At 70.7% G+C, this 53,684-nt stretch carries 62 protein-coding genes and 1 riboswitch (2 of these 63 running past the window's edge); of the genes, 27 read left to right on the forward strand and 35 right to left on the reverse strand.

The window, feature by feature from the left end; translation table 11 throughout:
* A protein-coding gene (locus M3Q35_RS00570; protein WP_273939551.1) for an RNA polymerase sigma-70 factor crosses the window boundary here: on the forward strand, positions 1–150 show its final stretch. The gene continues 717 nt to the left of window position 1, outside the view; the window shows 150 of its 867 coding nt (coding positions 718–867); its start codon lies off the left edge, out of view; its stop codon occupies positions 148–150.
* A gap of 54 nt (positions 151–204) precedes the next feature.
* Complete coding sequence (locus M3Q35_RS00575) at positions 205–1,569, forward strand: MFS transporter (RefSeq protein WP_273939552.1); 1,365 nt, start codon at positions 205–207, stop codon at positions 1,567–1,569.
* A 2-nt stretch (positions 1,570–1,571) separates the two neighbouring features.
* Here M3Q35_RS00575 and M3Q35_RS00580 read toward each other — a convergent pair whose 3' ends face one another.
* Positions 1,572–1,967: a thioredoxin family protein gene (locus M3Q35_RS00580; RefSeq protein WP_273939553.1), complete on the reverse strand. Its 396-nt coding sequence runs from the start codon at positions 1,965–1,967 to the stop codon at positions 1,572–1,574.
* Between the two features lie 209 nt (positions 1,968–2,176).
* On the opposite strand from M3Q35_RS00580, the gene M3Q35_RS00585 reads away from it, so the two are divergent.
* Positions 2,177–2,698 carry a DUF4232 domain-containing protein gene (locus M3Q35_RS00585; protein ID WP_273939556.1) on the forward strand — a complete coding sequence of 174 codons (522 nt, stop codon included), beginning with the start codon at positions 2,177–2,179 and terminating at the stop codon, positions 2,696–2,698.
* On the opposite strand, the gene M3Q35_RS00590 is transcribed toward M3Q35_RS00585, so the two are convergent.
* The gene (locus M3Q35_RS00590) at positions 2,685–3,074 is read right to left on the reverse strand and encodes a VOC family protein (RefSeq protein WP_273939558.1); all 390 of its coding nucleotides are present in this window, start codon (positions 3,072–3,074) and stop codon (positions 2,685–2,687) included. The genes M3Q35_RS00585 and M3Q35_RS00590 overlap by 14 nt on opposite strands.
* Before the next feature lie 96 nt (positions 3,075–3,170).
* Between M3Q35_RS00590 and M3Q35_RS00595 the strand changes: the two genes are divergently transcribed.
* A complete protein-coding gene (locus tag M3Q35_RS00595; protein WP_273939559.1) occupies positions 3,171–3,323 on the forward strand; it encodes a hypothetical protein in 153 nt (50 codons plus the stop codon).
* A gap of 122 nt (positions 3,324–3,445) precedes the next feature.
* Entirely contained in the window at positions 3,446–4,138 is a 693-nt protein-coding gene (locus tag M3Q35_RS00600) for a hemerythrin domain-containing protein (RefSeq protein ID WP_273939560.1), read from the forward strand.
* Between the two features lie 150 nt (positions 4,139–4,288).
* Here the strand turns inward: M3Q35_RS00600 and M3Q35_RS00605 are convergent, their stop codons facing one another.
* Positions 4,289–4,558, reverse strand: coding sequence for a nucleotide disphospho-sugar-binding domain-containing protein (locus M3Q35_RS00605; protein ID WP_273944750.1), 270 nt, complete (start codon positions 4,556–4,558; stop codon positions 4,289–4,291).
* Complete coding sequence (locus M3Q35_RS00610) at positions 4,453–5,433, reverse strand: glycosyltransferase (protein ID WP_273939562.1); 981 nt, start codon at positions 5,431–5,433, stop codon at positions 4,453–4,455. The genes M3Q35_RS00605 and M3Q35_RS00610 overlap by 106 nt, the downstream gene beginning before the upstream one ends.
* Positions 5,434–5,482: 49 nt before the next feature.
* Here M3Q35_RS00610 and M3Q35_RS00615 point away from each other — a divergent pair, with 49 nt between their 5' ends.
* Positions 5,483–6,097, forward strand: coding sequence for a TetR/AcrR family transcriptional regulator (locus tag M3Q35_RS00615; protein WP_273939563.1), 615 nt, complete (start codon positions 5,483–5,485; stop codon positions 6,095–6,097).
* A gap of 46 nt (positions 6,098–6,143) precedes the next feature.
* Here M3Q35_RS00615 and M3Q35_RS00620 read toward each other — a convergent pair whose 3' ends face one another.
* Both M3Q35_RS00620 and M3Q35_RS00625 read right to left on the reverse strand, forming a co-directional pair.
* Positions 6,144–6,497, reverse strand: coding sequence for a hypothetical protein (locus M3Q35_RS00620; protein WP_273939564.1), 354 nt, complete (start codon positions 6,495–6,497; stop codon positions 6,144–6,146).
* 3 nt (positions 6,498–6,500) lie between these two features.
* Positions 6,501–6,833: a nucleotidyltransferase domain-containing protein gene (locus M3Q35_RS00625; protein WP_273939565.1), complete on the reverse strand. Its 333-nt coding sequence runs from the start codon at positions 6,831–6,833 to the stop codon at positions 6,501–6,503.
* Between the two features lie 65 nt (positions 6,834–6,898).
* On the opposite strand from M3Q35_RS00625, the gene M3Q35_RS00630 reads away from it, so the two are divergent.
* Together M3Q35_RS00630 and M3Q35_RS00635 are read left to right on the forward strand one after the other, a co-directional pair.
* Positions 6,899–7,429, forward strand: coding sequence for an RNA polymerase sigma factor (locus M3Q35_RS00630; protein WP_273939566.1), 531 nt, complete (start codon positions 6,899–6,901; stop codon positions 7,427–7,429).
* Positions 7,426–8,178: a hypothetical protein gene (locus M3Q35_RS00635; RefSeq protein ID WP_273939567.1), complete on the forward strand. Its 753-nt coding sequence runs from the start codon at positions 7,426–7,428 to the stop codon at positions 8,176–8,178. Before M3Q35_RS00630 ends, M3Q35_RS00635 begins: the two co-directional genes overlap by 4 nt.
* On the opposite strand, the gene M3Q35_RS00640 is transcribed toward M3Q35_RS00635, so the two are convergent.
* Both M3Q35_RS00640 and M3Q35_RS00645 read right to left on the reverse strand, forming a co-directional pair.
* Positions 8,123–9,238 carry a sensor histidine kinase gene (locus tag M3Q35_RS00640; protein ID WP_273939568.1) on the reverse strand — a complete coding sequence of 372 codons (1,116 nt, stop codon included), beginning with the start codon at positions 9,236–9,238 and terminating at the stop codon, positions 8,123–8,125. The two genes, M3Q35_RS00635 and M3Q35_RS00640, sit on opposite strands and share 56 nt — an antisense overlap.
* Positions 9,235–9,900, reverse strand: coding sequence for a response regulator transcription factor (locus tag M3Q35_RS00645; protein ID WP_273939570.1), 666 nt, complete (start codon positions 9,898–9,900; stop codon positions 9,235–9,237). Before M3Q35_RS00645 ends, M3Q35_RS00640 begins: the two co-directional genes overlap by 4 nt.
* A 159-nt stretch (positions 9,901–10,059) precedes the next feature.
* Here M3Q35_RS00645 and M3Q35_RS00650 point away from each other — a divergent pair, with 159 nt between their 5' ends.
* From M3Q35_RS00650 to M3Q35_RS00665, 4 genes are all read left to right on the forward strand, one after another.
* Entirely contained in the window at positions 10,060–10,185 is a 126-nt protein-coding gene (locus tag M3Q35_RS00650) for a hypothetical protein (protein WP_273939572.1), read from the forward strand.
* Between the two features lie 64 nt (positions 10,186–10,249).
* Positions 10,250–11,980, forward strand: a complete 1,731-nt coding sequence (locus M3Q35_RS00655) for an ABC transporter ATP-binding protein (protein ID WP_273939573.1) — start codon at positions 10,250–10,252, stop codon at positions 11,978–11,980.
* Between the two features lie 38 nt (positions 11,981–12,018).
* On the forward strand, positions 12,019–12,558 hold the full coding sequence (locus tag M3Q35_RS00660; protein WP_273939574.1) for a DUF308 domain-containing protein: 540 nt from the start codon (positions 12,019–12,021) through the stop codon (positions 12,556–12,558).
* A gap of 14 nt (positions 12,559–12,572) precedes the next feature.
* Positions 12,573–13,169 carry a TetR/AcrR family transcriptional regulator gene (locus M3Q35_RS00665; RefSeq protein WP_273939576.1) on the forward strand — a complete coding sequence of 199 codons (597 nt, stop codon included), beginning with the start codon at positions 12,573–12,575 and terminating at the stop codon, positions 13,167–13,169.
* On the opposite strand, the gene M3Q35_RS00670 is transcribed toward M3Q35_RS00665, so the two are convergent.
* Positions 13,139–14,182, reverse strand: a complete 1,044-nt coding sequence (locus M3Q35_RS00670; RefSeq protein WP_273939577.1) for an aldo/keto reductase — start codon at positions 14,180–14,182, stop codon at positions 13,139–13,141. The genes M3Q35_RS00665 and M3Q35_RS00670 overlap by 31 nt on opposite strands.
* Positions 14,183–14,292: 110 nt before the next feature.
* Here M3Q35_RS00670 and M3Q35_RS00675 point away from each other — a divergent pair, with 110 nt between their 5' ends.
* Positions 14,293–16,905: an AAA family ATPase gene (locus M3Q35_RS00675; protein ID WP_273939578.1), complete on the forward strand. Its 2,613-nt coding sequence runs from the start codon at positions 14,293–14,295 to the stop codon at positions 16,903–16,905.
* On the opposite strand, the gene M3Q35_RS00680 is transcribed toward M3Q35_RS00675, so the two are convergent.
* The 4 genes from M3Q35_RS00680 to M3Q35_RS00695 all read right to left on the reverse strand — a co-directional run bounded on the left by M3Q35_RS00680 (position 16,892) and on the right by M3Q35_RS00695 (position 22,113).
* Complete coding sequence (locus M3Q35_RS00680) at positions 16,892–17,314, reverse strand: SRPBCC family protein (RefSeq protein ID WP_273939579.1); 423 nt, start codon at positions 17,312–17,314, stop codon at positions 16,892–16,894. The genes M3Q35_RS00675 and M3Q35_RS00680 overlap by 14 nt on opposite strands.
* Before the next feature lie 135 nt (positions 17,315–17,449).
* On the reverse strand, positions 17,450–20,800 hold the full coding sequence (locus tag M3Q35_RS00685; RefSeq protein ID WP_273939581.1) for a P-loop domain-containing protein: 3,351 nt from the start codon (positions 20,798–20,800) through the stop codon (positions 17,450–17,452).
* Complete coding sequence (locus tag M3Q35_RS00690; protein WP_273939582.1) at positions 20,793–21,191, reverse strand: hypothetical protein; 399 nt, start codon at positions 21,189–21,191, stop codon at positions 20,793–20,795. The genes M3Q35_RS00685 and M3Q35_RS00690 overlap by 8 nt, the downstream gene beginning before the upstream one ends.
* A 40-nt stretch (positions 21,192–21,231) precedes the next feature.
* Positions 21,232–22,113 carry a TIGR01777 family oxidoreductase gene (locus M3Q35_RS00695; protein ID WP_273939584.1) on the reverse strand — a complete coding sequence of 294 codons (882 nt, stop codon included), beginning with the start codon at positions 22,111–22,113 and terminating at the stop codon, positions 21,232–21,234.
* A 73-nt stretch (positions 22,114–22,186) separates the two neighbouring features.
* Positions 22,187–22,393, forward strand: a riboswitch (cobalamin riboswitch).
* Positions 22,394–22,500: 107 nt separating this feature from the next.
* On the opposite strand from M3Q35_RS00695, the gene metE reads away from it, so the two are divergent.
* Both metE and M3Q35_RS00705 read left to right on the forward strand, forming a co-directional pair.
* On the forward strand, positions 22,501–24,768 hold the full coding sequence (metE, locus tag M3Q35_RS00700; RefSeq protein ID WP_273939587.1) for a 5-methyltetrahydropteroyltriglutamate--homocysteine S-methyltransferase: 2,268 nt from the start codon (positions 22,501–22,503) through the stop codon (positions 24,766–24,768).
* A 114-nt stretch (positions 24,769–24,882) separates the two neighbouring features.
* Positions 24,883–25,758 (forward strand): methylenetetrahydrofolate reductase, encoded by an 876-nt coding sequence (locus tag M3Q35_RS00705; protein ID WP_273939588.1) that lies wholly within the window; start codon positions 24,883–24,885, stop codon positions 25,756–25,758.
* 38 nt (positions 25,759–25,796) lie between these two features.
* On the opposite strand, the gene M3Q35_RS00710 is transcribed toward M3Q35_RS00705, so the two are convergent.
* The 3 genes from M3Q35_RS00710 to M3Q35_RS00720 all read right to left on the reverse strand — a co-directional run bounded on the left by M3Q35_RS00710 (position 25,797) and on the right by M3Q35_RS00720 (position 27,539).
* The gene (locus tag M3Q35_RS00710; protein WP_273939589.1) at positions 25,797–26,657 is read right to left on the reverse strand and encodes a sigma-70 family RNA polymerase sigma factor; all 861 of its coding nucleotides are present in this window, start codon (positions 26,655–26,657) and stop codon (positions 25,797–25,799) included.
* Between the two features lie 109 nt (positions 26,658–26,766).
* Positions 26,767–27,117 carry a cupin domain-containing protein gene (locus M3Q35_RS00715; protein ID WP_273939591.1) on the reverse strand — a complete coding sequence of 117 codons (351 nt, stop codon included), beginning with the start codon at positions 27,115–27,117 and terminating at the stop codon, positions 26,767–26,769.
* Positions 27,114–27,539 carry a cupin domain-containing protein gene (locus M3Q35_RS00720; RefSeq protein WP_273939593.1) on the reverse strand — a complete coding sequence of 142 codons (426 nt, stop codon included), beginning with the start codon at positions 27,537–27,539 and terminating at the stop codon, positions 27,114–27,116. The genes M3Q35_RS00715 and M3Q35_RS00720 overlap by 4 nt, the downstream gene beginning before the upstream one ends.
* A 120-nt stretch (positions 27,540–27,659) precedes the next feature.
* Here M3Q35_RS00720 and M3Q35_RS00725 point away from each other — a divergent pair, with 120 nt between their 5' ends.
* The gene (locus M3Q35_RS00725) at positions 27,660–28,988 is read left to right on the forward strand and encodes an NAD(P)/FAD-dependent oxidoreductase (protein ID WP_273939595.1); all 1,329 of its coding nucleotides are present in this window, start codon (positions 27,660–27,662) and stop codon (positions 28,986–28,988) included.
* A gap of 29 nt (positions 28,989–29,017) precedes the next feature.
* Positions 29,018–29,770 carry an SDR family oxidoreductase gene (locus M3Q35_RS00730; RefSeq protein WP_273939597.1) on the forward strand — a complete coding sequence of 251 codons (753 nt, stop codon included), beginning with the start codon at positions 29,018–29,020 and terminating at the stop codon, positions 29,768–29,770.
* Positions 29,771–29,856: 86 nt separating this feature from the next.
* Here M3Q35_RS00730 and M3Q35_RS00735 read toward each other — a convergent pair whose 3' ends face one another.
* From M3Q35_RS00735 to M3Q35_RS00765, 7 genes are all read right to left on the reverse strand, one after another.
* Positions 29,857–30,981: a DUF3500 domain-containing protein gene (locus M3Q35_RS00735; protein ID WP_273939599.1), complete on the reverse strand. Its 1,125-nt coding sequence runs from the start codon at positions 30,979–30,981 to the stop codon at positions 29,857–29,859.
* A 42-nt stretch (positions 30,982–31,023) separates the two neighbouring features.
* A complete protein-coding gene (locus M3Q35_RS00740) occupies positions 31,024–32,268 on the reverse strand; it encodes a GGDEF domain-containing protein (protein WP_273939600.1) in 1,245 nt (414 codons plus the stop codon).
* 175 nt (positions 32,269–32,443) lie between these two features.
* On the reverse strand, positions 32,444–33,631 hold the full coding sequence (locus M3Q35_RS00745) for an MFS transporter (RefSeq protein WP_273939601.1): 1,188 nt from the start codon (positions 33,629–33,631) through the stop codon (positions 32,444–32,446).
* 48 nt (positions 33,632–33,679) lie between these two features.
* On the reverse strand, positions 33,680–33,907 hold the full coding sequence (locus tag M3Q35_RS00750) for a helix-turn-helix domain-containing protein (protein ID WP_273939602.1): 228 nt from the start codon (positions 33,905–33,907) through the stop codon (positions 33,680–33,682).
* Positions 33,907–34,392 carry a DUF2975 domain-containing protein gene (locus M3Q35_RS00755; protein ID WP_273939603.1) on the reverse strand — a complete coding sequence of 162 codons (486 nt, stop codon included), beginning with the start codon at positions 34,390–34,392 and terminating at the stop codon, positions 33,907–33,909. Before M3Q35_RS00755 ends, M3Q35_RS00750 begins: the two co-directional genes overlap by 1 nt.
* A gap of 51 nt (positions 34,393–34,443) precedes the next feature.
* Positions 34,444–34,914 carry a GNAT family N-acetyltransferase gene (locus tag M3Q35_RS00760; RefSeq protein ID WP_273939604.1) on the reverse strand — a complete coding sequence of 157 codons (471 nt, stop codon included), beginning with the start codon at positions 34,912–34,914 and terminating at the stop codon, positions 34,444–34,446.
* Between the two features lie 11 nt (positions 34,915–34,925).
* Positions 34,926–35,381 carry a MarR family winged helix-turn-helix transcriptional regulator gene (locus M3Q35_RS00765; RefSeq protein ID WP_273939606.1) on the reverse strand — a complete coding sequence of 152 codons (456 nt, stop codon included), beginning with the start codon at positions 35,379–35,381 and terminating at the stop codon, positions 34,926–34,928.
* Positions 35,382–35,465: 84 nt separating this feature from the next.
* Between M3Q35_RS00765 and M3Q35_RS00770 the strand changes: the two genes are divergently transcribed.
* Complete coding sequence (locus M3Q35_RS00770; protein WP_273939607.1) at positions 35,466–35,879, forward strand: helix-turn-helix domain-containing protein; 414 nt, start codon at positions 35,466–35,468, stop codon at positions 35,877–35,879.
* Here the strand turns inward: M3Q35_RS00770 and M3Q35_RS00775 are convergent.
* The 3 genes from M3Q35_RS00775 to M3Q35_RS00785 all read right to left on the reverse strand — a co-directional run bounded on the left by M3Q35_RS00775 (position 35,866) and on the right by M3Q35_RS00785 (position 39,709).
* Positions 35,866–37,197: an MFS transporter gene (locus tag M3Q35_RS00775; protein WP_273939608.1), complete on the reverse strand. Its 1,332-nt coding sequence runs from the start codon at positions 37,195–37,197 to the stop codon at positions 35,866–35,868. The genes M3Q35_RS00770 and M3Q35_RS00775 overlap by 14 nt on opposite strands.
* Positions 37,198–37,214: 17 nt before the next feature.
* Positions 37,215–38,684, reverse strand: coding sequence for an NAD-dependent succinate-semialdehyde dehydrogenase (locus M3Q35_RS00780; RefSeq protein WP_273939609.1), 1,470 nt, complete (start codon positions 38,682–38,684; stop codon positions 37,215–37,217).
* A gap of 224 nt (positions 38,685–38,908) precedes the next feature.
* Positions 38,909–39,709 (reverse strand): IclR family transcriptional regulator, encoded by an 801-nt coding sequence (locus M3Q35_RS00785; RefSeq protein WP_273939611.1) that lies wholly within the window; start codon positions 39,707–39,709, stop codon positions 38,909–38,911.
* A gap of 86 nt (positions 39,710–39,795) precedes the next feature.
* Between M3Q35_RS00785 and fae the strand changes: the two genes are divergently transcribed.
* The 5 genes from fae to M3Q35_RS00810 are packed head-to-tail and all read left to right on the forward strand — an operon-like array spanning position 39,796 to position 44,917.
* On the forward strand, positions 39,796–40,299 hold the full coding sequence (gene fae, locus M3Q35_RS00790) for a formaldehyde-activating enzyme (RefSeq protein ID WP_273939612.1): 504 nt from the start codon (positions 39,796–39,798) through the stop codon (positions 40,297–40,299).
* Positions 40,296–41,408, forward strand: a complete 1,113-nt coding sequence (locus M3Q35_RS00795) for a mandelate racemase/muconate lactonizing enzyme family protein (RefSeq protein ID WP_273939613.1) — start codon at positions 40,296–40,298, stop codon at positions 41,406–41,408. Before fae ends, M3Q35_RS00795 begins: the two co-directional genes overlap by 4 nt.
* Positions 41,405–42,883, forward strand: coding sequence for an aldehyde dehydrogenase (locus M3Q35_RS00800; RefSeq protein WP_273939614.1), 1,479 nt, complete (start codon positions 41,405–41,407; stop codon positions 42,881–42,883). The genes M3Q35_RS00795 and M3Q35_RS00800 overlap by 4 nt, the downstream gene beginning before the upstream one ends.
* 10 nt (positions 42,884–42,893) lie before the next feature.
* Entirely contained in the window at positions 42,894–43,799 is a 906-nt protein-coding gene (locus M3Q35_RS00805; RefSeq protein WP_273939615.1) for an NAD(P)-dependent oxidoreductase, read from the forward strand.
* Positions 43,778–44,917 (forward strand): iron-containing alcohol dehydrogenase family protein, encoded by a 1,140-nt coding sequence (locus M3Q35_RS00810; RefSeq protein WP_273939616.1) that lies wholly within the window; start codon positions 43,778–43,780, stop codon positions 44,915–44,917. The genes M3Q35_RS00805 and M3Q35_RS00810 overlap by 22 nt, the downstream gene beginning before the upstream one ends.
* Here M3Q35_RS00810 and M3Q35_RS00815 read toward each other — a convergent pair.
* The 3 genes from M3Q35_RS00815 to M3Q35_RS00825 form a co-directional block, all read right to left on the reverse strand.
* Complete coding sequence (locus tag M3Q35_RS00815; RefSeq protein WP_273939617.1) at positions 44,911–45,303, reverse strand: hypothetical protein; 393 nt, start codon at positions 45,301–45,303, stop codon at positions 44,911–44,913. The genes M3Q35_RS00810 and M3Q35_RS00815 overlap by 7 nt on opposite strands.
* Before the next feature lie 40 nt (positions 45,304–45,343).
* A complete protein-coding gene (locus tag M3Q35_RS00820; protein ID WP_273939618.1) occupies positions 45,344–46,387 on the reverse strand; it encodes a Gfo/Idh/MocA family protein in 1,044 nt (347 codons plus the stop codon).
* Between the two features lie 88 nt (positions 46,388–46,475).
* A complete protein-coding gene (locus tag M3Q35_RS00825; RefSeq protein ID WP_273939619.1) occupies positions 46,476–47,420 on the reverse strand; it encodes a helix-turn-helix transcriptional regulator in 945 nt (314 codons plus the stop codon).
* Between the two features lie 59 nt (positions 47,421–47,479).
* On the opposite strand from M3Q35_RS00825, the gene M3Q35_RS00830 reads away from it, so the two are divergent.
* Positions 47,480–48,148: an alpha/beta fold hydrolase gene (locus M3Q35_RS00830; protein ID WP_273939620.1), complete on the forward strand. Its 669-nt coding sequence runs from the start codon at positions 47,480–47,482 to the stop codon at positions 48,146–48,148.
* A gap of 147 nt (positions 48,149–48,295) precedes the next feature.
* Positions 48,296–48,655: a YciI family protein gene (locus tag M3Q35_RS00835; protein WP_273939621.1), complete on the forward strand. Its 360-nt coding sequence runs from the start codon at positions 48,296–48,298 to the stop codon at positions 48,653–48,655.
* On the opposite strand, the gene M3Q35_RS00840 is transcribed toward M3Q35_RS00835, so the two are convergent.
* Positions 48,600–49,514: a hypothetical protein gene (locus M3Q35_RS00840; protein WP_273939623.1), complete on the reverse strand. Its 915-nt coding sequence runs from the start codon at positions 49,512–49,514 to the stop codon at positions 48,600–48,602. The genes M3Q35_RS00835 and M3Q35_RS00840 overlap by 56 nt on opposite strands.
* Before the next feature lie 10 nt (positions 49,515–49,524).
* A complete protein-coding gene (locus M3Q35_RS00845) occupies positions 49,525–50,142 on the reverse strand; it encodes a TetR/AcrR family transcriptional regulator C-terminal domain-containing protein (protein WP_273939624.1) in 618 nt (205 codons plus the stop codon).
* Between the two features lie 93 nt (positions 50,143–50,235).
* Between M3Q35_RS00845 and M3Q35_RS00850 the strand changes: the two genes are divergently transcribed.
* Positions 50,236–51,162, forward strand: a complete 927-nt coding sequence (locus tag M3Q35_RS00850; protein WP_273939625.1) for a quinone oxidoreductase family protein — start codon at positions 50,236–50,238, stop codon at positions 51,160–51,162.
* Here the strand turns inward: M3Q35_RS00850 and M3Q35_RS00855 are convergent.
* Together M3Q35_RS00855 and M3Q35_RS00860 are read right to left on the reverse strand one after the other, a co-directional pair.
* Positions 51,159–51,584 (reverse strand): MarR family winged helix-turn-helix transcriptional regulator, encoded by a 426-nt coding sequence (locus M3Q35_RS00855; protein WP_273939626.1) that lies wholly within the window; start codon positions 51,582–51,584, stop codon positions 51,159–51,161. The genes M3Q35_RS00850 and M3Q35_RS00855 overlap by 4 nt on opposite strands.
* Positions 51,585–51,594: 10 nt before the next feature.
* Entirely contained in the window at positions 51,595–52,434 is an 840-nt protein-coding gene (locus M3Q35_RS00860) for a LysR family transcriptional regulator (RefSeq protein ID WP_273939627.1), read from the reverse strand.
* Positions 52,435–52,504: 70 nt separating this feature from the next.
* Here M3Q35_RS00860 and M3Q35_RS00865 point away from each other — a divergent pair, with 70 nt between their 5' ends.
* A complete protein-coding gene (locus tag M3Q35_RS00865) occupies positions 52,505–53,365 on the forward strand; it encodes an NAD(P)H-binding protein (RefSeq protein ID WP_273939628.1) in 861 nt (286 codons plus the stop codon).
* On the opposite strand, the gene M3Q35_RS00870 is transcribed toward M3Q35_RS00865, so the two are convergent.
* Positions 53,362–53,658, reverse strand: a complete 297-nt coding sequence (locus M3Q35_RS00870; RefSeq protein ID WP_273944214.1) for a DUF1905 domain-containing protein — start codon at positions 53,656–53,658, stop codon at positions 53,362–53,364. The two genes, M3Q35_RS00865 and M3Q35_RS00870, sit on opposite strands and share 4 nt — an antisense overlap.
* Positions 53,658–53,684, reverse strand: partial view of a DinB family protein gene (locus M3Q35_RS00875; protein WP_273939629.1) — the 3' end only. Its footprint extends 522 nt past the window's final position; 27 of the gene's 549 nt are visible here — the last part of the coding sequence; its start codon lies off the right edge, out of view; it ends in the stop codon at positions 53,658–53,660. Before M3Q35_RS00875 ends, M3Q35_RS00870 begins: the two co-directional genes overlap by 1 nt.

Consider the following 53,684-nt stretch of genomic DNA (forward strand, 5'->3'; position numbering starts at 1 on the left):
TTTGTGGACGTCAACGGGCAGCCGGGATTGTTGGCCGTCCGCGACGGCGCGCCGCTCGCGTTGGTCACGATGGACGCCGGCGCGGACGGCGTCCATCGGCTTCTCATGATCCTCAATCCCGCGAAGCTTTCCGGCTTGGCCGGCGGCTGAGTCCTGCACCGTGGCACTGGACCTCCAGTGCGGTGGAGATGCGAGAGTCGTCAGGTGAAGGGAAGCGCGCTGTGGGCGCCAGACCGCCGCGGCGCGACCGTCGGCGTGTTGCTGCTGGTCGTGTTGGCGGCGTTCGAGTCGATGGGCGTGACCACGGCGCTGCCGACCATCGTGCGGGACCTGCACGGCGAGGCTCTGTACTCGTGGCCGTTCACCATGTTCTTGGCCGCGCAGGTCGTCGGCAACGTGGTCAGCGGCCGGGTGTGTGACCGCCGTGGACCAGCGCCGATGCTCGTGCTCGGGCCGCTGCTGTTCGCACTGGGTCTGCTGGTCGCCGGCACCGCCGGCAGCATGGCCCAGCTGCTGGCCGGCCGGGCGTTGCAGGGCTTCGGCGGCGGCGCCGAGGTTGTCGCCATCTACGTGATGATCGCGGCGGTGTATCCGGAGCGGGACCGGCCGGTGATCATCGGCGCGATGTCGGCGGCGTGGGTCGGGCCGTCGCTGGTCGGGCCGGCCGTCGCCGGGCTGCTGACGCAGTACGTCAACTGGCATTGGGTCTTTCTCGGCCTGCTCCCGTTCGAGCTGGTCGGGTGGGTGTTGGTGGTCGCCGTGGTCCGCCGGCTGCCGGTTGTCTCGCAGTCCGGGCCGCGCCGCCGTGGGCAGGTGTTGGTCGCCGTGTCCGCCGCCGTCGGGTTGGCCTTGGTGAGCTCGGCCGGCGATCAGCTGAATCTCGTCGGCGTCGGGGTGATCGTGCTCGGCCTGGCCCTGGTCGCACCCGCCGTGGTGGTCCTGCTCCCTCGCGGCACCTTGACCGCGCGCCGGGGGCTACCCAGCGCCATGATCGCCCGGGCCTTGATGTCCGCCGCGTTCATGGGTTGCGAGGCGTTCTTGCCGTTGGTGTTGCAGCAGGTGCACGGCTACGAGCCCGCTTGGGCCGGCCTGCCGCTGACCGCCGGGGCGATCGGGTGGGCCCTCGGTTCGTCCATCCAGGCCCGACGGCCCGCGTTGGGCGAGGCTGTGTTCCTCCGTTGGGGCTTCTTCAGCCTCGCCGTCGGCGTCGCCTTGGTGACCTTGGTCGCCCCCGCTTGGGGGCCCGCGTGGTTGGCCGCCCCCGCTTGGATCTTCTCCGGCATCGGCATGGGCTTGGCCACCGCAAGCGCTTCCGTCCTGGTGCTGCGCCTTTCACCCGCGCACGACCGTGGTTTCACCACCGCAGCCCTCCAGATGTCCGACCTGTTCGCCCAGTCGTTGTCCATCGGCTTGGGCGGCGTCTTGGTCGCCTTGCTCGGCCCCACCGCCGGTTGGGCCCCGCTCAACGCCGTCTTCGTCACCTTCACCTTGATCGGCGCCTTGGTCATCAGCCGCCGAGCCGCCGAGCCCGACCCGACCACACAGTGCCGAGCCCGACGGCGCCAGTGAACTCAGCGGCTGCCGACGTGTGGCGAACCGGCTTCGCCGGTTTCCATCATCTCGACCATCCAGTCGTTGTATTCCTCGTCCATGTCGGCGGCGGCCAGCTCGTCGAGCTCCTCGACGAGGTCATCGGCGGACAGACCACCGGCGAAGCGCCGGGCGGGGAGACCGTCGCGGTACATCACGATGGTGGGCAGCGCCCGCAGGCCGTGCCGATCGGACAGGTCCCGCTGCTCCATGGCCTCGACGGTCCACACGGCGATCTCGGGCCGCCGGGCGACGAACGTATCGAGCTCGGGCTGGAAGCTCTGGCAGGCGGGGCTTTCGGCGACGCGGAAGACCAACACGGCCAACCCCTCGGCGAGGGCGGCGTCGTGCTGGTCGGCGGACAGTGCCTTCATCATGCGGTCACGGTACGGCGGCTCGTTCCGCAGGAGACGGTGTCCGGCCGGTGGACTGCCCGTTCGCCCACTGAATTCGGGACTGGCCGACCGGTGGACGCATCAGACCCCGCCGGGTTGCCTCGGCGAGACGTATCCCACTGATGAGTGTTCCCCGATCGGGTGAAGGGTAGACCGGATGTGTACTGTCCGCGAAGAAGGGAGTGTCACTCATGAATACCGGACTCCGTCGTTTTGTCGCCGGCACGGCCGTGCTCGGTGCCACCGCCGCGGTCGTGCTCACGTCGGCCGCGGCGGCCTCGGCCATGCCGACCGACTTCCGGTGCACCTCGGCCCAGGTCGACACCACCCTCGTGCCGGGATCGCCCGGTGCGGGCCAGCGCTACGCCCAGGTGAAGTTCACCGCGAAGCCCGGCGTGACGTGCAACTTCCAGGGCAGCCTGCCGGTGTCGCTGGCCGGCGCGCCCGGTATCACGGTGGTGAACGAAGGCGGTGACGCTCCTCTCGTGACCATTTCGGACGGTCAGTCGGCCACGATGCTGCTGCACTGGACGGGAATCGAGTCGCCGGCGAACCAGGTTCAGCCGGCCAGCGTCACCGTGGTCGCGCCGAGTGACACCGATCCTCGCGGCGTGACCAGTGACCCGCACATCACGCTGCCGTGGAACCAGGGCCCGATGGACGACTCGGCCCAGGCGCACGAGCTGATCGTCGGACCGGTCACGGCTGCCTGACCGGCTCGATCCGGGTCCGCAGCAGACAGAACTCGTTGCCCTCGGGGTCCATCAGCACGTGCCAGCTCTCCTCGCCGGTCTGACCGACGTCGGCCGGCCGGGCCCCGAGGGCCAACAGCCGGGCCAGCTCGTCCTCCTGATCGCGGTCGGTCGGGCTGACGTCGATGTGCAGCGGCAGCTTCACGCGGGGAGCCGAATTCGTCCGGTCGAAGACCAGAGTCGGCTCCGCGCCGCCGAATCCGGTGCCCGGCGGGCCGATCTCGACCGCGTTGCCCTCCCGGCCGATCTCCACGTAGCCCAGCACCTCGGCCCAGAACCGGGCCAACAGCTCGGGGTCACGTGCCTCGATCACGATTTCGCTGATGCGGCAGGCCATCCGCCGAGGCTAGCAGCGTCGGCACGATCCGGGTGGCGCTTTCCCCGGGTCCGCGGTGGACACGCGGCGGCCGATCCGGCCAAGGCCGCCCGGTTCGTGGAACTCCTGCTGTGCGACGGCATGCACAGCGGCGACTACCTCTACACCAGCGAAGTGTCCTCCATGGACTTCGGCCTGACCAAGGCGGAGGGGCAGCTGCTGTTCGACCGCGGGCTGGCCGCCGGAAAGGCTTTCCTGGCCCGGATGTGACGCCGGCACGCAACTCTGACCGTTCAGGCACAGAAGTTCGGCGATCGCCGTTTCGGTGCGGCACGAACACCTCCGAGTACGGCAGGCTCAACGCGTCATCGCCGTTCACGTGAGGATTGACCATGACGGACACCCAGCTGGCCGACGTCAGAGACATGTACATGATCCATACGTTGCTGCTGCGCGAATTCGGCGCGATGGCCGGCTTGGTACGCGGCGTCCGCGACGGCGACGCCGAGCAGGTGCGGATCGTCGTCGAGCACATCGAGCTGGTGGCCGACCTGCTGCACCATCACCACGCCGCCGAGGACAGCCACATCTGGCCCAAACTGCTCGACCGGCTGCCGGCCGAGACCACGCTGCTCGTGCACGAGATGGAAAGCCACCACAAGGAGATCGAGGCGCTCAACCAGGAACTGACCGCCTCGCTCACCGCTTGGCGAGTCGCCGCATCGGGCGAGGCCGGCGGGCGGGTCGCTGCCGTGCTCGACGAGCTGGTGCCGCTGCTCACCATGCACCTGATCACCGAGGAGGACGAGATGGTGCCGCTGATCGGCCGCTGCGTCACGGCCGCGGAGTGGGCGGAGATGCTCGCCGAAGGCTCCAGCGGCCTCGACCCCGCTTCGGTGCCGCTGCTGTTCGGCATGCTCGCGTACGACGCCGATCCGTGGGTTTTCCGGATGACCGTCGAACAGCTGCCGGCCGAGCTCCGGCCGGTGATCGACGACCTCGCCGGCAAGGCCTACGCCGCGCACGCCGAGCGCGTGTACGGCACTCCGACGCCGCCGCACGCGCCTCGACCCGACCGCGTCTGATGACCAGGCAGCACAGGGTTTTGTCGGCTCCACCACCGATTCGCCGGTGTGGCGCGCCCTGTGCGCCCTGGCCCTCGTAGCCTCCGTGGTCGCCGCGATCCGCACCAACCCGATGCGCTCGCAGCATCAAGTCCTTTGTGGACGATCAACTCACCGGACCGCCGGCACTGCGCCAGTCAGGTCGCGGGCCACCTCCTTGGCCGACGGCATCGCCGCGATCTCGTCGCCCATGGCCAGCGCCGCCAACAGGTGCTCGCCGCCGAGGACCTTCGACACCGCCTGCCGCACGGTTTCCGCGTCGAACCGGTCCGGCGTCACCACCTCCGCGACGCCGGCCGCGCGGCAGGCCGCCGCCGTGGGGAACTGGTCCGCGCCCTGCGGCAGCAGCACCAACGGCAGCCGGTGCGCCAGCGCCGCCAGCGTTGTGCCCGCCCCGGCGTGGCAGAGCACCGCCGAGCAGCGGGGAGCAGGGCCGCCAGCGACACCCACTGTTCAATGTGGACGTTCGCCGGCGCCTTGAACGTCGCCGGATCGTTGTTGTGCCCCACGGTGACGACCACCTCCGCGTCGAGGTCGGCCACCGCCGTCAGCAGGACCTCGAACACGTCGCGCCGGTTGAACACCGGCACCGTGCCCAGGGACACGTACAGCACCGGCCGATGGCCCAGTTCCGGCAGACGGTCGTCGGCGGCACCCGGCACGTGCGGCCGGATCGACCGGCTGATCGTGGTGGCCGGACCCAGCTCCGGCTGCAACGTCGCCGGTACCGGATTCAGGTAGGAATCCCGGTACATCCCGGCGTTGTCGTCCCCGTCAAGGCCTTGCTCGGCCCACAGGGGCTGCACCCATTCCGCCATCTTCGACATCAGCGGCTGTTCCAGCACCAGGCCGGTGCCGTACGTCAGCGTCGGCACGCCCCGGCTCGCCGCGGCCAGCGGTGCTGCGAGGTCGACCGGCGCTTGCAGCACCAGGTCCGGCTGGAGCTCGTCGATCAGTTTCTGCAGCTCCGGCAGCCGTCGCGGAGCCATCACCCGGGCGAACATCGTCGCCCCCAGCCGCCAGGGCTCCGGGCCTTCGGCGAACACCGGGTCGTTGATCGCCTGGGCGGCTGCCTCCGGCGCGGTCGGCCCGATCCCCACCGCCGTCAATCCGGCCCGGCGGACCCGGTCCACCAGCTCCGGCCCCGTCGCCACCGTCACCTCATGACCCTGGCCGATCAGGGCCTTGACCAGCGGAACCATCGGCGCGAACACGCCTTCCATGGGCGTGCAACAGGCAAGGACTCGCATCCCCATACCCCCGTTATAGTGGACTATATAGTCGACTATAAGTTAGGTTCGCACCGTGTCAAGCTCGAATCGCCGGTCCGTGACCCGGCGCCGTATCGCCGAGGCGGCCGCCGCGCTGTTCTCGTCGAACGGCTATGCCGAGACCACCATGCAGGCCATCGCCGACCGCGCCGGCGTGCATGTGCAGTCCGTGTACCAGGTCTTCGGCAGCAAGGTGAAGGTGCTGGCCGAGGCCGCCGCCGTGCTTGTCGCCGGTCCCGACGTCGATGCCGCCGTGCCCCCGCCCGAGCGCCGCTGGGTGATCGACATGTTCGCCGAGCCCGACCCCGCCCGTCAGCTCGCCCTGTACGTGCACCACATGCGCGAGGTCTCCGACCGCTACCTGCGCCTCGTCGACATCATGCGCGTCACCGCCGCCGCCGATCCCGACGTCGGCTCTTTCCTCGCCCAGGCCGAGGAGGGCCGCTACGCCGGCCCCGCCCACCTCATGCAGGAGCTCGCCGCCAAGAACGCGCTGCGCCCGGGCCTCACGCCGGAGCGCGCCGCCGACATGGTCTACGCCCTCACCAGCTACGACGTGTTCCGTACGCTCGTCGACGAACGCGGCTGGTCCGCCGACGACACCGAGTTCTGGCTGGCCCAGACGCTCGCCGCGCTGCTCCTGGCCTGACACGCGCACCGAATGGTGAACTCCTTCTCCCGCCCGGCCAGGCTGCTCAGCCAGAACCTCTGACCGTCCGCCAGGCGTCGAACCACGAGATCAACGCCGTCCGCAGCCTGGGGGAGCGGACCGGCTCCCCACGCCGCCGGGCTCGAAGCTCCTCGATCAGCGAAGCCGGCCCGGCGATCTGCCCGATGGCGTCGCTCTTGGTCAGCAAAGTGCCGGTACGCAGGGCATGTCGCCCTCGCGCCATCGCCGTCAGGCTGAGGTCGGCCATGCCCGGATCCAGCCACAGCGACGGCCGCCGCACCGCTCGCGTCCAGTAGCCGCCGAGCTCGGCCCGGGCCGCCGCCCGCACGTCGTCCGGGCCCATCGGCGGCAGCACGGCCAGCGGCGGCCGCCCGAACACGGCTTATCCGTGCAGCACCAACTCGGCCCGGTTGACGCCGGACAGGATCCGGTACAGGAAAACGCCGTTCGTCCAGGTCGGATGCTTCGCCGCGAGATCGTCGACGAGATGCTCGGGCACGTACACACAGCCCAGCTTCAACGCCGGATCCGTGCTGTCGTGGATCGAAGCCAGCTCGGCCTCGCGCGCAGCGGTCACCGGCCCGTCGACCAGGGCGACCAGGTCGATGTCGCTCACGCCGGGCACGTGGTCGCCGGTGGCCATCGAGCCCGCCACCAGCAGGTCGGTGACCCAGCCAAGGCCGGCCAGTCGAGTGCCGAACTCCGCAACCCCCATGAGGTCGAGCGTTGCACATGTGCGAGCGTCGGACATGTGTGGGTGTCAACCCACGAAGGAGAACGATGGCAATCGAGACCGACGCCGAGTTCTCGGCCATGTACCGGGCCCAGTACGCGGACGTGCTGGCGTTCGTCCGCAGGCGGGCGCATCCGGTGCAGGCCGACGACGTGGTCGGGGAGACGTTCCTGACCGCATGGCGACGTCGGCGGGACCTGCCGCCCGACCCACGGCCATGGCTGTTCCGGACGGCGCGAAACCTGATGCTGAACGCGGATCGCAGCGTGCGGCGGCAGCGGGCGGTGGCGGTCAGGATGGCGGAGAACGACCGGGGCGACGGGTACGAGCCGATGCTGTCGGCGGAAGCTCGGATGGACCTGGTGACGGCCTGGCGAGCACTGTCCACAACGGACCAGGAACTCCTTGCCCTGCACGCCTGGGAAGGCCTGACGGACAAGGCGGCGGCGAAGGTGCTGGGCTGCACCAGGGCGGCGTTCAGCATGCGGCTGTCCCGGGCCAAACGCCGACTGGCCAAGCATGCCGGCCCCACCTCCGACCTGCCGATCGCCTTCGCCAATCTGAACGGAGCATCATGAACCGCGACATGCTGGCCGCGCTCGACCCGGCCCCGAAGCGGGAGCTGTCCCCGGCGGAGCGGCACCGGCAGGACCAGCTGCTGACCTCGATCCTCGCGGACGCGGCCCCGGTCGAACGCCGCCGGCCGGTGCGACGCATCGCGATCGGCGGGGCGCTGGTCGCCGGTATGGCGGCGGCGGTGGTCCTCGGGCCGGTGGCCTACCACATGATCAGGGGCAACCCGAACATTCTGTCGGCGGCGGCGATCGGCAGCTGGACCGGCACGCCGACCCGTCTCACGGCGGATTCCGTTGCACGGCAATGGTGTGAGCACCACGCGACCGGCGACCAGAACGCCACCGGACCGTTCACGGTCAGCAACGCCGACCGACGCGGCGAGGTCACATCCATGATTCTCACCCGCGGCCAGGACATCACGCTCTGCCTGGTCGGCTCGGACGAAGCCGGCCTGACCGAGGCGATCGACCCCGTCACGAAGCTCGCCGCGAACGCGATCGATCTCGACACGGCCGGCGGTCACGGCGACGGCGTCACCGGCTTCAACTACGCCGAGGGCAGTGCCGGCGCCGACGTCACATCGGTCACTCTGCATGAAGGCAGCCGCACGATCGACGCCCTGATCGACCACGGCCGGTGGACGGCGTGGTGGCCGGCCGATCCGCCGACCGGGCTGCTCGGCGGCGACGTGACGATCACGATGAAGGACGGTTCCGTCCGCTCGGTACCGGCCCAGTCGCTGTTCCACTGACCGGAAGTTGAACGGTGACAACGAGTCCGCCGTCCGGCCGAGGCTGGGCGGCGACTCGTCCACCGTGCGCCGCGGCGATGGCCCGTACGATCGACAGCCCGAGCCCCACGCCGTCCTTCTTGTCCGTGGCGCGGTGGAACGGCTCGAACAGCAGCGCGGCATCCTCGTCGGACACGGCCGGACCGGTGTTGGCGACGGTCAATTCCCCTTGGGCTGTAACGCGAACCCACACCGTGCCGCCGGGAACGTTGTAGCGGGAGGCGTTGTCGACCAGGTTGCGGACAACTTGGCTCAGCAGCAGCGAATCGCCCAGCAGTGAACACGGCTCGGTACGCATCTCGATCGTCACGTCGGACGGCGCGTCGACCTCGGCCACGGCCTGCTCGACCACACTGTCCAGCCGCACCGGCTCGCGGTGCTCCAGCTCCCGCTCGCCGCGGGCCAGCTGGAGTAGGCCGTTGATCAGCGCGATGGCCCGGTCGTTGCTGCGCAACAACTCTTCCTTGGCCCGCCGCACGCGATCAGGGTCCGAAGAGGACAGGCCGACCTGGATCACGGTCCGGGTCACGGCCAGCGGCGTGCGCAGCTCGTGCGAGGCATTGGCGATGAACCGGCCCTGCACCTGGAAGCTGTCGTCCAACCGGGACAGCAGGCCGTTGAACGTGTCGGCCAACTCCTTGAGCTCGTCCTGCGGCCCGTCCAACGCGATCCGCTCGTGCAGGTTGGCGGTGGAGATCTGCTGCGCCTGCGCGGTCATCGCGTGCACGCGCCGCAGCACCCGCCCGCTCAGCCACCAGCCCAGCACGCCGGCGACCAGGCCCAGCGCCAGAAACGTCAGCAGGGACTGGAACAACAGGTTGAACAGCACGGTGCTGAAGGCATCGTCGGCGTACGTCCGCGGCATCGCGACGCCCGACAGGCGCGGCGTCACCTGCTCCTGCAACCCGAGGACGCTGCGGATGTTCTGCCAGTAGAACAGGCCGACGACGATCAGGCTGGCCAGCAGGAACAGTCCGGTGTGGATGATCGTCAGCCGGGTCCGCAGCGTGATGCGCTTCATCTGTCGCGCCGCAGTCGGTAGCCGACGCCGGCGACGGTCTCGATCACCTGGGGATCGCCGAGCTTGGCCCGCAGCCGGGACATGGTGATGCGCACGGCATTGGTGAACGGATCGGCGTTCTCGTCCCACACTCCGCTGAGCAGCTCCTCGGCGCTGACCACGGCACCGTCGGCCGCCATCAGCGCGTGCAGCACACCGAACTCCTTGACCGACAACGAAACGTAACGTCCGCCCTGCAACACCTGGCGCAGCGCGATGTTCAGCTCGATGTCGCCGTGCCGCATCACGGGCGGCGCCGCCGGCCGGGCCCGCCGCCCCAGCGCATCGATGCGGGCCACCAGCTCGTCGAAGTCGAACGGCTTGGCCAGGTAGTCGTCGGCGCCGAGACGAAGCCCGGCAACACGTTCCCGCACGTCGCCCATGGCGGTCAGCATCAGGATCCGGGCCCGCAGACCCTCGTCGACGATCTCCCGGCACACGTCGTCGCCGTGCTTGCCGGGCAGGTCCCGGTCCAGCACGACGACGTCGTACTCGTCGGCGGCCAGCTTCTGCACGGCGGTCAGCCCGTCGTGCGCGATGTCGACCGCCATCGCCTGCTGTCTCAGCCCTTCGGCGATGAAGGCCGCCAGCACGGGCTCGTCCTCGGCCACCAGCACACGCATCTCGACCTCCACACTCCGGTCAGCCTGCGCTCACCCTGGCACAACACATGTTTCATCCGCATATCGAGGCGGCGAGACGCCGGTGAAACGGGAGGATCCCTAACGTTGCTCCCGTGTCCGCCACCTGGTGGGCGAAACCGAGCAGAAAGAGGTGCTGTCATGGCTGACACCACTGCCCGCGTCACTCCTCGCGTCTACACCAAGCCGCGGATCATCGCCGTTCCGCGCGGTGGCGTGACGCCGCGCGTCGAGATCGACCCGATTCCGCGCAGCTACGAGAAGTGATCCGATCGACCGGCCCGCGGCGAATGCCGCGGGCCGGTCGGCCGTCCGAAACGGAGTGTGCACAGTGGACTCGACAACGCCGGTGCTGTCGACCAGGGCGGTCTTCCGCCGGTTCTGGCCGCTGACCAGGACCGACCGGCGCTGGCTCGCCGCCGGGAGCCTGCTGCTGATCGGCGCGGCCGCCTGTGACTCGGTCGCCGTGGCCATGTTCGGGACCATTGTGGACAGTTCGCTCAAGGCCGGCGACCTCGCCGCGTTCTGGCTGCCGGCCGGCATCTGGGCCGGCGTCGCGGTGACGTCCGGGCTGCTGGTGTTCGGCGGCGAGTACCTCGTGGCCAGATCGGCCGAGCGTTTCCTGCTTCGCCTGCGTACCAAGGTTTTCGGGCATGTGCAGACGCTGACGCCGGACTTCTTCCAGCGCCGCCGCCTCGGCGACCTGATCGCCCGGCTCACCGACGACGTCGACACCGTCGAGCGGTTCGTCAGCACCGGCCTGGTCCAGCTGGTGACCGCGTTGTTCGGCGTGGCCTTCTTCGCCGGCTACGCCCTGCTCCTGAACTGGCAGCTGGCGCTGGCCGCGTTCGTCGTCGCGCCGATCTTCGCGGTGATCACCCGCCGGTTCGCCCGTCGGGTCAACGAGCGGTCGCGCGAGCAGCGGGCGCTCAACGGCGACATCACCGCGCTGCTGGAGGAGAACCTGGCCAACGTCACCGTGGTGCAGGCGTACAACCGGCAGGAGACCGAGGAGAAGCGCCTGCTCACGGCCGGCACGCGGATGCTACGGGCCAATGTGTCGATTGCGCGCCTCGGCGCCTGCTACACGCCGGTCGTGCAGATCACCGAGACCGCCTGCGTGCTCGGCGTCATCGCCCTCGGCACCTGGGAAGTCGCCGCCGGCCGCCTCAGCCTGGGCGGTGTGCTCGCCTTTGCCGCCATCCTCGCGTCCATCTACGGCCCGCTGCGGCAACTCGGCCAGCTCAGGGTGATGATCTCCGCCGCAACCACCGGCTCGGAGCGCATCGTCGAGCTGCTGGACGCCGAGCCGGCGATCACCGACTCCCCGGACGCGGTGTCCATGCACCGCGCCGTCGGACAGCTCAGCCTGTGCTCGGTCGGCTTCACCTATCCCGACGCGGAAAGACCCACCCTCGTTCAGTGCACTGTGGACGTTCGGCCCGGCGAGCTGGTGGCGATCACCGGGGCCAGCGGGGCCGGCAAGTCCACCATCGCCAAGCTGCTGCTGCGGTTCCACGACCCCGATGCCGGCACGATCCGCCTCGACGGCATAGATGTCCGCAGGCTGACCCTGGAGTCCTTGCGCCGCAACATAGCCCTCGTCCAACAGGAGACACTGATGTTCCACGGCACCATCCGGGACAACATCGCCTACGGCCGTGACGGAGCCGCCGACCACGACGTCGTCCAGGCGGCGATCAATGCCGACGCGCACGGCTTCGTCAGCGAGCTGCCGGACGGCTACGACACCGTGATCGGGCAGCACGGCCACGGCCTGTCCGGCGGGCAGCGCCAGCGCATCGCCATCGCCCGCGCCATGGTGGCCAACGCGCCCGTGCTCGTGCTCGACGAGCCGACGGCCAGCCTCGACGGCGAGGCCGTCGACCGGCTGGTCGGGCCGCTGCGCCGGCTGACAACGGGCCGGACCACGATCATGATCACTCACGATCCACGGCTGACCGCCATCGCCGACCGCGTGCTGACCGTGGCCGGTGGGCACGTGACCCCAGGGGACGCACCAGTGGGTGTGACCGGGGCGAGCGGGCCACCCTGGCGGTGAAGGTGGTGTCCGCAACCACTACCGAAGGGTTCACGGACATGACCTCGCTCCGTCGCATCTATCTCGTCCGCGGTCTGGTCGCCCTCGCCTGGTCGGCGGCGTTCGCCCTGGTGCACACGCCGCTGACCAGCCTGGTCGTCGCGCTGCTGGTGATCTACCCGCTGATCGACGTGGTGGCCACGCTGCTGGACGTCCGCGCCGGCACGCCCGGCCGCGGGCTCCAGGTGTTCAACACCGTGCTCAGCGGCCTGGCCGCCGTCGGGCTCGGCCTGGCCGCGCTCAGCGGAGTCGGCCCGGTGCTGTTCGTCTTCGGCCTGTGGGCCATCGTCTCCGGGCTGGCCCAGCTCATCGTCGCCCTGCGCCGCCGCAGTCCCGAGCTGGGCCGGCAGTGGCCGCTGATCATCGCCGGCACGCTGTCCGTGATCGCCGGCGGCAGCTACCTCCCGGTGGCCCTGAGCGCTGACCCGTCGCTAACCGCGCTGATCATGTACACCGCCGCCGGCGGCGCGTTCTTCGTGGTCCAGGCGGGCATCCTGGCCTGGAAGGCCCGTCGGGCCCGCGTGCTTCTGGACCGCTGAGTACATTCGACGACGTGCTCACCCCCAAAGGCGCCGCGACCCGGCGGCGGATCATCGAGGCGGCGGCGGCCGAGATCAGCGAACGCGGCATCGGCGCCGTGACCCTGGACGACGTCGGCCGCCGCAGCGGCACCGGCAAGAGCCAGCTGTTCCACTACTTCCCGGACGGCCGGGAGCAGCTGCTGCTGGCGGTGGCCCAGCGCGAGGCCGACCGGGTGATCGAGGACCAGGAGCCCTACCTGAGCGGCCTGACCTCGTGGCCGGCCTGGCGGCAGTGGCGCGACGCGGTCGTCGACCGCTACCGCCGGCAGGGGGTGAACTGCCCGCTGGGGGCGCTGATCACCGAGATCAACCGCCGCACCCCGGCCGCGCAGGAGGTGACCCTGCGACTGTTCGAGCAGTGGCAGGCCAGGGTCGAGACCGGCATCCGGGACATGCAGCGGCTGGGCCACATCGACCACGCCTTGGACGCCGTGGCCGCCGCGTCCGCGGTGATCGCCGCCATCCAGGGCGGCGTGGTGATCCTCATGACCACCGGCTCCGAGCGTCATCTCGAGGCGGCGCTGGACTTCTGCCTCGATCACCTGGCCCAGTTCCGCACCGGCGGCTGATAGCCGGTGGGCTTGTCGCCGACCTTGGCGCCGACGTTGATGATCCAGGATTGGTACTCGGGCGTGAACATCGAGTACGGCTTGGCCGGGGGAATGGCGCTGGCCTCGTCCAGCGACGCCCTGAGCTCGGCCGGCAACTCGAAATCCAGTGCCGCCAACGAGGTGTCGAGCTGGGCGGCGCTGCTGGCCCCGACGATCGCGGCGGCGACCCCGGGCTGCGTGATCACCCAGTTCAGCGCGACCTGAGCCATCGTCACATCGAGTTCGCGCGACACCTTTTCCAGTACGCTCAGCAGGTTCCACTGTTGCTCGGTCCAGGACTGGCCGGCCAGCCGGCCCGAATCGCCGGAACGGTACTTGCCGGTGAGGAAGCCGCCGGCCAGCGGGCTCCACGCCGTGATACCAAGTCCCAGTTCTTGGCCGGCGGCAACGTGTTCCGTCTCGATGGCCCGATCGATCAGGGAGTACGGCAGCTGGAGGGTGACCAGCGGGCGGGAGGCCAACGTCTGGGCCCGCGCCGCGTACCAGGCCGGCACGTCCGACAGCCCGGCGTAGCGGATCTTGCCGGCCGCGGCCAGATCGTCGAACGTGTGCAGCACCTCCTCGATCGGCGTCAGGCGATCCCAGGTGTGCAGCAGGAACAGGTCGAGATAGTCGGTGCGCAGCCGCCGCAGGGAGTCCTCGACCGCGCGGATCATGTGCTTGCGCCCGTTGCCGCCGGCGTTCGGGTCGCCCGGGTCGACGCTGTTGGTGAACTTGCTGGTCAGCACCAGCTTTTCCCGTACGCCGGCGATCAGCCGGCCGAGCATCTCCTCGCTCTCGCCGGCCGTGTAGAAGTCGGCCGTGTCGATGAGGTTGCCGCCGGCGTCGAGGTAGCGGTGGAAGATCGGCGCGGCCTGCTCCTCGCGCAGCCCGTAGGCGGCGTGGAAGCCGCCGGTGCCGAAGTTCATCGTGCCCAGCGCCAGCCGGCTCACCCGCAGCCCGGAGCGCCCGAGCAGAAAGTACTCGTCCATGCCGTCCAGCAAACGTCGCGAAAAATGGACCCGCAAGTACAGAACAGCGCCACCCCACGGATCCCGCCAGCCGCCGCTGGTCCGCAGTGGACGTCGGTAGGCTCGCCGACGTGCTGCTGGGACGACGACGCGAGCAGGAAACCCTCAACCGGCTGCTGCGGGACGTCCGCGGCGGTCAGAGCCGGGTCCTGGTGCTGCGGGGCGAGGCCGGCGCGGGCAAGACCGCGCTGCTGGACTACCTGGCCGAGACGATGCCGGCCGAGAGCGTGTCCCGGGCCGTCGGCGTCGAGCCGGAGAGCGAGATCGCCTACGCCACGCTGCAACGCCTGTGCGCGCCGCTGATGGAGTACGTGGCCCGGCTGCCCGAGCCGCAGCGGCAGGCCCTGGAGATCGGCTTCGGCCTGCGGGTCGGGCCGACGCCGGACGTGCTGCTGATCGGGCTGGCCGTGCTGGGGCTGCTGGCCGAGGCCGCCGCCGAGCGGCCGCTGCTGTGCGTGGTCGACGACGTGCAGTGGCTGGACCGGATGTCCGAGGTGATCCTGACCTTCGTCGCCCGGCGGCTGGACGCCGAGTCCGTCGCGCTGGTGTTCGCCGCGCGGACCCCGGGCGACGAGCAGCTGCTCGGCGGGCTGCCCGAGCTGCGGGTCGACGGCCTGCCGGACGGGGATGCCCGTGCGCTGCTCGATTCCGTGCTGCCGGGGCCGGTGGATGCCCGTGTGCGGGACCGGATTGTCACCGAGACGCAGGGAAACCCATTGGCGCTGCTGGAACTTCCGCGCGGCTTGTCGCCGGCCGAGCTGGCTTTCGGCTTCGGTGGACGGGCTATGCCGATCGCCAACCGGATCGAAGAGGGTTTCCAGCGGCGCATCGCCGAGCTGCCGGCCGACACCCAGACGCTGCTGCTGGCCGCGGCCGTCGAGCCGCTGGGCGACGTGCCGCTGCTGTGGCGGGCGTTGGAGCGCCTCAACGTCGGGCCGGAGGCCGTTGCGGCGGCTGAGTCGTCCGAGCTGCTCCAACTCGGGGCCCGCGTGCGGTTCCGGCATCCGCTCGTACGGTCGGCGAGCTGGCGGTCGGCCACGCCGGCCCGGCTTCGTGCCGTGCACCAAGCGTTTGCCGACGTCACCGATCCGCACCAGGACCCCGACCGGCGGGCCTGGCACCGGGCCCATGCGACGCTCGGGCTGGACGAGGAAGTCGCGGCCGAGTTGGAGCAGTCGGCCGATCGAGCCCGGGCGCGCGGCGGGCATGCCGCGGCCGCCGCCTTCCTGGAACGGGCGGCCGAGCTGACCGCCGACCCGAAGCCGCGGGCTGCCCGGGCGTTGGCCGCGGCGGCGGCCAGTTTCGCCGCCGGCAACCCGGCCAAGGTGCCGGAGTTGTTGGCAGCGGCGGAACTTGGGCCGTTGGAGCCGTTGCAGCAGGCCGGGGTCGAGCGGCTACGGGCCCAGGTCGCCTTCGCCGTCAACCGTGGCCGGGATGCCGCTCCGCCGTTGTTGGCCGCCGCGCGGAAGCTGGCGGACCTGGACTTGGGGGCGGCGCGAGAGACGTATCTGACGGCGTTGGGCGCAACCATCCATGCCGGTGATGGCGTGAAGGCCGTGGCCGAGGCGGCCCGGTCGCTGCCGGCCGGGGACGATCCGGCCGGGCGGCTGCTGACGGCGTTGTCGGGCTGGGCGCTGGGCGACAATACGCAGCTCAGGGCCGCTTTGACCGACGATCTCGGCCTGCTGTGGCTGACCGCGCCGGCCGCCCAGGAGGTCTGGGACGCCGACGCGTGGCGTCGGATCACCTCGGCCGCGCTGGACGCCGCCCGGAGCGCCGGGGCGCTGTTCGTGCTGCCGACGGCGTTGACCGCGCGGGCCGGCGCATTGCTGGCTGATCTCCGCCTGGCCGACGCGGCGACGCTGCTCGATGAGGCCCGCGGCCTTCAGGAGGCCACCGGGCTGGCCGGTGATCCATTGGCTGCCATGTTGCTCGTTGCCTTGCAGGGACAGGAAAAGCCGGCGCTGGAGCTGATCGACGCGGCGATGCGGGACGCCGTCGAGCGCGGCGAGGGGCGGCTCACCGCGATGGCCGACCACGCCCGTGCGGTGCTGAACAACGGCCTCGGCCGATACGCCGCCGCGCAGGCCGCGGCGGCGAATGCCGTGGGGCACCTCGGGATTTCCCCCTGGGCCGAGCTCGTTGAGGCCGCCGCCCACGCCGGCGACGTGGCGGCCGCGGCCGAGGCCCGTGATCGATTGGCCGAACAGACCGGCACGGATTGGGCTGACGGCACGCACGCGCTGGCCGATGCCCTCGTCACGCCGGCCGACGAGACCTTCCGCGCGGCAATCGACTTGCTGCCGCTGGAACTTCCCAAGGCACGGGCCCGGCTGCTGTACGGGGAGTGGCTGCGCCGGGAGAACCGCCGCGCCGACGCCCGGGATTTCCTGCGCCCGGCCCACGAGGCGTTCCAGACCGCCGGGGCCACGGGCTTCGCCGCCCGTGCCGCCCGTGAGCTCGCCGCCACCGGCGAGACCGTCCGCAAGCGTTCCGGCTCGGCCGCCGAGGAGGAGCTCACGCCGCAGGAGGCGCAGATCGTCCGTCTCGCCGTCGCCGGCAAGACCAATCCCGAGATCGCGGCCGCGCTGTTCCTCAGCCCTCGTACCGTGGAATGGCACCTGCGCAAGGTGTTCACCAAGCTCGGCATCACCTCGCGGCGCGAGTTGGCTACTGCCCTTTGAGCGCCGCCTCGAACGACTTGCGCAGCGGGCCGACGCCGACGAGCGGCAACGCGGCGGCCAGCAGCCGCTGCTTGACGTTGTGCGGCTCCCTGGTCAGTTCCACGTCGACCTTGGTGCCGCCGTCGTCCGCCGTGAGCGCGAACACCCAGCCCCCGCCGGTCCCGAACAGCTTCGACTCGCGGGTGGTCACCGTGACCCGGTCGGCGCTCCATTCGTAGCGCGCCCGCTCCCAGGCGGCCGCCGTGCCTTCGGTCACCTCCGCCCAGTTCTCCCCCTGGCCGTGCACCTGGAAGTGCTCCGCGTCGATCGACGGCCACCGCTGCGCACGGGCCGGGCTGAAGTCGGTGAGCACGGCCATGACCTCGGCCGGCGTGAGCGTGGAGCGCAGCTGGAAACGGGTGACGGACATCTCGGATCTCCTTCGTGGGACTCGGTTCTGACACCGAGAATGCTCGTCCCACGGGAGGTCCCGTCGCACCCGGGTGACCCACTGGCCGCCACCCTGGCGCACCCCGGCCATGTCGTAGAGGTCCACTACCGCCCGTCACACCTCAGCTGACCGGCCGTACACGCGATCCAGCTCCCCGAAGATCTCCGCCAGCGCATCCGGCGCCGTCTTCACCACGTCCGGCACCGCCAGACGCCAGTCCGTCAGCGTCAACGCCTCGGCCACCAGCCCCAACTTCAGCAACGCCTCGCCACGACGCCGCTGATCGCTGATCGTCCGAGCAACCTCCTCGGCCCGCTCGAGGTCGCCGGCGGCCGCCACCGCCTTGACGACGTCCACCAGCGCACTGGGGTCGTCAACCATGTGACTGAGCTCCACCGCCGCCTCGACCTGTCCGGCGAGGGCGGTCGCGTGCGCCACCTTCGCCAAGGCGCGGTGCCGGGTGTCCGGCTCACGAAGGGAATCGACGACCTGCATGGCCGCGTCGAGATGGCCCGACCGTGCGAAGGCCCACGCCATCGCCGGCCACGCGTCGCGAGCCATGCGATTCCGCCTCCTGGGCACGATTTCGAGGGCGCGATCGAACTGCCCGGCCAGCGCCAGCACGCCGGCCAGCGCCGTCCGGACATCGGGCCGGTCCAGCGAATCGGCGATCCGCTCGACCAGTTCGACCGCGCGACCACCGCTGTCGTTCTCGGCCGCCGCGATGGCCAAGGTCGCCAGCAGCTCCGAGCGGAGGTCGTCACGGGGCATGGCCCTGGCCACCTGCTCGGCGCGGTCCACCGCGCCGACCGAGACCAGCATCCGGACCAGGCCGTTCACCGTGTTCCACGGCAGGCCCGGGTTGTCGGCGTAGCCGGCGGCGCGGCCGAGCACGTCGAGGGCCGACGACAGCTGGCCGGCCTCGGCCAGCCGAGCCGCGACCGTGGTCAGACCATCGATGATCAGCCGGTCCTGGCGCACGGCGATGGACAAACCGCGTTCGAGATCCCCGCCCAGCGCCACCGCGACACCGAGTTCGTGCGCCGCGGTGAACGACAGCCCATGGGTGTCCACCCGTCCGATCACCTCGGCCGCATGGGTGTGGTCGCCGGCCATGGCCAGTGCTTCCGCGATTCGAGCCGAGGCCTCAAGGCGGCCGCGGACGCCGGCCGACTCGCCGTGGACCCGCTGTTCGGCCCGGGTGACGAACGCGATGGCTTGGTCGCGGTGGCCGCCATCGAGCAGTGTCATCGCGATGCGGGCCAGCGCTTTCGTCGAGTGCCGCTGATCGAGAATGCCGTCGGCGGCGGCCGCCGCCGCGCGGGTGTCGCCGATTCGGGCGAACCCGTCGGCAATCGAGACCAGCACGTCGTCATCGTCATCGGGCGGGGCCGGCAGAGTTCGCCGGGCCAGGTCGAGCAGCTCCGCCGCCCGGCCCCTGTGCCCGTTCGCCACCGTGACCAGTGCGGCGGCCCGTTCGACGGGATCACCGACCGTCCGCGCGGTCGTCTCCGCCTCGTCGAGCTCGCCGACCGCGACCAAGGCCTCGGCCAGGAAACGCCGCGACGCCGCGTCCGTGGCTTGCGCGGCCAGTTTCCGTGCCCAACGCAGCAGGTCGTGTGCCTTATCCGTGGCACCGCCGCCGACCAGTTCGGTGATCAGCGCGGCCAACGGCTGCATCCGATGGCGTGGATTCCACGCCATATGCGCGGTAATGGCGTCTCGGACCCGTTCGACCGCGTCGTCGCCCAGCGTCGGGGCCAGCGCGATCAGCGCATCGACCTCGTACTCCGGGGCGGTGATGGCGCCGAACAGTGCTTCGGCCCGGTCGTAGGCGCCCACGGCGGCCAGCGCGATGGCCACCTTGGACATGGCCTCGTCCCGTTCCTCGACCGGGTTGATGTCGGTGACCAGCGCCTCGGCCCGATCCGGTTCGCGGGCCTTCACCAGGGCCACGGCCACGGCCGACAACGCCTCGGCCCGCTCCTCGTAGTCGGTGGCGGTCCTGGCGATTCGTTCGGCACGGTCCAGCAGTTCCATGGCCCGGTCGCGAATGCCGGCAGCGAGCATCGCCTTGGCCACCTGAGCGAGCGCCGCCGCCTGCTCGTCCGGCGCGGCCATGGAGTCGGCGATGGCTTCGGCGCGGTCGTAGTTGCGCAGGGCGGCCCACGCGGCAGCCAGTTCCACCGGGACGTCGGCGTGGCGTTCGGTGAGGTGGTCGCGGTGGATGGCCAGCCGGGTCAACGCCACCAGGTCGGGATTTTCCTTGGCGGCCAAGGTTTCCATGGCCGAGCGGAGCTCGGCCAGTGCAGCGGTGTCGCCGCCGGTGAGGGAGAGCAGGCGGTCCTGGCGGTGGGTGTCGGTGGCGCACGACAACAGCTCGGGGATGTTGTCGGTGGCGATCAACATGCGGAAGTAGCCGCGTAGCAGGTATTCCGGAGTGTCGGCGGGCCACTGGCGGTCACGGTAGCCGTGCGCCCAGGTGTGGAGGCGATCCCGGTAACCGGCGAGACGTACGGGGCCGAGCATGTCCAAGGCGGTGAGCTGGAGTTCCTCGTGCGCCAGCAGGTAAGCGGAAGGGGCCTCGGTGGAGTAGTACGGGTCGCGGATGGCGAAGCTGCGGCCGGCGATGGTCTGGAGCTGGCCGTCGATCTCCCACAAGAGCTGACCGGTGAGCGACACGAGATCGGCGGCGGAAAGGCCGCCGCCGGCGGCGGTGACGAGACCGAGAAGATCACGGGAATCGGGGTTCAGGAGCAGGCGTTTGAGGTCCTTCTCCATCTCGACGCGCAACGCCTGGGCCCGGGGCGAAGGGGTCAACTCCCGAATGATCGAGGGGTCGCGAAGCGGGTGGTGCGCAGGGACATCGCCGGGGACGGGCGGATTGGGACGGCCGGCGACGAGGACGTGCATGCCGGGAGGAGGGGAGAGGGGGAGGAGGGCGGCGATGCTGTGCTCGTCGACGCCGCGGTCCTCGTCGAGACCGTCGACCAGGAGCACGAAATGCTCGCCGCGCGAAGAACACGCGGCGGCGGCGCGGCTCAGGTGGTCGAGGAGGTGGGCCTCGCGGGTGGACTCGGTGAGGAAGGCGGGCATGGACTCGCCGAGCAGGGCCAGCAGCTGTTCGAGCACGTTCTCGACGAAGGCGTTGCGGTCGTTCTGGGCGGCCAGCCGCGCGGTGATGAAGAACGAGACGATCCGCACGCCGGGCGGGGGATGCAGCACGAACCACGACATGAGGGCGGACTTGCCGGACCAGGCCTTGGCCCGCCACCAGGCGTAGCCGGTGGACGAGGTGCAGAAGGCGGCGAGTTCCGCCAGCTCGGCGGCGCGGTCGGTGAGGGCCGGCGGGGCGATGCGCTCGACCTGCCGGTGGTACTGGGTCCGGACCAGCGCGGACGGCGCCAGGTACTGGATGTTGATCGCGTTGGCGCCGGTGGAGACGATGCCGGAGTTGTCAGCCATTTCGCTGGATGTTGATCGCCCCGTCCCCGGACGAGACGATGCCGGTGTTGTCGCCGCCGATGGAGATGCCCCGCTCGGTGGCGCTGCTGGCCAGCATCTCGGACAGCTCGGCGGCCAGGGCATCGTCCTCGCGCAGCAGCTTCTTGATCTGCGCCCGCAGCGCGGCCTGGAAATCGGGGTCGTCGACGGCGGCGGCCAGGTCGGTGACGGCGGCCTTGATCGGCTCCTTGGCCTTGGCCCGGCTGAAGATCCGGGCCAGCAGCCGCTGGCCGAGCTTGACCGACTCGGTCGCGGCGGTGTCGGACGCCTTGGTCAGCGCGGACTCGCCCCACTTGGCGACGGCGGCGGTCGCCAGCGGGCCGATCTGGGTGATGAGGGCGTCGATGTCCACCGGCAGAGCCTGGCACGCCGACGGCGCGAGCGGGCCCGGATTACCCGAATGCACCAGCGAGGGCGTCACCGACCGTGGCATGACGGAACGAGAAGCCGTGCCGCAGCAGGGCATCGGGCACGGCCCGCTGACCGGTCAGCGCCCCGGCGTCGGCCAGCTCGCCGGCGAACGCCCGCAGCAGCCAGGCCGGATACACCCACGGCGTCGGCCGGCGCAGCAGCTCCCCGACGGCCCGGACCATCTCGGCATTGGTCACGGGTGTGGGCCCGGACAGATTGAGCGGCCCGCGAATCTCGTTGTGCTCCAAGGCGAACTGGATGGCGGCGACCTCGTCGTGCAGGGAGATCCACGACAGGTACTGCTGCCCGGAGCCCATCCGCCCGCCGAAGCCCCACGCGACCATCGGCCGCAGCTGCCCGAGCAGCCCGCCCCGAGGCGACAGCACGATCCCGGTCCGCAGCGACACCACCCGCGCGTCACCGGCGGCGGCGACGGCCGCCTCGCGGTCACGGTCCATCTCGGCCAGAAAACCACGGCCGGCCGGCTCCGACTCGGTGATCACGCGGTCGCCGGTGTCGCCGTAGTAGGCGACCGAGGAGCTGTTGAGCAGCGCGGGAATGCCATGGGCGGCAACGGCTTCGGCCAGCACGCGGGTCGGAACGACGCGGCTGTCCAGCAGCTCCTGCTTGAACGCCGGCGTCCACCGCTTCTCGGTGGTGTCGACCGCGCAGAGGTTGATCACGGCATCGGCGCCGTCCAGCGCCCCGTCGGCGATGGTGCCGGCGTCGGGATCCCACGACCGCTCGTCGGCGGCCGCGGCCGGCCGCCGGACCAGCCGCAGCACCTCGTGCCCGGCGGCCCGCAGGACCGGCGTCAGCGCCGTCCCGATCACGCCGGACGCACCGGCCACCGCTACCCGCATCGAAGCCTCCTCGTGAGTTAACGGTGTTAACCCTAGCGGTCCACGGGGTGGACCGCCCACCAGGGGGACCGGCTACAGTGGCCGGGCAGCTGGTTCGGCCGTCCCACCCGGGGCGGTCGTCGCAAGAGGGAATCCGGTGCGAATCCGGGACTGCCCCGCAGCGGTGAGTGGGAACGACCGCCGTCACACGCACTGAGCCGACAGGCTTGGGAAGCGACGGCCAGTAGGCACGAGCACGACGCCCGCGAGTCCGAAGACCTGCCCGCTGTGCGCCCCGCGACCGTGGGGCGCAGGCCGAGACCTCGCGGGCGGGTCGGTGTCGAGCCTCGACAAGGGGCTGGTCGCGGCGTGTCCGCGGGTCCACGTGGACTCGCGAAGGAGAGCCCCGTGACCTCAAGCAGCACTCTGCACGGATATCCGCGGCAGGGCCCGGACCGGCAGTTGAAGAAGGCGATCGAGGCCTACTGGGCCGGCCGTGTCGACGCCGACGCGCTGCTCGGCGCGGCCCGTGAGCTGCGGCTGAACAACCTGGCCGAGCTGCGCGCCGCCGGCATCGACGAGATCCCGAGCAACTACTTCTCGCTCTACGACCACGTCCTCGACACGGCCTGGCTGCTTGGCGCGATCCCGCGGCGGCACATCGACGCCGTGCCGGACGTGTCGACCGAGAAGGGCCGCCTCGACCGCTACTTCGCGATGGCCCGTGGCACCGCCGACGCGCCGCCGCTGGAGATGACCAAGTGGTTCGACACCAACTACCACTACCTGGTCCCGGAACTGGGCCCGGACACCACATTCAGCCTGGACGCCAGCAAGCCGCTCGAGGAGTTCACCGAGGCGCTTGAGCAGGGCGTGGTGACGCGACCGGTGCTGGTCGGCCCGGTGACATTCCTGTTGCTGGCCAAGAACCTCGACGGTGACTTCCCGCCGCTCGACCTGCTGGACAAGATCGTTCCACTGTACGTCGACCTGCTGCGGCAGCTGCGCGAAGCCGGCGCGGACTGGGTGCAGCTGGACGAGCCGGCCCTGGTCGCCGACCAGCCGTCCGACGTGCTGGACAAGGTCGCCGAGACGTACGAAACCCTTGCCGCGGCAACGAATCGCCCGAAGATCCTGGTCGCCTCCTACTTCGACGGCCTCGGCGACGCCCTGCCGGTGCTGGCCAGGACGCCGGTCGAGGGCCTGGCCATGGACTTCACCGCGGGGGACAACCTCAAGGGGCTGGCCGCGATCGGCGGCATCCAGGACAAACGCCTGGTCGCCGGCGTGGTCAACGGCCGCAACATCTGGGCCGCGAACCTGTCCGAAGCCCTTGGCGTCCTGGGCACGCTGCTCGGCCTGGCCGCTTCCGTCGACGTGGCGGCGTCGAGCTCGCTGCTGCACGTGCCCTACGACGTCACCCTCGAGACGGACCTGGACCCGGAGATCGCCGGCTGGCTGTCGTTCGCGCGGCAGAAGGTGCAGGAGATCGTCACGCTGCGCCGTGGCCTGACCGAGGGTCGCGCGGCCATCGGAACTGTCTTGCACGTCAACGAAACCCGGCTGGCGTCGAGGGCGTCCTCGCCGATCGTCAAGGTGCCGGCCGTCCGCGAGCGGGTCATCCCCGATGTCCGTCGCAGCGCTTACGACCAACGCGCGAAGGCCCAGCGGGAGCAGCTCACGCTTCCGCAGCTGCCGACCACCACGATCGGCTCGTTCCCGCAGACGGCCGAGCTGCGCAAGGCCCGGGCCGCGCTCCGTAATGGCCAACTCGACCAAGACGCTTACCGGGCGGCGATGCGGGCCGAGATCCGCGCGGTGATCGCCGAGCAGGAGCGGATCGGGCTGGACGTGCTGGTGCACGGCGAGCCCGAGCGCAACGACATGGTCCAGTACTTCGGCGAGCAGCTGGCCGGATTCCTGGCCACGCAACAGGGTTGGGTCCAGTCCTACGGCACCCGCTACGTCCGCCCGCCGATCATCGTCGGCGACGTGTTCCGCCCGGCCCCGATGACCGTCGAATGGGCGACCTACGCGCAAAGCCTGACCGACAAGCCGGTCAAGGGCATGCTGACCGGCCCGGTGACCATGCTGGCCTGGTCGTTCGTCCGCGACGACCAGCCGGCGGGCGACACCGCCCGGCAGGTCGCGCTGGCCCTGCGTGACGAGGTGGTCGACCTGGAATCCGCTGGTGTCAAGGTGATCCAGGTCGACGAGCCGGCGCTGCGGGAGACGCTGCCGCTGCGGGCCGCGGACCGGGCCGCGTACCTGGAATGGGCCGTGACCGCCTTCCGCCTGGCCACTTCCGGCGTCCGCGACGAGACGCAGATCCACACGCACATGTGCTACGCCGAGTTCGGCGACGTGCTGGAGGCGATCATCGACATGGACGCCGACGTGATCAGCCTGGAGGCGGCCCGGTCGAACATGGCGATCGTCGCCGACCTGGCCGCCGCCGGCTATCCCAACGAGGCCGGCCCGGGCGTGTGGGACATCCACTCGCCGCGCGTCCCGTCGGTCGAGGAGATCGCCGGTCACCTGGTCAAGGCGATGGCGGCGTTCCCGGCCGAGCGCCTGTGGGTGAACCCGGACTGCGGGCTGAAGACCCGCGGCTACCCCGAAGTGAAGGCCACGCTGGAGAACCTGGTCGAAGCCACCGGGCAGCTGCGGGCGTGACCGCACGGTTGTGGGCGGCGCAAGCCGCCCACAACCCGTCCTTGAGCACGGCCGGATAGGGTCCGTTGACGAGGCCCGCCACGAGAATGGAGCAGACACGCGGTGGAAGCACACGTGCTGGACCGTCTGCAGGGGCCGAGACCGGTGTTCTCGGTCGAGTTCTTCCCGCCCCGCGACGCGGCCGACGAGCACAAGCTGTGGCTGGCGATCCGGCAGCTGGAGGGGCTGGAGCCGGCGTTCATGTCGGTGACCTACGGCGCCGGCGGGTCGAGCCGCGACCGCACGATCCGCACCACGGGACGTGTGGTGCAGGAGACGTCGCTGTTGCCGATGGCCCACCTGACGGCCGTGGATCACTCGGTCGCCGAGTTGCGCAACGTGATCGGCTGGTACGCGGCGGTCGGCGTGCGCAACGTGCTGGCGGTGCGGGGCGACCCGCCCGGCGACCCCAACGGCGAGTGGGTCAAGCACCCGCAGGGGTTGACCTACGCCGAGGAGCTGGTCTCGCTGGTGCGCGAGCTCGGCGATTTCTGCGTCGGCGTGTCCGCCTTCCCGTACGGGCATCCGCGGTCGGCCGACCTGGACACCGACACCGAGTACCTGGTGCGGAAGTTCCGGGCCGGCGCGGACTTCGCCATCGCCCAGCTGTTCTTCGAGGCCGAGGACTTCCTGCGGCTGCGTGACCGGATGGCCGCCCGCGGCTGCGACGCCCCGCTGCTGCCGGGCATTCTGCCGCTGACCACCGTTCGTACGCTGCTCAAGACGGTCGAGCTGTCCGGGGCGCCGGTGCCGCCGGCCTTGGCGCGGCGGCTGGACCCGCTGGTCGACGACCCGAAGGCGTTCCGGGCCGAGGGCATCGACATCGTGACCGAGCTGTCCCAGCGCCTGATCGACGAAGGCGTGCCGGGCGTGCACTTCTACACGTTCAACATGTCCAAGGCCACCACCGAAGTGGTGGCCCGCCTCGGGTTGTCGCCGGTCCGCGTGTGAGCTGGACGGCGGCCGTGCGGCCGCCGTCCACTGTGGACCTACACCGCGGTCAGCTTCTGCGGGTTGATCACCCACATCACCTGGTCGATGTGGGTCGCGCCGTCCACGGCGACCACACCGACCGTCTCACCGGCCTTCTTGAGCACCATGCCCGGCGCGCCGTTGAGCACGGCGAGCTCCATCTCCAGTCCGTCCCAGAAGTCGCTGGAACCCCAGGCGCGCACCAACTTCGCCACCGCGACGGCCCCGGTGACCACGTACTTGGTCGCGCGGGCCACGCCGCCGCCGTCGGAGTAGCTGACCACGTCCTCGGCGAACAGCTCCTCCAGCGCGCTCAGGTCACCGGCCTGCGCCGCCTGCACGAACGCGGTCAGCAGCCGCCGCTGCTCGGACGGGTCGACCGGGGCCTTGCGCTCGGCCGCGAGATGCTTCCGAGCCCGGCTCACGTACTGTCGCGCGGTCACCTCGGTCGTCTGCACGATCTCGGCGATCTGCTCGTAGGGATAGTCGAACGCCTCCCGCAGCACATAGGCCGCCCGCTCGTTCGGCGTGAGCTTTTCCAGCAGCAGCAACACACCCAGCTCCAGCGCCGCCGCACGCTCGGCCCCCAGCTGCGGGTCGGCCGAGGTGTCGACCGGCTCCGGCAGCCACGGCCCGACGTAGCTCTCCCGCCGCGCGTAGGCCGACTGGGTGGCGTTGATGGCCAGCCGGGTGGTCGTGGTGGCCAGGTAGGCCGCCGGGTTCTCGACCACCGACCGGTCGCAGGTCTGCCAGCGGATCCAGACGTCCTGCACCAGGTCCTCGGCATCGACCGCGCTGCCCAGCATCCGGTAGGCGATGCCGAACAGCCGCGGCCGCACCTGCGCGAAGACCTCGGTGGCGTCGTCCAGGGTCTCCATGGATGCTGATCCCTTTCGCCGGGGCGCACGGCAGAGCCGGGCGGCGTGCTGCCTCTCGCAGCGTACGCCAGCCCGGCCGCCTTCCCCGTCCCGACGGATCAGTCGGGCTTCATCCGTTGGACTGAACGCCAACGGAAACCGCGTTGGTGAAAAGGAAAACCGCGTCGGTCACGGCCTCGACCCGGTGCCGCCGGTCGGGCAGCGCGAGCAGGTCGCCCGGCACCGCCTCCCAGCTGTCCCGCCCCGCGACCAGCCGGACCCGGCCCTGCAACACGAACACCGTGGTGTCGCCGCCGTGCTCGTGTTCGTGCAGGTGCTCGCCGGCCAGCAGCGCCATCACCGTCTGACGCAAGGAATGCTCGTGACCGCCGTGCACGGTCCGGGCGCTGCGGTTCTGCGGGCAGTTGCGCGCGGTGTCCAGCTGGCCCTGGGCCACCGCGGTCAGCGACGTCTTGGTCATGCCCGTCGGTCCTTGCGCTGCTCGAGCTCCTCGGCGCTGACCGGGATCATCATCGGCTGACCCGGCACGCAGAACATCGTCACCACGAACTGCGACTCCGCGTCGGCCAGGTTGTTGCCGTCCTGGTAGTGGATGACGTCGCCGCCCGGCTCCCAGAACGTCTCGCCCGCCTTGACCACGCGGGCCGGCTCGCCCTCCAGCTCGAAGACGATCTCGCCCTTGAGCACGTAGCCGTAGGCCGGGCCGGAGTGCCGGTGCGGCGGCGCGCCCGGGCTGCCCGGCGGCAGCGTGACGTGGATGGTCATGGCCTCGGCGTGGTCGTCGATCTGCGGCACGCCGGTGACCGTCGAGAGCAGGTCGATCTGCGGCGGTGGCCCGTCGGCGTACGGGTTGGGCAGGTAGTGGTCATGCTGGGTGCTCAAGGCAGCCTCCTGGTCGGCGACGCTGTGCACCAGCTAGGACCGGACACGACCACGATCTGTGACAGCTGAGTCGCCGATCACACCCTGTCACTTTTGACCGGCCTGTCTTGTCCACCTGATATGAAGCGGATTCTGATCGTCGGCGGCGGCTACGCCGGCTTCTACGCCGCCCGTGGGCTGGAGAAGCGGCTGCGGGCGGGGGAGGCGTCGGTGACGGTCGTCGATCCGCGGCCGTATCTGACCTACCAGCCGTTCCTGCCGGAGGTGCTGGCCGGCTCGATCGAGGCGCGGCACGCGGCCGTGTCGATGCGCTCGCATCTGCGGCGCACCAAGGTGATCGCCGGCCGGGTGCGGAAGATCGACCACGCCGGCCGGACCGTCGTCGTGCAGCCGCCGGACGGGGCCGAGTTTTCGTTGGACTACGACGTGATCGTGGTGACCGCCGGCGCGGTGACCCGGCGGCTCCCGGTGCCGGGCATCGCCGAGCAGGCGATCGGGTTGAAGCACGTCGAGGAGGCCGTGGCCATCCGCGACCAACTGCTGACCTCGTTCGACCGCGCGGCCGTCCTGCCGCCCGGCCCTGAGCGGAGCAAGCTGCTCACGGTGGTCTTCGTCGGCGGCGGCTTCTCCGGTGTCGAGGGCTTCGGCGAGCTGCTGTCCCTGGCATCGGCGCTGCTCAAGCGGTATCCGGAGATCTCGGCCTCGGAGCCGCGGTTCCACCTGGTCGAGGGTTCCGGGCGGATCCTGCCCGAGGTGTCGGCCAAGGCCGGGGGCTGGGTCGTGCGCTCACTTGAACGCCGCGGTTCAGTTGTGCACCTGAACTGCACCGTACAGTCCGCGGTCGGCGGCGAGGTCGTGCTGACCGACGGAAGCACGGTCGACGCCGGCCTGATCGTGTGGACCGCCGGCAACGACGCCAACCCTGTGGTCAGGACGCACACCGACCTGCCGATCACCGCGCGCGGCCTGATCATCGTGCGGCCCGACCTGCGGGTCGGCACCGAGACCGACATCGTGCCGGACGCATGGGCCGCCGGTGACGACGCCGCCGTGCCGGACCTGGCCGTGCCCGGCACATACACCGTGCCCAACGCCCAGCACGCGTTCCGGCAGGGCAAACTGCTGGCCCGCAACATCGCCGCCGCGCTACGAAAGCGGCCCCTGGTTGCGTACGTGCACCACAGCCTCGGCTCGGTGGCCACGCTCGGCCTCGGGCGCGGCATATTCCAGTACAAGAAGATCACCATCAAGGGGCCGCCGGCCTGGCTGATGCACCGCGGTTACCACGTGCTGGCCGTGCCGACCTGGGAACGCAAGATCCGGGTGCTCGCGGTGTGGCTGACCGCGGCCGTCTTCGGCCGCGACATCGTCTCGCTGGCCGCCGTGGAGCATCCACGGGAGGCTTTCCTCCGGGACGGTGTCACAAACCGAGCCTCTGTCCTGTCCTAGCTGGTGAGCCAACGAGGAAGGGAACACAGATGAAGATCGTGGTCATCGGGGGCACCGGGCTGATCGGCTCGAACGCCGTGGCGAAGCTGCGGGCGGAGGGCCACGAGGTGGTGCCGGCCGCGCCGAGCACCGGCGTGAACACCCTCACCGGCGAGGGCCTCAAGGAGGTGCTCCAGGGCGCGGACGTGCTGGTCGACGTGTCCAACTCGCCGTCGTTCGCCGACGACGACGTGATGAGCTTCTTCACCACGTCCACCACCAATCTGCTGGCCGCCGCCGAGGAGGCCGGCGTCGGGCACTACGTGGCGCTGTCGATCATCGGCATCGACCGGATGCCCGACATCGGCTACTACCGGGCCAAGGTCGCGCAGGAGGGGCTGATCCGGGCCGCCGGGCTGCCGCACACGATCATCCGGGCCACCCAGTTCTTCGAGTTCGCCGGCGGCATCGCCGACACCTGCACCGTGGATGGCGCCGTCCGGCTGCCGGCGGCGAAGGCGCAGCCGATGGCCGCCGCCGACGTCTCCACCGCCGTCGCGCGCACCGCCGCCGGCGACCCGTTCAACGGCATCTTCGAGATCGCCGGGCCGGAGGCATTCGGCCTGGACGAGTGGATCCGCACCGTGCTCGACGCGCGGCAGGACACCCGTCAGGTGATCACCGACCCGACCGCCCAGTTCTTCGGCGGCGTCCCCGGGCAGACCGCCCTGCTGCCCGGTCCCGACGTCCGCCTGGCGCAGACCCGGCTCGCCGCCTGGCTCACGGCGGAAGGCGAGAAGTGACCTGCGCCGGCACGGCTTGAGCCGTGCGAAGACCCGTGCGGGTGGCGTCCCTCCATGCGCCACCCGCACGGCCTTCCCTGCACTGCTCAGCGGTGGTACCTGGCGATGTGCTGGGCCAGCACGTCGTCGCCGAAGTCGTTGAGCGGGTCCCGCCAGACGGTGTGCACGTGGTTGGCGTCGCGCTGCGTGTTGTCGTACTCGGCCAGCAGGCGCGGGCCCTGGAGCCGGTAGTAGTGCGGCTTGCCCGGTTCCGTCGAGCCCGCCCAGGCGAAGCTCACGTCCTTGATCGCGTCACCCGCGAACTTCGCCGCCTCCCGCTCGGCCAGCTCGTCCGGGGCGCGGCCGAGGAACGTCATGAGTACCGCTCGTAGCTGCTCCCGTTGCTGTGGCGACATTTCCGCCGCGTTGACGCCCTTCGGCTTCGCCGTCAGGCTCAGCTGATCGTGGTGCTCCTCGGTGATGCCGATGTGTTGATCGGCCTGACGTTGGAACTCCGCCACCGCGTTGTTCAGCTTCGGGTCGTCGAACCGCCCGCGCCACACCTCGGCCAGCGCCAGCGCCTTGTCGCCTTCGCCGACGCGCGGCCGGTTCCCCGTCACGATGTCCGTCGGCGCCACCGCACTGATCACCGCTTTCGCGGTCTGCTCATCGTCCAGGCTCCTGACCAGCTCCCGGGCCAGGTCTTCCAGCGCCCCCAGTGGCCGCAGCAGATGCCCGCCCAGCAACGGTGACGCCGCCGGGTCCGCCCCGAGAAACGTCGGCGTGCTTCCCTGAACTGTCCCGTTCAGTACAACATGCTGCACCGACACGTGATGGCCGCCGAACCGCCACGACCAGGGGCCTTCCATCGTCGGCTCCCCGAACACCCTCAGGTAGTACAGCTGCGGGTCCCGGCCCCTTTCCCGCTCCCAGTCCACCTGCCAGCCTTCCAGCTGGTCCAGGACGTTCTCCAGGCCCAGGATCGTCGACACCGTCACGAAGCCCGGCCTCGACAGCCCCGCCGCCACCAGCTTCATCGCCCGTTGTTGCTGCCGCTGCGCCATTCTCGCCAGCGGCAGACCCCCGTGATCCGTCGGCGTGTAGTACCACCGGTGGCGTTCCTCCTCCGCTGGCCAGGCCCACTGCGCCGCTTCGCGCTGCTCTTCGTCCAGGCTGTCCAGCCAGGCCTGCGCCGCTGCCACCATGCGCTCAGCCGGATCACGGTCCGTCACACCTTCGAACCTACGACTCCCGCACGACCGGCACCACCGCGGTCAGATCGACGGCGGCGCGAGGCGGACGCGGTCGCGGCCCGCGGCCTTGGCGGCGTAGAGGGCGGCGTCGGCGGCCAGTTGGAGGTCGGAGAGGCTGGCGATGCCGGGGCTGGGGTAGCGCGCGCCGCCGATGGAGACGGTCTGGTCGGTGACCTTGCCGTCGGACGGGATGTCGACGACGAGGGAGCGGACCCGGTGCCGCAGCCGCTCGGCGATCTCGTGCAGCTCCTCGGGGCCGACATCGGGCAGCAGGATGGCGAATTCCTCGCCGCCCCAACGACAAGCGGCGTCGTAGGAGCGGACGGCGTCGGTGATGGCGTCGGCGACGGCGCGGAGCACCTGATCGCCGGCGAGGTGGCCGTGGGTGTCGTTGAGCCGTTTGAAGTGATCGAGGTCGAGCATGAGCACGCCGAGCGAGGTGCGCTCGGCCTCGGCCCGGGTGAAGGCGCCCTCGGCGATCTGGTGCCACCAGTTGGGCGTGTACAAGCCGGTCTTGCCGTCGGTCTGGGAGGCGCGGCGGAACTGCGGCAGCAACACGCTGCGGTGCAGGGCGTAGAGGCCGATGACCACGCCGATGAGCAGCCGCGGGTCGTACTCGACGAGCCCGGCGGCGGCCAGGCCGATGCCCATGGCGCCGGCCTCGAGGACCTGCTCGCCGAACTCGCCGACGATCTGGCCGGCCCGCAGGTCGGGCGAGGAGACCAGGATGGCGCCGAGGATGAGGGAGTAGTTGATCAGCCACCGGAGCAGGGCGGCGGCCAGGATGAAGCCGATGCCGATCCAGCCGGTGGGGATGCCGGGGTGCGGCCCGGGCGCGGCCAGCAGCAGCACGGCGGAGGCCTGCGTGGCCAGCAGCACGGTCGCGGCGCTGAACACCCACTTGTACAGCGGCCGCCGGCCACGCCAGACCCGGAACCACACGTAGGTCTGGGTGAACACGACCAGCGCGGTGGCCAGCGGCGCGGGCAGGATCAGCACGGCGGTGAAGTGCCACACCGTCAGTCCGTCGACGAACGGACCGGCTCCGGAGGCCAGCTTGCGGGCGCGCTCGATGGACCGGGACAGCTCGATGTGGGCGATGACGCAGCCGGCGAGGATGCCGAGGCGGATCCAGTCGGTGGCCGTGACGGGTAACAGCGCGGCCGTCGACCCGGTCGCGATCAGCGCCAGGGCGTCCACGACCAGCACGTACGCCAGCACGTGCCGAGGCGTGGTCCACACCTCGAAGCCGCGGACCCATCCCACGCAAGCAGGGTAACCGACTGGCGCAGCCGGAGTCTGCGCTGGTAGGAGACCATATGAACCGCACCCGGTTGGCCCAGCGTCTCTAGGGCACCCGCCTTGTCAGCGAGGAGGTGAGCGGCAATGCGTGAGAACACCTGGCGTGAGAACACCTGGAAGTGACCCGTTCGGCGGATTCTCAGCTCGCCGCGCGTCGCCAGGCAACACCGGCGGCGACGGCGGCGACCACGCCGGCCGCCCCCGCCAGTCCGACCACGGCGGCCGGCGTGAGGATCTGCGCCAGCAGGCCCGCCAGCACGATGCCGAACCCCTGCGCGGCCTGCATCGCCGCGCTGGCCAGGCCGATCGCCTGCCCACGCGACGCGTCCGGCACGCGTTGGACGAACGTCCCCTGCACCACCATGTCGTGCGCGCTGGCCAGGCCCGACACCGCCCACAGCACCGCCGACACCGCCAGCACGGGGGCCCAGGCGCTCGGGATCAGGACCGCGCAGGTCGCCACGGTGAGCGGTGCCATCAGCCGTAGCCGCAGGTCGGGGCGCAGGCTCTTGAGCCAGATCATGCCCACGATCGAGCCCGCCGGCACCGCCGCCAGCAGCCAGCCCACCGCCGCCGTGCCCTGGCCGAGCTGCGCCGCGTACGGCACCGCCAGCGACTCCGGCACCACGTAGAACCCGTTCACGCAGGCGATCGCCACCAGCGCCCGGAGCTGGGGATCCTTGGCCACGACGCGAAGCCCCGCCTTGAGCCGCGTGCGGTGCCCAGCCCTCGGCGGCCGGTGGCTCCGGACGCCGATCTGGATCAGCAGCGCCGACAGTGCGAACGTCGCCGCGTCGATCACCAGCGTCGTCGAGGTGCCGAGGTACGTCACCAGCGTCGCCCCGATCGCGATGCCGCCGACCAGGCCCAGCTGGTCGGTCGTGCGCATCACTGCCAGGCCCGCCATGTACCGGTCGCCGTCCAGCACCGCCGGCAGCACCGCGTTGCGGGCCGCCGAGAACGGCGCGTACGGCAGCTGCACCAGGCACAGCAGCACCACCAGCACCGCGATCGGCTGCCCCGGCACCACCATCAACGCCACCAAAGCCGCTCTGGTGGCGTCCGCCGCCACCATCACCGACCTTCGGTCGAACCGATCCGCCAGTCCCGCCAGCAGCGTGCCGCCGACCAGGTTGGGCAGGATCGTCATCGCGTACGTCAGGGCCGTCCAGGCCGGCGAGTGCGTGCGGTCGTACACCAGCACCGACAGCGCCACCCGGGCCAGCTGATCGCCGATCCTCGACTGCGCGTGGGCCAGCCACAGCACGCGGAACTGGCCCACCGCCGCCACGTCCCGCCATCGCGCCGCCGCTACCCCGCCCGCCACCTCGACACAGTGACACAAAGCCGTTCGGCGCACGAAGTAGCCGGCCGGTCACGCGATCGACTCTTCGACCTCCTCGGCTTCCCAGCGGAGCAGGTCGCCCGGCTGGCATTCGAGCACGTCGCACAGGGCGGCCAGGGTGGCGAAGCGGACGGCCTTGGCGCGGCCGTTCTTGAGCACGGCCAGGTTGGCCGGCGTGATGCCGACGCGGTCGGCCAGCTCGCCGACGGACATCTTGCGGCGGGCCAGCATCACGTCGATGTCGACGACGATCGGCATCAGATCACCTCGTCCAGCTCGGCCCGCAGCTGCGAGGCCTCGACGTCGCGGGCGACGGCCTTGGCCAGCAGCTGGCGCAGCACGAACACGATCAGCGCGACACCGAGGATGGCCAGGCCGATGCCGGCCATGATCACGCTGACGCCCGGGTCGTCGCGCTGGCCGGGGGCGTTGATGATCGTGACGGCGAACCACACCAGGGCGGCCGCCACGATCGCGCCGATCACGACGTCCACGTATCGGAAGGCCGCGTGGGAGAACACGGTGCCGCGGCGCACCATCGCCACCAGCCGCCACACGCAGAACAGCGTCACCTCAACGGTGATCAGACCGATGATCGTGACGATCCGGAACTGCGTCAGCGGCAGCGACCCGTCGTCCGGCTTGGTGAACATCGCCCACACCATCAACGCCTGCACCAGCACGGTGCCGACGAACACCACCGCCAGCACGACGCGCAGCGCGTGCACAGCCACCTTGCCCATGGCCCACCCCTTCGATCGACTTCCGATGGGAATCTATCGAAAGTCGATAGGCTAGGCAAGGTGGGGAGCGGTGAGGTCCAGGCGCAGCACCGGTTCCCCGTCGTCGACCTCGCCGGTCGGCACGAAACCGTACTTCCGGTAGAACGGTCCCGGGCCGTCCTCGGCCGGATGATGGCTGGTCAGCAGCTCCGTCGCCCCGTCGGCCCGAACGAGCGCGACGACCGCGTCGAGGATCGCGGTCCCGTAGCCCAGTCCCTGGAACCGCCCGTCGACCAGCAGTCGCCACAGGTAGTACGGCCCCAGGATCCCCGGCCGTCCCGGCGGCACGTTCCAGCTCAGCATCACGAACCCCACCGGCTCGTCGCCCGCGTACACGGCCCGAAACCACGGCTCCGCCTCGGGAATCGCCGCCGCCTGTTCCAGCGACCGCGCCACGCCCGTCACGAACCGTTCCTGCCCGGGATGCACGCGCAGCGCGCAGACCGCCTCCCGGTTCGCGTCGGTGATCTCCACCAACTGCACTTCGGTCCCCCTCAACAGGTGCTGATCCGGTCCAGGATCCGCTGGCAGACGCGTTCCAGCGCGGCGATGTCGTCCACGGAGTCGATCACCAGGTCCCGCACCCGGTCCACGTGCGCGGGGGCGATCGAGGTCAGCAGGCACTGGCCGGCGTCGGTGAGGATCACGTTGGTGGAGCGGCGATCGGCCGGATCGGGCTCACGTCGGACGAGCTCGCGCCGCTCCAGCCGTCGGACCAGGTGCGACAGCCGGGACAGCTCGGCGTTGGCCAGATCGGCCAGCGCGGTCATCCGGCAGGTCCGCGCCGGCTGGTCGGACAGCCGCGCCAGCACGTAGTACTCCAGGTAGCTGACCTGCCCGTCCTGCTGAAGCTGCGGCTCGAGCGCCGCGGGCAGCCGGGCCAGCACCCGGTTGAACGCGGTCCAGGTGGCCAGCTGCTGTTCGTTCAGCCAGCCGCGGGTGGGGGTCACGGGCAGACCCTATCCGATCACTTGAATGTTCATCTTTTCGTTGCTAGGTTCACGTGAACATTCAAGTAACGCATGGGTGATGACATGCCACTGTCCGCAGTCAGACCACCGATCGGTGCCTGGGAAGAGCACGCCATCCGCTCGCTCGCGGACGGCGCCGGCGCCAACGCCTGGGCCCGCCGTGCCCAACTGGTGATCGCGGCCTGGCGCGGCGGCTCGGTGACCTCGATCGCCAGCGACGCCGGCCTCACCCCGCACACCGTCAAGCGCTGGCTGGCCACCTTCGACGAGCAGGGTGTGCCCGGCCTGATGGCGCAGCCGGGCTCCGGCCGCCGCTCCCGCATCAGCGATCACGACCGCGACCGGATCGTCGCGGTCGCCATCCAGCGTCCGTGGACGCTGGCCGCGCTCGCGGAGGCGGTCCGCGCCGAGGGCATCCGCCTCAGCGCGGGCCAGCTCCGCAAGATCCTCATCGCCGCCGGCGTCAACTGGCGCTGACCGGCGCCTTGTGAGCCGCCCGCACCGCGTGGCTGAGGTCGAGGCCGGTCGTCTCCGGCGCCAGGAACTGCGACACCAGGCCGCCGATGGCCAGCACCGCCGCGCCGATCAGCAGCGTGAACCCGACGCCGACCTCGGTCAGCGCGACCGGCAGCAGGAAAGTGCCGATCGCCGCGCCGACGCGGCTCATCGCGGTGGCGAAACCGACGCCGGTGGTGCGGATCGAAGTCGGGAACACCTCCAGCGGGTACACCGCGGTCAGCGCGCTGGACGCCGCGTTGAGGAAGGAGAACACCAGGAAGCAGATCACCACGACGGCGATCGGCGCATTCGGCCAGATCCCGACGACCGCCAGTGCCACGGCCGTGATCCAGAACGGCGGGATCAGCAGCTTGCGCCGCCCGATCCGTTCCACCAGCAGACAGCCGACGGCCACGCCGAGCACCGCGAAACCGTTGCTGGCCAACGAACCCGCCAACGCGTCAGCGCCGAGACCGAGCGCGGCCAGCACCTGCGGGTAGAAGGTGCTGATCGCGAAGTACGGCAGCACAAGGCAAGCCCAGAACGTGCTGGCGAAGATGGTGCTGCGCAGGTGCTCCCGGGTGAACAGGGCCCGCAAACTGTTGCGGGGCTCGGCATCCGCGACCTCGGTGTCGACGTCGACGTCCATGCCGAAGCGCTCGATCAGCGCCTCCGCCTCGGCCCGTCGGCCCTTGCTCAGCAGCCAGCGCGCCGACTCCGGGATGCCGCCCCGCAGCGACACACAGATCACCGCGATCACGGTGCTGCTGGCCAACGTCCACCGCCACCCGTCCGGCACGTCGACCAGCGCGTAGCCGACGGCGAAGGCGACCATGTAGCCGACGTACCAGCTGACCTCCAGGCTGGCCAGCAGCCGGCCGCGGTTGGCCTTGGGCGCGTACTCCGACAGCAGCGGCGCGCCGATCGCGTACTCGCCACCGATCGCGATGCCCATCAGCAGCCGGATCAGGAACAGCTGCCACGCGTCCTGCACGAAGAACTGGGCCACCGAGCCGACCAGGAAGATCAGCATGTCGGTGAGGAAGACGATGCGGCGGCCGTAGCGGTCGGCGAACCAGCCGAACAGCGGTCCGCCGACGAAGATGCCGACCAGCGCGGACGAGCCGATCAGGCCGACCATCCAGGCCGACATGTGCAGCGCCGTGGTCACGGCGGGCACCACCGCGCCGAGGCCGCCCAGGATGTAGCCGTCGATGCCCTCGCCGACCTGGGTGGCCAGGGTGAGCTTGAGGCGGACGCGGGCGGTGGCTCTGTCGGTGCCGGGCTTCGTTGCCATGTGGCGATCCTGTTCTGTCAGGGGATGTTCGGCCAGTCCACAGCGATGTACTTCGTCTCGAGGAAGGCGTCGATACCCTCGCGCCCGCCCTCTCGCCCCAGTCCCGACTGCTTCACGCCGCCGAACGGGGCGGCGGGGTCGGAGATCAGCCCCCGGTTCAGTCCGACCATGCCCGCGTCGAGCCGGTCGCCGATGCGCAGCGCCCGCTCGAGGCTGCCGGAGTACACATAGGACGCCAGGCCGTGCTCGGCGTCGTTGGCCCGCTTGAGCATCTCGTTCTCGTCCCGGTAGGTCAGGATCGGGGCCACCGGGCCGAACACCTCGGTGCGCAGCAGCTCGGCGTCTTCCGGGACGTCCGTGAGCACGGTCGCCGGGAAGTACCAGCCCGGCCCGTCCGGCGTCGGTCCCTGGGCCGCCACCTTGGCCCCCTTGGTGATCGCATCGTCGACAAGGCCCCAGATCTTGGCCACCGCGGCCTCGTTGATCATCGGACCGAGCTCCGTGCCCTCGGCCAGACCGGGTCCGATCCGGACGGACGCCATCGCCGCGCCGAACTTCGCCGTGAACTCGTCGGCCACGTCCTCGTGCACGTAGAACCGGTTGGCGGCAATGCACACCTCGCCGCCGCCGCGCATCTTGGCGTCCATCGCGCCGCGTACCGCCGAGTCGATGTCCGCGTCCGGGCAGACGATGAACGGCGCGTTGCCGCCCAGCTCCATCGTCACGTTCACCACGTGCTCCGCCGCCTGGCGTAACAGGATTCGGCCCGTCGCGGTCGATCCCGTGAACGAGAACTTGCGCACCCGGTCGTCCCGGAACCACACGTCGGCCACCTCGGCCGCGCGGTCGGTCGGCAGCACACTGCATACACCATCCGGCAGACCGACTTCCTTGAGCAGCCCCGCCACCGCCAGCGCCGTCAGCGGCGTGTCCGGCGCCGGTTTGAGGATCACCGTGCAGCCCGCGGCCAGCGCCGGCGCGATCTTCCGGGTCGCCATCGCCGCCGGGAAGTTCCACGGCGTCACGAAAGCCGTCACACCCACCGCTTGTTTCCGTACCAGGTGGCGGAATCCGCCCGCCGGCGCGTCGCCGAAGCTCGACCCGATGCGCACCGCTTCCTCCGCGAACCACCGGAAGAACTCCGCCGCGTAGAACACCTCCGCCTTGGCGTCCCGGTAGGCCTTGCCGTTCTCCAGCGTGATCAGCCGGGCCAGCGCGTCCGCGTGGTCGCGCATCGCCGCGTGCATGTCGTGCAGGATCTCCGACCGTCGCCGCCGCGACGTCGTCCGCCAGCCGTCGAGCGCCTCTGCCGCCACGTCGACCGCTTCCGCCGAGTCCCGCGGGCCCGCCGCCGACACCTCCCGGATCACCGCACCCGTCGCCGGGTCGGTCACCCCGTACGTCCGCCCGTCGGCCGCCGCCCGCCACTCGCCGGCCAGGAATAGATCCCCGCTTCCCGACGCCTTGGCGATTCCGTCAACGTCCATGGCCGGGAATTGTCGACCCGGAAAAGAGGGGGAACAAGGAATCGAGGGAATTCGAAACCCCAGTTGCGCTGAGGGCAACCCCCGCGAGTCCCGCTCTCCGGCACACCGAGTCCCGCTCTCCAGCACATTCGAATGTCACATGCGCGTCGTACTTGCCTCCCTGAGGCACATCCGGACCGCATGTGCCGAATGCTTGGGGGTGGTGCGTGGGTGGGAGAGCGGGGTCAGGTGAGGCGGGCTTGGGTCGGGCGGGCGGGCCGGGCCTCCCAGCCCATCTGGGCCGAGACGGTGCCGGCGGCGGCCGCGGTGATGCGGCCGGCCTCGTCCAGGCGGGAGCTCAACCGCTCGGCGGGGGCGGAGACGTTCAACGCGGCGACGACGCGGCCGCGGAAGTCGCGGACGGGGGCGGAGACTCCGACGAGGGAGTCCTCGAACTCCTCCCGCACCCGGGCGTAGCCGTCGCGGCGGGCCTCCTGGATGCGGGCCCACAGGTCGGCGTGCGTGCGCACGGTGGAGTTGCCGGCGGCGATCTCCACGCCGGCGGGGAAACGCACGTAGAGGTCGTCGGGGGTGGAGTCGAGCAGCAGCACCCGGCCGGCGGAGGTGCAGGTGACGGGAACGCCGCGGCCCTCCCAGCCATGGGCCCGGAAGGAGTGCCCGGAGACGGAGAGCAGGGTGAGCACGAGGCGGTCGCGAAGCACGCAGAGGTGCACGGTCTCCTCGAGGTCGGTGGAAAGACCCCGCATGATCGGCTCGGCCACCCGGACCAGGCGGTTCTCGACGGACCGCGCGACGAGGGAGAACAGCCGCCAACCGAGGCGGTACTCGAGGGTGTCGGGATCACGCTCGACGATGCCCTCGTCGGCCAGGGCCTTCAACGCCCGCGACACCTGGCTCTTCTCCCGCCCGACGAGCTGCGCCAGCCGCACGACGCCGAGGCCGCCGGCCCGCTGGGCCTCGGCGGAGCCGAGCGCCTCCAGCAGCTCGATGTCACGGCGCAGGCCGTGGCCCTGGTGGCGTTCCATCCGATCAGACTAGGGCGGGTTGGCGTGAGCGCAACCGTCATTGCGATTTCTTGCTCACCCGAACATGCCGTCCTAAATTCGGATTCATGATTCTCATCGGCGAATCATTCGTCGGCGACGGGGCGAATGCGGCGCACACGAACATCGTGCTCGGCAGCTTGGACGGACCGGTCGCCACGGCGTGGGCGACGGCGCTGGCGACACCGAGCGCGGGGCACGTGCCGTTCGTGACGGTGCTGCGGCCCTCGGTCCCGGTCAAGCCGTTCACGTTGTTCGTCAGCAAGGCGGCGCCGGCGGGGGAGCTGCACGAGCGGGCGATCTGGGGTTCGGCGCAGGCGGGCCTGGCCCAGGGCGTGGCCGACGCGGTGGCGCGGCGACTCCTCGAGAACCCGGACGAGCTGCTGATCATCGCGGCGGTGTGGGTGAACCCGGCGGTACAGGACCTGGACGAGTCGTACCGCAACCAGCGGGACGCGGCGTTCAACGCGGTCAAGGCGGCCGTCGAGGGCACGCCGACCGTCGACGACGTGCTGAAGGCGGCCGAACAAGGCGCGTACAACCCGTTCTACACACCTGGGGACCGCGGATGAAGATCACCGACATCACGCTGGAGCGGCTGCGCCTTGAGCTGGACCCACCGCTGCGCGCGGCCTGGGACCCGGAGCCGCGCACCACGTTCGACGCCACGATCGTCCGGGTTCACACCGACGAGGGCGTCACCGGCATCGGCTCGGGCGACACCATGGACGGCTTCGCCGCGTTCAAGGACCTCTTCCTCGGCCAGGACCCGCTGGACATCGTCCGTCACGTCAAGGCGATCGAGACGGCCAACTTCCACGGCGGCTACTACTGGCCGCTGGAGGTGGCGCTCTGGGACATCATCGGCAAGGTCGCGGGCCTGCCGGTGGCCACGCTGCTGGGCAACGCCCAGCGGTCGGTGCCGGCCTACGCGTCCTCGGCCGAGCTCAAGCCGCCGGCCGAGCGCGTGCAGACCGCCTTGCACGCCAAGGAACTCGGCTTCCGGGCGATGAAGATCCGCATCGACCGCGACCGGGCCGATGACGGCGTCCGGGCGGTCGCGGCGGTGCGGGAAGCGCTGGGCAGCGGCTTCGAGATCATGGTCGACCTCAACCAGTCCTGGCGGATGGCCGGCGACACGGCGGCCGCGTCCGACCTCGCCACCACCCGCAGGCTGGTCCGCCGGCTGGCCGAGTACGACGTGTTCTGGGTCGAGGAACCGTTGCCGTACAACGATCTCGACGGTTTCAAGACGCTGAGGGCGGAGAATCCGGGCGTGCGCATCGCGGCCGGCGAGATGCAGCACTCGCTGCCCGAGCTGCTGCGCTACCTCGAACACGACGTGCTGGACATCTACCAGATGGACGTGGTGCTGGCGATCGGCATGCACCGGGCCCGCACGCTGGCCGAGCTGGCCCAGCTCAAGCACCGCCAGTTCACCCCGCACAGCTGGACCAACGGCATCGGCGTGCTGGCCAACCTGCACGTGGCCGCGGGCGTCGGCGGCGGCCCGTACTTCGAATTCCCGTTCGACCCGCCGGGCTGGACCCCGCGGCGCCGCGACTTCATGCTGGCCGAGCCGGTCATGGTCAACCGTGCGGGCGAGCTGGAAGTGCCGCAGACTCCCGGACTGGGCATCGAGCTGGACGAGGACGCCGTGCGGCGGTGGAGGATCGGATGAACCACGAGTACTGGCTGATCGCGGCGGCGAAGATCGAGCCGGAGACCCGCCCGCACATCGGCGGCCGGTTCGTCGACGCCCGGTCGGGGCTGACCTTCGACAGCGTCTCGCCGCGTGACGGGAGCGTGATCGCGCGGGTTTCCGCCGGTGGCAAGGACGATGTCGACGAGGCCGTGCGCGCGGCGCGGGCGGCGTTCGACAGCGGGGTGTGGCGCGAGCTCCCACCCAAGGAGCGCAAGCGGATCATGCTGCGCTGGGCCGAGCTGATCATGGAGAACGCCGAGGAGCTGGCGCTGCTGGACACGCTGGAGATGGGCAAGCCCATCGGCGAAGCCATCCGGGTGGACGTGACCAAGGCGGCGGAGACGATTGCCTGGTACGCCGAGACGATCGACAAGACGTACGACGAGGTGGCGCCGACGCCGGGCGACGCGCTCGCGTTGATCACCCGCGAGCCGCTGGGCGTGATCGGCGCCGTGGTGCCGTGGAACTACGCGCTGCTGATCGCGTCCTGGAAGCTCGCGCCGGCCATCGCCACCGGCAACTCGGTGGTGCTCAAGCCGGCCGAGCAGACGTCGCTGGCCGCGCTTGTGTTGTCCCGCTTGGCTTCCGAGGCCGGCCTGCCCGACGGTGTGCTGAACGTGGTGCCGGGCCTCGGCGAGGTGGCCGGGCAGGCGCTCGGCCGCCACCCGGACGTCGACAAGATCGCGTTCACCGGCTCGGCCGAGGTGGCCCGGCTGTTCCAGGTGTACGCGGGGGAGTCCAACGGCAAGCAGGTCGCGGTGGAGGCCGGCGGCAAGTCGCCGCAGCTCGTGCTGCCGGACGCGGACCTCGCCGCCGCGGCGGCGGCGATCGCCTGGGGCATCTTCTACAACGCGGGCCAGACCTGCAACGCCGGCTCCCGCGTGATCGTGCACAACTCCGTGCGGGACAAGCTGATCGACGAGATCGTCAAGGTCACGAACGCGACGTTCAAGGTCGGCGATCCGCTCGACCCGGACACCGTGATGGGGCCGATCGTCGACTCCGCCCAGCTGGCCAAGGTTCTCGGCTACGTGCGCACCGGGGTCGCGCAGGGCGCCAGGGTCGTGGTCGGCGGGGATGTGTTGGACGGCAACTACATGGCGCCGACCGTGCTGGCCGATGTGTCCAATCAGGACACCGTCGCCCGTGAGGAGATCTTCGGCCCGGTGCTGGCCGTGATCGGCTTCGACGGGGACGCCGACGAGGGCGTGCGGCTGGCCAACGACACCGACTTCGGCCTGGCCGCGTCGGTGTGGACCCGGGACATCGGTGTCGCGCACCGGATCGCCAAGCGGTTGCGCGCCGGCACGGTGTGGGTCAACACCTTCGACGCCAGCGACGTGATCACCCCGTTCGGCGGCTTCAAGGCGACCGGCGCGGGCCGGGACAAGTCCCTGCACGCGCTGGACGCCTACACCGCCGTGAAGACCACCTGGATCGACCTGACCTGAGGGGCAGCAGATGAGAATTGGCTTTGTCGGCCTGGGCAACATGGGGCGACACATGGCGCGGCACCTGATCATGGCCGGCCATCAGGTCACCGTGCACGATGTGCGGGAGAAGGCCGCCGAGGAACACCTCGCGCTGGGGGCGGCGTGGGCCGCCACCCCGGCCGAATGTGCCGCCGCGGCAGAGGTTTTCATCACGATGGTGCCGACGCCGCGGGTCGTCGAGGACGTGATGCTGCGGGCCGGCGCCGCTGCCGCGCTGCCCGGGGGCGCGCTGTGGGTCGACATGTCCACGTCCACCCCGGCCGCCGCCGAGCACGTCGGCATCCGCCGGCTGGACGCCCCGGTCAGCGGCATGGCCCGCGGGGCCGAGGCCGGCCTGTTGCAGATCTTCGTCGGCGGCGACGCCGAGGACTTCGCCCGAGCGCTGCCGCTGTTCCACGTCATGGGCGACCCGTCGAAGGTGCTGCACGTCGGCGGCCTCGGCGCCGGCTACACCGTGAAGCTGATGATCAACCTGCTCTGGTTCTGCCACCTGGTCGCCACGTCAGAGGTGCTGGCCATGGGCGTGAAGGCCGGCGTCGACCTGGGCGTGCTGCGGGACGCGCTGCTGGCCAGCCCGGCCGCGTCGAACTTCCTGGAGAGCGACGTGCTGTCCGTGCTCAACGACGGCGACTACGACGACTCGTTCGCGATGGCCTTGGCGTGCAAGGATCTCGGGCTCGCCGTCGACCTCGGTCGGGATCTCGGCGTTTCCTCCGAGCTGTCCGCGCTGGTCGAGCAGATCTTCCGCCGGGCACGAGCCCAGTACGGCGACCTGGCCGGCGAGATGAGCCCCGTCCGGCTGTACGAAACCCTGGCCGGCAAGCAGTTCCGGCTGACCGAGGGAGGCGAGCCGTGTCTGGTGCCGGCGGTCTGAGCATCGAGCCCACCGCCCGCGTCGAGTTCGGGCCGGGCGTTGTCCAGCGACTGCCCGAGTTCGTCGACACGCTGGGGTTCACCCGCGCTTTTGTCGTCACCGACCGTGGTCTTCGCGCGGCCGGCATCGTCGACCGGGTCGTGAAGATCCTCGACGCAGCCGGCGTGGAAACCGCTGTGCACGACGACATCAGCCCCAATCCGTCCACTGTGGAGATCGACCGGGGCGCGGCCCGCGCCCGCGACTTCGGCACCGCGGTGATCATCGCCCTTGGCGGCGGCTCGCCGCTGGACGCCGCCAAGGGCATCTCCCTCCTGGTCGGCAACGCTTCGTCGACCGCGGCCGACGCCGACACACTGTGGGACGCCGAGCCCGGGCTGCCGCTGATCGCCATCCCCACGACGTCGGGCACCGGGGCGGAGACCAACGGCTTCGGCGTCATCGAGGACACCCATGCCCGGCGCAAGGTCTACATCGGACACTCGTCGGTGCAACCCCGGATCGCCGTGCTGGATCCGGAGCTGACTGTCGGCCTGCCGGCCAAGGTCACCGCCGCCACGGGAATCGACGCACTGGTCCACGGCGTCGAATCCCTGTCTTCCCGTGGCGCCAACGCTTTCTCCCGGGCTTACGCCGCTCAGGCCGTCACCTTGGTCAGCCGCTGGCTGCCCGTCGCCTACCGTGACGGCTCCGACCTGGAGGCCCGTTCGCAGCTCATGCTCGGCGCCCACCTGGCCGGCCGGGCGCTGACCATCTCCGGACTCGGCCTCGTGCACGGCATCGGGCATGCCCTCACCGCCCACACCGGCACGCCCCACGGCGTCGCCCTTGCCACGGTGTTCGAGGAGGTCATGCGGTTCAGTCTCGTCGAGGCCGCCGACGCCTACGCCGAGGCCGCCCGGGCCATGCAGGTCACCCCCGACGCCGACGCCGCCATCGACTCCGTCCAGTTCCTCTGCGCTGTCGTCGACGTCAAACGTCCGCTACGCGATCTTGGTGCCACACCGGAGTTGTTGTCCGCCATGGCTTCCGCGGCCGTTGCCGACGCCGTGACCAAGAACAGCCCGAGGCTGCCGTCGGAGTCCGAGGTGCTGGAGATCCTGCGGGCGGTCTACTGAAGGGCCGTGACCAGGCGCTCCAGGATGTCGATCAGCTCGTCGGTCGGGATCTCGGCGGTGAAGACCACCCCGGCGTGCTCGGGATGCGCACGGAGGTGGTCCTCCCGCCAGAACTGCGCGGTGATGGCGGTGTTGTCGCCGTTGCGGTAGAGGTACGACTGCACGTTGTCGGTGGTCGGACCCCAGCTGAGGGCGTGGTGTTCCGAGTCGTTCAGGCCGTCCAGGGTGCCGGCGACCGACAAGCGGAACTGCGGCACGTAGACCGTGTTGTCGTCACAGGTGAGCCACTGGCCGGCGACCCACAGGTCGACGCGGCGCAGGTCCGGCCCGTCGGGATCGCCGACTTCGGCCGCGAAGGTGTTCTTGTCACCGAGGAGTAGGGCCACCGTGGCACGATGCCAGCCGGTGGCCCGATCCACAATCCACTCAGTGCCAGGGTTCGTCGTCCACCCGGGCGGTGAGCCCGCTGTTGGCGGCCTCGTCGATGGCCAGGGCGATGCGATGGTCCTGGAGGCCGTCGGCCAGGGGATAGGGCGCCGGCCCCTCGTCGCGGACCCAGCGGCCCATGTCCTGCACCAGGGTGGCGATGGCGATCTCCTCGTCGTTCCACCGCTTGCCCTGGTACGGATTGCGGTACAGGACCTCGTCGCCGAAGGTGATGTGGTCGGTGTCGTAACCGTCCAGGTCGAGGTCGTAGCCGGTCTGCCGGCGCACGATCTCGCTGCGCACAATGGTCTTCGGGCCGACCAGCCGCACGACCTCGTTGTCCCGCAACTCACCCAGCGTGCCGCGGACCAGGATTCGGCGCATCAGCAGCTGGTTGTGCCACTGGTTGTCGGTGAAGTCGTACAGGCCGAGGCCGCCGCCGTCGAATTCGACGGTGGCGATCACGGTCGCGGCGTCCTTGACCTCGGCCGGCTCGGCCCAGCCGTCCCGGGTGAGGGGATCGGTCAGCCGGGCGATGGTCCGCACGGCCCGCACATCGGCCCGCCCCCGACCGATGCCCAGCAGGGTCCGCATCAGCGACACGGCGTGGTACTGGTGCGTCGACGACACGTCCACCCGCGTCGGCTCGCCCAGCACTCCCTTGTGTACCAAGGCAACCCGCGCGGCATGCGACGGCATCCGGGTGTACTGCTCGGCCACCTGCACCAGGCCGGTCGACCCGACACGGGCCCACAACGCCCGCAGCCCGTCCAGGTCCGGGGCCGGCGGCGTCTCGGCCAGCACCGGCACGCCGGCGTCCGCCAGCTCCGCCACCACCGACGGCGTCACCGCCCACGGCGTGGCGGTCACCACGAAGTCCGGCTTGGCCGCCAAACACTCGTCCAGCGTGCGGAATACCGGCACCGGCAGGTCGCTCTTGCTCCGGGACACCACGCCGACGCAGTCCAGGTCGCCCAGCTCCGCCGCCAGCCGCCAGAAGAACTCGGCCCGCCAGCCCGTGCCCACGATCGCGAATCCACTCACGCACCCATCCAACCACCGGCCTGTAGGTCGGGCGTAAGACGTCAAGCGGTTATGGGTCTTACGGCGCGATGCCCAGGCCTTCGACCTATCACGGCAACAGCGCGGCGGTCAGGCGGGCGACCAGCGTTTCCATGGCCGCCCGGAGCTCCGGGCCGCCTTCCACCCGGAACGGGATCGACACGGTGGCCAGCCATTCCTGGGCGTACATGGTCGGATTGCTGGTGCTGCCGATGAGCACGCAGCCGTCGTCGAGCGGCTCCAGCCGGCCCATCGGGCCGCCGATCCACGGCGCGACCTGCGCCACCGGCCGGTCGAACCGGACCCGCGTCTCGTACTGCCAGCCCGAGCCGAGGTTCTCCTCCAACGACGCGACCGGATCCAGGTCGGCCGGCGGCACGAACGACTGCTCGGTCGGCACCAGCTCCCGGATCCGGTCGATCCGGTACGTCCGCACGGCGTCGGCCCGATGCGAGTGGCAGAGCAGGTACCAACGTCCATGCCGGACGACCACTGCCCACGGATCGACCTCGGTGTGCCACTCGTTCCCGGCCTCGCTCCGGTACGTGACCTCCACTCGCCGGCTTGCCGCGACGGCCGCGACCAGGGCACTCGTGGTGGCCGGGTCCGGCCTTGCGGCGCTTCGATCCGGCGCGGCCGAGGCGTGATCACGCAGCGCGGCCGCCTGTCGGCTGATGCCCTCCGGCAGCGCCCGGATGACCTTGCCCAGCGCGCCGCCGAGCATGTCGTCGCCCGGCGGCCCGTCGAGCACGGCCATGACCAGCACCAATGCCTCGGCCTGGGTGAAGACGATCGGCGGCAGCTTGAGGCCGCGGCCGAGCCGGTAGCCGCCGTGCGGGCCCCGCGTCGACTCCACCGGGATGCCGGCCTCGCGCAGGATGCTGACGTAGCGCCGTGCCGCCCGCTCGGTCACGCCCAGCCGCATGGCCAGCTCGTCGGCCGTGGTGCCGGGGCGATTCTGGAGGATCTCCAGGGTCCGCAGGGCCCGTGCGGTGGGGCTGATATCCGTGCTCACACCAGCAGGCTAGGGGAACCGGCAGTAGAACGTCCGGAATTGGTCCTACGGTGCCGCGCATGGACATCTTGCTCACCGCCGGTCTGTGGCTCGACGGGTCGACCGTCTGGGACGACGTCGTCGCCCACCTCGACCACCCGGCCGTGCCCGTCGCCCTGCCCGGCCAGGGCGACGGCAACACCGTCGCCACCCTCGCCGACCAGCTCGCCGCCGTATTGTCCGCAGTGGACGCCGCCACGGAAAAGCCCATGGTGGTAGGGCATTCCGCCGCCTGCACGCTGGCTTGGCTGGCCGCCGACGCCCGGCCCGGGCGCATCGCCAAGGTCGTGCTCATCGGCGGCTTCCCGACCACCGGCGGCCAGCCGTACGCCGAGGTCTGCGAGATCCGCGACGGCGTGATGGCCTTCCCCGGCTGGGCGCCGTTCGAGGGGCCTGATGCCGTCGACCTCGACGAACCCACCCGGCAGCGGATGGCCGCCGAGGCCATTCCCGTCCCGGCCGGTGTGGCCAGTGGCATCGTCCGCTACACCGACGAGCGCCGCTTCGACGTGCCGGTCACCGTGATCTGCCCCGAGTTCAGCCCCGCGCAGGCCCAGAAGTGGATCGACGCCGGCGAGATCCCCGAGCTGTCCGCGGCCAGGCACCTGGAGCTGGTGGACATCGACTCCGGGCACTGGCCCATGATCACCCGGCCGGCCGAGCTGGCCCGGCTGCTCGACGCGAGCTGACCGTTTTGCCAGCACAGCGGCGGTTCTTCTGCTGAGATCCGGTGGTGGGGCGGACCCGTTCGATTTGCTTGCGGAAACGTGTCGATCGGGGGCGGGGCCGTTCGACGCGTTCGTGACAAGGCAAGGACGACAACAGGGAGCACCACGATGCGGTTCCTCATGATGCACCGGATGGACGAGAGCCTGCCCGAGGCCTGGAACCCCAGCCAGGAGTTCATCGAGAAGATGGGCGCGATGATCCAGGACTGGACGGCGCGCGGCATCCTCATCACCGCCGAGGGAGTGCACCCGTCGGCCAAGGGCGCGCTGGTGCGCAAGACGAGCGCGGGGGCCATCGGCACGACCGACGGGCCGTTCGCCGAGGCCAAGGAGGTCATCGGCGGCTTCGCGCTGATCAACGCGGACGACCGTGAGCAGGCCGTGGCCTACGCGCGGGAGTACGCCGCGCTGTTCACCGAGATCGAGGTCGAGGTGCGGCAGGTCGTCGAGTTCGCGGACTTCCAGTAGGACCGTCGCCGGGCCGGCCGATCGGGGCCGGCCCGCAGGTCGCGGCGAGCACGAGGCCGGCGAGGACGGCGATCAGCGACACGACGGCGTACGGCGGACTGATCTCGCCGTGATTGCTCAGCGCCAGACCGGACGGCCCCGAGGTCACGGCGACGCCGGCGCCGAGGAAGATCAGCACCCGGTTGCGGGTCGGGGCGACGGCGGCGATCGCGCCGGCCAGCACCAGGATTCCCGTGGCCACCAAGAAGGTTCGCTGGGTGACGGTGTCGAAGCCGGCGGGGCCGCCCCAGGCCCGGCCGCCGACGGACCAGAGGATCATCGCGACGGCGTAGACACCGGCGGCCGTGGCGGCAACGACGGTCGGACGGGCCACCGAAGTCCGTTGTGGACTCAGCACGCCCGGCCAGCGCTCCTCGGCGTAGCCGACGAAGCCGACGAGCAAGGCCAAGCCCTGCAAGACAAAGCCGCCGTCGACGCAGGCGTAGACCCAGCCCTGCAAGCCGTTGTCGGCCGGCGCGGGCGAGCCGCCGGTCACCGCCTGCACGGCCAGACCGACCGGTACGCCCAGGGCGATCGGCGCCAGCAGTCCGACGCCGAGCCAGATCGGGCCGGCGATCAACAATGCCGGAATCCGCTGCCCCCAACGCATGCACAGCGCGAGGGCGAGGACGACCGCCACCACCTCCATGCCGGCGGTGATCAGGTCGCCCAGCAGGTGCCGGGTGTCCAGCAGTTCCGCCGCACCGGCCGGCGTGCTGGCCCCGACCGGGACGCCGGCCAGCCAGATCGCCTTCAGCACCAGGTAGGGCAGGCCGGCGGCGATCGTCACGACGCACGCCGACCGGCGAGCCAGGCTCATGGCCGGAAGGCTAGCGATCCGGTCCGGCGGGTGTGGGCGTTTCGGCGCGAATGCCCGTGACGATCAGACGTAGGCCGTGTTCGAAGTGCTCGTCGGGATGCGGCGCCGGCACGAACTCGATGGCCGCCGCGAGATTCGGGTACGGCGAGACGGCGGCGGTCAGCCGTTCGGGGCCCTCGCCGGCCGACGCGAGCTGGTGCTCGATCGTATGGGCCACAACGTGATACGTGACGGTGTCGGCCGTCCAGGCGGCATCACGGGGCGACAGGCCGGCCTCCAGCAGTGCGCCGATCATCGCGTCGCCGTAGGCCAAAGCGTTGGGTAGCGGGAAGAAGACGGCGGAATAGACCCGAGCGCCGTCGCGGCGACTGAGCAACGCCCGTCGCAGACGTCGGGCGAGGTCGGTGACGCGGACGTCCCACGGGCCGGCCGGCACGGCGGCGACGCCGGCCAACAGCTCGTCGGCCATGGCCTCGAGCAGGGCGCTCTTGCTGCGGAAATGCCAATACGTGGCCCCGTTCTGCACGCCGAGCGCGGTGCTCAGCCGGCGCATGGTCAGCTGGTCCAACCCGACCTCGTCGAGCAGGTCGAGCGCGGCGGTCAGCACCTGCTCGCGATTCAGCCGCACCGGAGCCCTCCTAACACGGTTGACGACGCGGACCAGTATGCCGCACACTTCAACGGCGTTGAAGTTCAACAGTGTTGAAGTCAGGGGGTGGGCGTGAAAAGCATCGTTTTCCGCAGGCACGGCGGGCCCGAGGTGCTGGAGCTCGACCGGACGGCGCGACCGGAGCCGGCTGAGGGCGAGGTGTTGGTCGAGGTGGACGCGATCGGCGTGAGCCTGCCGATCGTGCGTCTCAGCCGGTCGGAAAGCGCCGAGCTGCCGCACGTCCCGGGCGGTGAGGTCGTCGGGCGCGTCGCCGCAATCGGGTCCGGTGTCACGGGGTTTGACCTGGGACAACGGGTCGCCGGCCTGGCTTTCACGGGGGCCTACGCCGAGTTCACCCGCGTCGCGGCCCCGTTCCTCGCGCCGGTGCCGGACGGCGTCGACGACGCGGCGGCGGTGTCACTGGTCCGAGGCGGCCAGGTCGCGCTCGGCACGCTGCGGGCGTCGGCGATGCAGCCGGGCGAGAGCGTGCTGATCACCGCAGCCGCCGGGGCGGTCGGCCACCTGGCGATCCAGCTGGCCAAGGCGTTCGGCGCGAGCCGGGTCGTCGCGGCGGTCAGCGACACGAGCAAGGCCGACTTCCTACACGGCATTGGCGCGGACGAGGTCATCCGTTACGACCAGACCACTGAGGCGCCGGTCGACGTCGTACTCGACGGTGCCGGCGGCGAGGCGCAAAACGCTGCGCTGCAACAACTTGCCCCGTTCGGACGGCTGGTGTCGTTCAACGCGGCCGGGGAGAAGGTCGACGTCAACGAGCTGCGCTTCCACGGCCGCAGCATCATCGGCTTCGCCATGGCGCACCTCGCCGCGAAACGTCCCGAGGTCTACACAAGGCATCGTCAGGAGCTGTGGGACCTCCACCACCAGGGCGCGCTCAAGCCGGCGATCCACGCCACGCTGCCGTTGGAGCAGGCGGCCGAGGCGCATCGGATCATGGAGACCAGGGCCAACCTCGGCAAGATCGTACTGACGCCCTAGATCCCCTCGGCGATCCGTTCGATCAGCGGCACGACCGAGGCCAGCAAGGCCAATTCCTCGGGGGAGAAGCCGGAGCCGAGGGCGGCGGCGAGGTGGCGGGCGTGGTCGGCGCGCCTGCGGCGCAACACTTCCCGGCCGGAGTCGCTGACCGACATGATGATCCGACGGCCGTCGTGCGGGTCGTTGCGCCGCTCGACCAGGCCCCGCTGTTCCAGCCCGCCGAGCGTGATGGCCATGGCCTGCGGCGTGATCTGCTCCGACCGGGCCAGCTCCGCCGAGGTCGTCGGCCCGCCACGGTCCAAACGCGACAGTGCGGACCGCTCGGGCAGCGTCAGCTCACCGGACGTGGACGCCTGGCGCAGCCGCCGCGCGAGCAGACTCACGCTGTCCTGCAACGCTGCGGCCAGATCGTCGACGTCCATGCCGGCGAGCCTAGCCTGCCCGTACGGCTTGGGTTTCGGCCACGGCGACCGCCGCGCGCACGAAGGCCGCGACGGCCGGGGAGCGGGCGTCGCGCGGCCACGCGACGGTGAGGGTGAGCGGCGTGAGGTCGACGACGGGCCGGTAGACGATGCCGGGGCGGGAATGGCGGCGCGCAACCGATTGCGGCGGATACCAGACGACGCGGCCCAGTTCGACGAGGCTGAAGATCTGGGCCAGGTCCAGCTGCCGCCCGGCCGCGACGTCGCTCGGACCCGGACGGTCGGCCAGGTCGGCCAGGCACAGGGTTTCCCGTGCTGCCAACGGATCCATCACGGACAATGCCACCAGGCAGGGCTCGGTGGCGATGGGCTCGAAGTCCAGGTCCCGGTCGTCGAATGGGGCCGGGATGAGCGCGACGTCGACGCGGCCGTCCCGCAATGCGGGGGCCTGCTCGTCGCGCCCGCCGAGATGCACGGACACCGGCATGGCGGCCGGATCCTGCTCGTACCGGGCCAGGATCTGCGGCAGCAGCCCGGCGTCGTAGTCGGCCTTCAACGCCAGTCGGAGCCCCGGTTCCGCCCGCCCGGCCTCCTGCGTACGCCGGCCGGCGGCAGCGACGGCGTCCAGGGCGGCCCGGCCGTCACGGAGCAGCACTTCGCCGGCACGCGTGAGCGACACCTGCCGGGTGGTCCGTACCAGCAGCTGCACGCCCAGCTGCCGCTCCAGCTCCCGGATCGCCCGGGACAGCGGCGGCTGGGCCATGCCCAACCGCTCGGCCGCCCGCCCGAAATGCAGCTCCTCGGCGACGGCGACGAAGTAGCGGAGCTGCCGCACCTCCAGGTCACTCATATCCCCACGGTATCAATGGCAACCGGATTGGTCATTCCGTTTACCCGAGAACCCCGCTTGACTTCAGGACATGATCGTTGTGACCACACCGACCGGCGCCATCGGCAGCAAGCTCGTCCGCACCCTGCTCGACCACGACAGCTTGGTCCGGGTGATCGTCCGCGACCCGGCCCGCCTGCCCGACGAGATCAGGGACCGGATCGACGTCATCCCCGGCACGCACGCCGACCCCGATGTCGTCGACAAGGCGTTCGCCGGCGCGGACGCGGTGTTCTGGCTCGTCCCGCCGAACGTGCGGGCCGAGAGCCTCGACGCCGCCTACCTCGACTTCACCCGCCCGGCCGTGAAAGCCCTTGCCGCCCAGGGAGTTCAGCGCGTGGTCAGCGTGTCGGCCCTCGGTCGCGGCACGCCGTGGGCCGACAGGGCCGGCCTCGTCACGGCGTCGTTGCGGATGGACGACCTGCTGGCCGGCGCCGGCACGCGTTTCCGGGCGCTGGCGCTACCGTCCTTCATGGACAATGTCCTGCGCCAGAAAGCCGCCATTGTCGACGAAGGTGTGTTGCGCGACCCGCTGGACCCCGATGCCAAGCACCCGACCGCGTGCACCGCGGACTTCGCCGCCGCGGCCGCCCGGCTGCTGCTCGACGACACGTGGACCGGTCAGGGCAGCCAGGCCGTGCTCGGCCCGGAAGACCTGTCCGGCAACGACAAGGCGGCCATCCTGGCCGAGGTCCTCGGCCGGCCCGTCCGCTACGAGATGGTCCCGCCGGACGCCTTCCGGGCCGGGCTCAGCGGCTTGTCCGAGGCCATGATCCACGGCTTCTACGACATGATGATCGCCAAGCGGGCCGGCATGGACAACGCCGAGCGCCGCACGCCGGAAACGGCCAGTCCCACCACCTTCCGGGACTGGGCCGCGACAGTGTTCTAGGCCGGCACCGCGTTCACCGCAAGGGAAAGGTCGACGACCATGCCCTCGTCGACCTCCTCGGCCCGCCGCACCTTGGCCTTCAGCGGCACGATGTACCGGCCGTCCTTGGGAAACAACGACGTCTGCCAGGTCGTGTCGCCGAGGGTGACGGTCGCGGGCACGCACCCCCAGCCGTACGACACCGCGGCCGACACCTCGTGCAGCTCCCGGCACTGCTCCTCGGGCATGGTCACGAAGTAGAACGGCGACGGCCCGCGCCAGTGCCAGATCTCGCCGCTGAAGCGGAACTCCATCACGGGGCGTCCTCCCCGACGCGCCC

The organism is Kutzneria chonburiensis (genome assembly GCF_028622115.1).
Lineage (GTDB): Bacteria > Actinomycetota > Actinomycetes > Mycobacteriales > Pseudonocardiaceae > Kutzneria > Kutzneria chonburiensis.

Bases quoted from the DNA above. Each gene is read 5' to 3' on its own strand.
- M3Q35_RS00600 (WP_273939560.1), top strand. From the start codon at position 3,446: ATGACGGACACCCAGCTGGCCGACGTCAGAGACATGTACATGATCCAT.
- M3Q35_RS00785 (WP_273939611.1), bottom strand. From the start codon at position 39,709: ATGGAACGCCACCAGGGCCACGGCCTGCGCCGTGACATCGAGCTGCTG.
- M3Q35_RS00795 (WP_273939613.1), top strand. From the start codon at position 40,296: ATGAAGATCACCGACATCACGCTGGAGCGGCTGCGCCTTGAGCTGGAC.
- M3Q35_RS00870 (WP_273944214.1), bottom strand. From the start codon at position 53,658: ATGGAGTTCCGCTTCAGCGGCGAGATCTGGCACTGGCGCGGGCCGTCG.
- M3Q35_RS00585 (WP_273939556.1), top strand. From the start codon at position 2,177: ATGAATACCGGACTCCGTCGTTTTGTCGCCGGCACGGCCGTGCTCGGT.
- M3Q35_RS00710 (WP_273939589.1), bottom strand. From the start codon at position 26,657: ATGGAGACCCTGGACGACGCCACCGAGGTCTTCGCGCAGGTGCGGCCG.
- M3Q35_RS00685 (WP_273939581.1), bottom strand. From the start codon at position 20,800: ATGGCTGACAACTCCGGCATCGTCTCCACCGGCGCCAACGCGATCAAC.
- M3Q35_RS00590 (WP_273939558.1), bottom strand. From the start codon at position 3,074: ATGGCCTGCCGCATCAGCGAAATCGTGATCGAGGCACGTGACCCCGAG.
- M3Q35_RS00680 (WP_273939579.1), bottom strand. From the start codon at position 17,314: ATGTCCGTCACCCGTTTCCAGCTGCGCTCCACGCTCACGCCGGCCGAG.
- M3Q35_RS00625 (WP_273939565.1), bottom strand. From the start codon at position 6,833: ATGGGGGTTGCGGAGTTCGGCACTCGACTGGCCGGCCTTGGCTGGGTC.
- M3Q35_RS00770 (WP_273939607.1), top strand. From the start codon at position 35,466: ATGCCACTGTCCGCAGTCAGACCACCGATCGGTGCCTGGGAAGAGCAC.
- M3Q35_RS00730 (WP_273939597.1), top strand. From the start codon at position 29,018: ATGAAGATCGTGGTCATCGGGGGCACCGGGCTGATCGGCTCGAACGCC.
- M3Q35_RS00840 (WP_273939623.1), bottom strand. From the start codon at position 49,514: ATGAGCCTGGCTCGCCGGTCGGCGTGCGTCGTGACGATCGCCGCCGGC.
- M3Q35_RS00860 (WP_273939627.1), bottom strand. From the start codon at position 52,434: ATGAGTGACCTGGAGGTGCGGCAGCTCCGCTACTTCGTCGCCGTCGCC.
- M3Q35_RS00755 (WP_273939603.1), bottom strand. From the start codon at position 34,392: ATGGGCAAGGTGGCTGTGCACGCGCTGCGCGTCGTGCTGGCGGTGGTG.
- fae (WP_273939612.1), top strand. From the start codon at position 39,796: ATGATTCTCATCGGCGAATCATTCGTCGGCGACGGGGCGAATGCGGCG.
- M3Q35_RS00645 (WP_273939570.1), bottom strand. From the start codon at position 9,900: ATGCGTGTGCTGGTGGCCGAGGACGAGCCCGTGCTGGCGGCCTTCATC.
- M3Q35_RS00800 (WP_273939614.1), top strand. From the start codon at position 41,405: ATGAACCACGAGTACTGGCTGATCGCGGCGGCGAAGATCGAGCCGGAG.
- M3Q35_RS00630 (WP_273939566.1), top strand. From the start codon at position 6,899: ATGGCAATCGAGACCGACGCCGAGTTCTCGGCCATGTACCGGGCCCAG.
- M3Q35_RS00835 (WP_273939621.1), top strand. From the start codon at position 48,296: ATGCGGTTCCTCATGATGCACCGGATGGACGAGAGCCTGCCCGAGGCC.
- M3Q35_RS00635 (WP_273939567.1), top strand. From the start codon at position 7,426: ATGAACCGCGACATGCTGGCCGCGCTCGACCCGGCCCCGAAGCGGGAG.
- M3Q35_RS00865 (WP_273939628.1), top strand. From the start codon at position 52,505: ATGATCGTTGTGACCACACCGACCGGCGCCATCGGCAGCAAGCTCGTC.
- M3Q35_RS00650 (WP_273939572.1), top strand. From the start codon at position 10,060: ATGGCTGACACCACTGCCCGCGTCACTCCTCGCGTCTACACCAAGCCG.
- M3Q35_RS00855 (WP_273939626.1), bottom strand. From the start codon at position 51,584: ATGGACGTCGACGATCTGGCCGCAGCGTTGCAGGACAGCGTGAGTCTG.
- M3Q35_RS00670 (WP_273939577.1), bottom strand. From the start codon at position 14,182: ATGGACGAGTACTTTCTGCTCGGGCGCTCCGGGCTGCGGGTGAGCCGG.
- M3Q35_RS00805 (WP_273939615.1), top strand. From the start codon at position 42,894: ATGAGAATTGGCTTTGTCGGCCTGGGCAACATGGGGCGACACATGGCG.
- M3Q35_RS00695 (WP_273939584.1), bottom strand. From the start codon at position 22,113: ATGCGGGTAGCGGTGGCCGGTGCGTCCGGCGTGATCGGGACGGCGCTG.
- M3Q35_RS00660 (WP_273939574.1), top strand. From the start codon at position 12,019: ATGACCTCGCTCCGTCGCATCTATCTCGTCCGCGGTCTGGTCGCCCTC.
- M3Q35_RS00640 (WP_273939568.1), bottom strand. From the start codon at position 9,238: ATGAAGCGCATCACGCTGCGGACCCGGCTGACGATCATCCACACCGGA.
- M3Q35_RS00775 (WP_273939608.1), bottom strand. From the start codon at position 37,197: ATGGCAACGAAGCCCGGCACCGACAGAGCCACCGCCCGCGTCCGCCTC.
- M3Q35_RS00780 (WP_273939609.1), bottom strand. From the start codon at position 38,684: ATGGACGTTGACGGAATCGCCAAGGCGTCGGGAAGCGGGGATCTATTC.
- M3Q35_RS00830 (WP_273939620.1), top strand. From the start codon at position 47,480: ATGGACATCTTGCTCACCGCCGGTCTGTGGCTCGACGGGTCGACCGTC.
- M3Q35_RS00750 (WP_273939602.1), bottom strand. From the start codon at position 33,907: ATGCCGATCGTCGTCGACATCGACGTGATGCTGGCCCGCCGCAAGATG.
- M3Q35_RS00610 (WP_273939562.1), bottom strand. From the start codon at position 5,433: ATGGGGATGCGAGTCCTTGCCTGTTGCACGCCCATGGAAGGCGTGTTC.
- M3Q35_RS00715 (WP_273939591.1), bottom strand. From the start codon at position 27,117: ATGACCAAGACGTCGCTGACCGCGGTGGCCCAGGGCCAGCTGGACACC.
- M3Q35_RS00580 (WP_273939553.1), bottom strand. From the start codon at position 1,967: ATGATGAAGGCACTGTCCGCCGACCAGCACGACGCCGCCCTCGCCGAG.
- M3Q35_RS00725 (WP_273939595.1), top strand. From the start codon at position 27,660: ATGAAGCGGATTCTGATCGTCGGCGGCGGCTACGCCGGCTTCTACGCC.